General features: G+C 31.4%; 57 protein-coding genes. 34 read left to right on the plus strand and 23 right to left on the minus strand.

Annotated features, from left to right (window positions below):
* Window positions 1–262: 262 nt before the first annotated feature.
* Together ACIQ06_RS08495 and ACIQ06_RS08500 are read left to right on the plus strand one after the other, a co-directional pair.
* A complete protein-coding gene (locus ACIQ06_RS08495; RefSeq protein ID WP_396145423.1) occupies window positions 263–607 on the plus strand; it encodes a toxin-antitoxin system YwqK family antitoxin in 345 nt (114 codons plus the stop codon).
* Window positions 608–861: 254 nt separating this feature from the next.
* Window positions 862–3,405 (plus strand): zinc-dependent metalloprotease, encoded by a 2,544-nt coding sequence (locus ACIQ06_RS08500; RefSeq protein WP_396145425.1) that lies wholly within the window; start codon window positions 862–864, stop codon window positions 3,403–3,405.
* Window positions 3,406–3,517: 112 nt separating this feature from the next.
* Here ACIQ06_RS08500 and prfB read toward each other — a convergent pair.
* A protein-coding gene (gene prfB / locus ACIQ06_RS08505) for a peptide chain release factor 2 (protein WP_396145427.1) occupies window positions 3,518–4,613 on the minus strand; the annotation gives its coding sequence in 2 pieces (ribosomal slippage) (window positions 3,518–4,549 and window positions 4,551–4,613; 1,095 coding nt in all).
* Between the two features lie 47 nt (window positions 4,614–4,660).
* Here prfB and ACIQ06_RS08510 point away from each other — a divergent pair.
* The gene (locus tag ACIQ06_RS08510; RefSeq protein WP_396145428.1) at window positions 4,661–5,686 is read left to right on the plus strand and encodes a threonine aldolase family protein; all 1,026 of its coding nucleotides are present in this window, start codon (window positions 4,661–4,663) and stop codon (window positions 5,684–5,686) included.
* A 63-nt stretch (window positions 5,687–5,749) separates the two neighbouring features.
* Here ACIQ06_RS08510 and ACIQ06_RS08515 read toward each other — a convergent pair whose 3' ends face one another.
* Window positions 5,750–6,073: a YbaB/EbfC family nucleoid-associated protein gene (locus ACIQ06_RS08515; protein WP_298121167.1), complete on the minus strand. Its 324-nt coding sequence runs from the start codon at window positions 6,071–6,073 to the stop codon at window positions 5,750–5,752.
* Window positions 6,074–6,224: 151 nt separating this feature from the next.
* On the opposite strand from ACIQ06_RS08515, the gene ACIQ06_RS08520 reads away from it, so the two are divergent.
* Both ACIQ06_RS08520 and ACIQ06_RS08525 read left to right on the plus strand, forming a co-directional pair.
* A complete protein-coding gene (locus ACIQ06_RS08520; protein ID WP_396145430.1) occupies window positions 6,225–8,285 on the plus strand; it encodes a S9 family peptidase in 2,061 nt (686 codons plus the stop codon).
* A 70-nt stretch (window positions 8,286–8,355) separates the two neighbouring features.
* Window positions 8,356–9,396, plus strand: a complete 1,041-nt coding sequence (locus tag ACIQ06_RS08525; protein ID WP_396145431.1) for a PLP-dependent cysteine synthase family protein — start codon at window positions 8,356–8,358, stop codon at window positions 9,394–9,396.
* A 51-nt stretch (window positions 9,397–9,447) separates the two neighbouring features.
* On the opposite strand, the gene ACIQ06_RS08530 is transcribed toward ACIQ06_RS08525, so the two are convergent.
* The 5 genes from ACIQ06_RS08530 to ACIQ06_RS08550 form a co-directional block, all read right to left on the minus strand.
* On the minus strand, window positions 9,448–9,825 hold the full coding sequence (locus ACIQ06_RS08530; protein ID WP_396145433.1) for a DUF4258 domain-containing protein: 378 nt from the start codon (window positions 9,823–9,825) through the stop codon (window positions 9,448–9,450).
* Between the two features lie 56 nt (window positions 9,826–9,881).
* Window positions 9,882–11,075, minus strand: a complete 1,194-nt coding sequence (locus ACIQ06_RS08535; protein WP_345094667.1) for an alanine dehydrogenase — start codon at window positions 11,073–11,075, stop codon at window positions 9,882–9,884.
* Window positions 11,076–11,153: 78 nt separating this feature from the next.
* Window positions 11,154–11,561: a tRNA (adenosine(37)-N6)-threonylcarbamoyltransferase complex ATPase subunit type 1 TsaE gene (gene tsaE / locus ACIQ06_RS08540; protein ID WP_396145434.1), complete on the minus strand. Its 408-nt coding sequence runs from the start codon at window positions 11,559–11,561 to the stop codon at window positions 11,154–11,156.
* 72 nt (window positions 11,562–11,633) lie between these two features.
* Entirely contained in the window at window positions 11,634–12,296 is a 663-nt protein-coding gene (locus ACIQ06_RS08545) for a hypothetical protein (RefSeq protein ID WP_396145436.1), read from the minus strand.
* Between the two features lie 49 nt (window positions 12,297–12,345).
* On the minus strand, window positions 12,346–13,929 hold the full coding sequence (locus ACIQ06_RS08550) for a PglZ domain-containing protein (RefSeq protein ID WP_396145438.1): 1,584 nt from the start codon (window positions 13,927–13,929) through the stop codon (window positions 12,346–12,348).
* Window positions 13,930–14,162: 233 nt separating this feature from the next.
* Between ACIQ06_RS08550 and ACIQ06_RS08555 the strand changes: the two genes are divergently transcribed.
* The 3 genes from ACIQ06_RS08555 (at window position 14,163) to ACIQ06_RS08565 (ending at window position 18,691) form a co-directional block, all read left to right on the plus strand.
* Window positions 14,163–16,196, plus strand: a complete 2,034-nt coding sequence (locus ACIQ06_RS08555) for a M13 family metallopeptidase (RefSeq protein WP_396145440.1) — start codon at window positions 14,163–14,165, stop codon at window positions 16,194–16,196.
* Window positions 16,197–16,261: 65 nt separating this feature from the next.
* Window positions 16,262–16,888 carry a matrixin family metalloprotease gene (locus ACIQ06_RS08560; protein WP_396145442.1) on the plus strand — a complete coding sequence of 209 codons (627 nt, stop codon included), beginning with the start codon at window positions 16,262–16,264 and terminating at the stop codon, window positions 16,886–16,888.
* A gap of 72 nt (window positions 16,889–16,960) precedes the next feature.
* Complete coding sequence (locus ACIQ06_RS08565; RefSeq protein ID WP_396145444.1) at window positions 16,961–18,691, plus strand: DUF885 domain-containing protein; 1,731 nt, start codon at window positions 16,961–16,963, stop codon at window positions 18,689–18,691.
* Window positions 18,692–18,868: 177 nt separating this feature from the next.
* Here the strand turns inward: ACIQ06_RS08565 and ACIQ06_RS08570 are convergent, their stop codons facing one another.
* The 13 genes from ACIQ06_RS08570 to ACIQ06_RS08630 all read right to left on the minus strand — a co-directional run bounded on the left by ACIQ06_RS08570 (window position 18,869) and on the right by ACIQ06_RS08630 (window position 31,165).
* Complete coding sequence (locus ACIQ06_RS08570) at window positions 18,869–19,117, minus strand: 4a-hydroxytetrahydrobiopterin dehydratase (protein WP_396145446.1); 249 nt, start codon at window positions 19,115–19,117, stop codon at window positions 18,869–18,871.
* Window positions 19,104–19,853, minus strand: a complete 750-nt coding sequence (locus ACIQ06_RS08575) for an Asp/Glu racemase (protein ID WP_396145448.1) — start codon at window positions 19,851–19,853, stop codon at window positions 19,104–19,106. The genes ACIQ06_RS08570 and ACIQ06_RS08575 overlap by 14 nt, the downstream gene beginning before the upstream one ends.
* Before the next feature lie 66 nt (window positions 19,854–19,919).
* A complete protein-coding gene (locus ACIQ06_RS08580; RefSeq protein ID WP_396145450.1) occupies window positions 19,920–20,426 on the minus strand; it encodes a hypothetical protein in 507 nt (168 codons plus the stop codon).
* 4 nt (window positions 20,427–20,430) lie between these two features.
* Window positions 20,431–21,339, minus strand: coding sequence for a fumarylacetoacetate hydrolase family protein (locus ACIQ06_RS08585; RefSeq protein WP_396145452.1), 909 nt, complete (start codon window positions 21,337–21,339; stop codon window positions 20,431–20,433).
* Between the two features lie 55 nt (window positions 21,340–21,394).
* Window positions 21,395–22,504, minus strand: coding sequence for a cupin domain-containing protein (locus ACIQ06_RS08590; RefSeq protein WP_396145454.1), 1,110 nt, complete (start codon window positions 22,502–22,504; stop codon window positions 21,395–21,397).
* Between the two features lie 52 nt (window positions 22,505–22,556).
* The gene (locus tag ACIQ06_RS08595; RefSeq protein WP_396145456.1) at window positions 22,557–23,537 is read right to left on the minus strand and encodes a carbon-nitrogen hydrolase family protein; all 981 of its coding nucleotides are present in this window, start codon (window positions 23,535–23,537) and stop codon (window positions 22,557–22,559) included.
* Window positions 23,527–23,889 (minus strand): WG repeat-containing protein, encoded by a 363-nt coding sequence (locus ACIQ06_RS08600; RefSeq protein WP_396145457.1) that lies wholly within the window; start codon window positions 23,887–23,889, stop codon window positions 23,527–23,529. The genes ACIQ06_RS08595 and ACIQ06_RS08600 overlap by 11 nt, the downstream gene beginning before the upstream one ends.
* A 3-nt stretch (window positions 23,890–23,892) precedes the next feature.
* Window positions 23,893–24,318: an acyl-CoA thioesterase gene (locus tag ACIQ06_RS08605; protein ID WP_396145459.1), complete on the minus strand. Its 426-nt coding sequence runs from the start codon at window positions 24,316–24,318 to the stop codon at window positions 23,893–23,895.
* Window positions 24,319–24,363: 45 nt separating this feature from the next.
* Complete coding sequence (locus ACIQ06_RS08610; RefSeq protein ID WP_396145460.1) at window positions 24,364–25,944, minus strand: FMN-binding glutamate synthase family protein; 1,581 nt, start codon at window positions 25,942–25,944, stop codon at window positions 24,364–24,366.
* 69 nt (window positions 25,945–26,013) lie between these two features.
* Entirely contained in the window at window positions 26,014–26,529 is a 516-nt protein-coding gene (locus tag ACIQ06_RS08615) for a hypothetical protein (RefSeq protein WP_396145462.1), read from the minus strand.
* 7 nt (window positions 26,530–26,536) lie between these two features.
* Window positions 26,537–28,126, minus strand: coding sequence for an AMP-binding protein (locus ACIQ06_RS08620; RefSeq protein WP_396145463.1), 1,590 nt, complete (start codon window positions 28,124–28,126; stop codon window positions 26,537–26,539).
* Between the two features lie 76 nt (window positions 28,127–28,202).
* A complete protein-coding gene (locus tag ACIQ06_RS08625) occupies window positions 28,203–30,503 on the minus strand; it encodes a bifunctional salicylyl-CoA 5-hydroxylase/oxidoreductase (RefSeq protein ID WP_396145465.1) in 2,301 nt (766 codons plus the stop codon).
* A 62-nt stretch (window positions 30,504–30,565) separates the two neighbouring features.
* Window positions 30,566–31,165 (minus strand): flavin reductase family protein, encoded by a 600-nt coding sequence (locus ACIQ06_RS08630; protein WP_396145466.1) that lies wholly within the window; start codon window positions 31,163–31,165, stop codon window positions 30,566–30,568.
* A 257-nt stretch (window positions 31,166–31,422) separates the two neighbouring features.
* Here ACIQ06_RS08630 and ACIQ06_RS08635 point away from each other — a divergent pair, with 257 nt between their 5' ends.
* The 26 genes from ACIQ06_RS08635 to ACIQ06_RS08760 all read left to right on the plus strand — a co-directional run bounded on the left by ACIQ06_RS08635 (window position 31,423) and on the right by ACIQ06_RS08760 (window position 56,279).
* The gene (locus ACIQ06_RS08635; protein WP_298303922.1) at window positions 31,423–31,842 is read left to right on the plus strand and encodes a helix-turn-helix domain-containing protein; all 420 of its coding nucleotides are present in this window, start codon (window positions 31,423–31,425) and stop codon (window positions 31,840–31,842) included.
* Window positions 31,843–31,941: 99 nt separating this feature from the next.
* Window positions 31,942–33,180 (plus strand): DcaP family trimeric outer membrane transporter, encoded by a 1,239-nt coding sequence (locus ACIQ06_RS08640; RefSeq protein ID WP_396145468.1) that lies wholly within the window; start codon window positions 31,942–31,944, stop codon window positions 33,178–33,180.
* A 29-nt stretch (window positions 33,181–33,209) separates the two neighbouring features.
* Window positions 33,210–34,748: an MFS transporter gene (locus ACIQ06_RS08645; RefSeq protein WP_396145469.1), complete on the plus strand. Its 1,539-nt coding sequence runs from the start codon at window positions 33,210–33,212 to the stop codon at window positions 34,746–34,748.
* A gap of 11 nt (window positions 34,749–34,759) precedes the next feature.
* Window positions 34,760–34,975 (plus strand): DUF6814 family protein, encoded by a 216-nt coding sequence (locus ACIQ06_RS08650; RefSeq protein WP_396145471.1) that lies wholly within the window; start codon window positions 34,760–34,762, stop codon window positions 34,973–34,975.
* Window positions 34,976–35,142: 167 nt separating this feature from the next.
* Complete coding sequence (locus ACIQ06_RS08655) at window positions 35,143–35,337, plus strand: hypothetical protein (RefSeq protein WP_298303928.1); 195 nt, start codon at window positions 35,143–35,145, stop codon at window positions 35,335–35,337.
* The gene (locus ACIQ06_RS08660) at window positions 35,330–38,023 is read left to right on the plus strand and encodes an ATP-binding protein (protein ID WP_396145473.1); all 2,694 of its coding nucleotides are present in this window, start codon (window positions 35,330–35,332) and stop codon (window positions 38,021–38,023) included. Before ACIQ06_RS08655 ends, ACIQ06_RS08660 begins: the two co-directional genes overlap by 8 nt.
* Before the next feature lie 2 nt (window positions 38,024–38,025).
* Window positions 38,026–38,391, plus strand: a complete 366-nt coding sequence (locus tag ACIQ06_RS08665; protein WP_344816336.1) for a response regulator — start codon at window positions 38,026–38,028, stop codon at window positions 38,389–38,391.
* A gap of 100 nt (window positions 38,392–38,491) precedes the next feature.
* Window positions 38,492–39,361, plus strand: a complete 870-nt coding sequence (locus ACIQ06_RS08670) for a winged helix-turn-helix domain-containing protein (RefSeq protein WP_396145477.1) — start codon at window positions 38,492–38,494, stop codon at window positions 39,359–39,361.
* A gap of 131 nt (window positions 39,362–39,492) precedes the next feature.
* Window positions 39,493–41,388: a propionyl-CoA synthetase gene (locus ACIQ06_RS08675; protein WP_396145479.1), complete on the plus strand. Its 1,896-nt coding sequence runs from the start codon at window positions 39,493–39,495 to the stop codon at window positions 41,386–41,388.
* 141 nt (window positions 41,389–41,529) lie between these two features.
* Complete coding sequence (locus ACIQ06_RS08680; protein ID WP_396145481.1) at window positions 41,530–42,216, plus strand: hypothetical protein; 687 nt, start codon at window positions 41,530–41,532, stop codon at window positions 42,214–42,216.
* Between the two features lie 85 nt (window positions 42,217–42,301).
* Window positions 42,302–43,120, plus strand: coding sequence for a DUF1963 domain-containing protein (locus ACIQ06_RS08685; protein WP_396145483.1), 819 nt, complete (start codon window positions 42,302–42,304; stop codon window positions 43,118–43,120).
* A 66-nt stretch (window positions 43,121–43,186) separates the two neighbouring features.
* Complete coding sequence (locus ACIQ06_RS08690) at window positions 43,187–44,095, plus strand: SMI1/KNR4 family protein (protein WP_396145485.1); 909 nt, start codon at window positions 43,187–43,189, stop codon at window positions 44,093–44,095.
* A 68-nt stretch (window positions 44,096–44,163) separates the two neighbouring features.
* A complete protein-coding gene (locus ACIQ06_RS08695) occupies window positions 44,164–44,634 on the plus strand; it encodes a hypothetical protein (protein WP_396145487.1) in 471 nt (156 codons plus the stop codon).
* Window positions 44,635–44,723: 89 nt separating this feature from the next.
* Window positions 44,724–45,311 carry a TetR/AcrR family transcriptional regulator gene (locus tag ACIQ06_RS08700; protein ID WP_396145489.1) on the plus strand — a complete coding sequence of 196 codons (588 nt, stop codon included), beginning with the start codon at window positions 44,724–44,726 and terminating at the stop codon, window positions 45,309–45,311.
* Window position 45,312: 1 nt separating this feature from the next.
* Window positions 45,313–45,684: a cupin domain-containing protein gene (locus ACIQ06_RS08705; RefSeq protein WP_396145491.1), complete on the plus strand. Its 372-nt coding sequence runs from the start codon at window positions 45,313–45,315 to the stop codon at window positions 45,682–45,684.
* A 7-nt stretch (window positions 45,685–45,691) separates the two neighbouring features.
* On the plus strand, window positions 45,692–46,786 hold the full coding sequence (locus ACIQ06_RS08710; protein WP_396145492.1) for an efflux RND transporter periplasmic adaptor subunit: 1,095 nt from the start codon (window positions 45,692–45,694) through the stop codon (window positions 46,784–46,786).
* Window positions 46,787–46,788: 2 nt separating this feature from the next.
* Window positions 46,789–48,012: an ABC transporter permease gene (locus ACIQ06_RS08715; protein WP_396145494.1), complete on the plus strand. Its 1,224-nt coding sequence runs from the start codon at window positions 46,789–46,791 to the stop codon at window positions 48,010–48,012.
* Window positions 48,013–48,014: 2 nt separating this feature from the next.
* Complete coding sequence (locus tag ACIQ06_RS08720) at window positions 48,015–48,686, plus strand: ABC transporter ATP-binding protein (RefSeq protein ID WP_396145496.1); 672 nt, start codon at window positions 48,015–48,017, stop codon at window positions 48,684–48,686.
* Between the two features lie 107 nt (window positions 48,687–48,793).
* Window positions 48,794–50,701, plus strand: coding sequence for an acetate--CoA ligase (gene acs, locus ACIQ06_RS08725; RefSeq protein ID WP_396145498.1), 1,908 nt, complete (start codon window positions 48,794–48,796; stop codon window positions 50,699–50,701).
* A gap of 142 nt (window positions 50,702–50,843) precedes the next feature.
* Window positions 50,844–51,962, plus strand: coding sequence for an NAD(P)/FAD-dependent oxidoreductase (locus tag ACIQ06_RS08730; protein ID WP_396145499.1), 1,119 nt, complete (start codon window positions 50,844–50,846; stop codon window positions 51,960–51,962).
* A 13-nt stretch (window positions 51,963–51,975) separates the two neighbouring features.
* Window positions 51,976–52,686, plus strand: a complete 711-nt coding sequence (locus tag ACIQ06_RS08735; protein ID WP_396145501.1) for a methyltransferase domain-containing protein — start codon at window positions 51,976–51,978, stop codon at window positions 52,684–52,686.
* Between the two features lie 56 nt (window positions 52,687–52,742).
* On the plus strand, window positions 52,743–53,795 hold the full coding sequence (locus ACIQ06_RS08740; RefSeq protein ID WP_396145502.1) for a type III polyketide synthase: 1,053 nt from the start codon (window positions 52,743–52,745) through the stop codon (window positions 53,793–53,795).
* Between the two features lie 3 nt (window positions 53,796–53,798).
* Window positions 53,799–54,230 (plus strand): 3-hydroxyacyl-ACP dehydratase FabZ family protein, encoded by a 432-nt coding sequence (locus ACIQ06_RS08745; protein WP_396145504.1) that lies wholly within the window; start codon window positions 53,799–53,801, stop codon window positions 54,228–54,230.
* Window positions 54,231–54,264: 34 nt separating this feature from the next.
* Complete coding sequence (locus tag ACIQ06_RS08750; protein ID WP_396145506.1) at window positions 54,265–55,533, plus strand: beta-ketoacyl-[acyl-carrier-protein] synthase family protein; 1,269 nt, start codon at window positions 54,265–54,267, stop codon at window positions 55,531–55,533.
* Between the two features lie 3 nt (window positions 55,534–55,536).
* Complete coding sequence (locus ACIQ06_RS08755; protein ID WP_298303955.1) at window positions 55,537–55,794, plus strand: acyl carrier protein; 258 nt, start codon at window positions 55,537–55,539, stop codon at window positions 55,792–55,794.
* Window positions 55,791–56,279: a 4'-phosphopantetheinyl transferase superfamily protein gene (locus ACIQ06_RS08760; RefSeq protein WP_396145508.1), complete on the plus strand. Its 489-nt coding sequence runs from the start codon at window positions 55,791–55,793 to the stop codon at window positions 56,277–56,279. The genes ACIQ06_RS08755 and ACIQ06_RS08760 overlap by 4 nt, the downstream gene beginning before the upstream one ends.
* A gap of 20 nt (window positions 56,280–56,299) precedes the next feature.
* Here ACIQ06_RS08760 and ACIQ06_RS08765 read toward each other — a convergent pair whose 3' ends face one another.
* From ACIQ06_RS08765 to ACIQ06_RS08775, 3 genes are read right to left on the minus strand one after another with little or no spacing between them, the layout of a single operon-like run.
* Entirely contained in the window at window positions 56,300–56,665 is a 366-nt protein-coding gene (locus tag ACIQ06_RS08765; RefSeq protein WP_396145510.1) for a hypothetical protein, read from the minus strand.
* A gap of 8 nt (window positions 56,666–56,673) precedes the next feature.
* On the minus strand, window positions 56,674–56,865 hold the full coding sequence (locus ACIQ06_RS08770; protein ID WP_396145512.1) for a hypothetical protein: 192 nt from the start codon (window positions 56,863–56,865) through the stop codon (window positions 56,674–56,676).
* Window positions 56,866–56,875: 10 nt separating this feature from the next.
* Window positions 56,876–57,616: a DUF2625 domain-containing protein gene (locus tag ACIQ06_RS08775; RefSeq protein WP_396145514.1), complete on the minus strand. Its 741-nt coding sequence runs from the start codon at window positions 57,614–57,616 to the stop codon at window positions 56,876–56,878.
* Between the last annotated feature and the right edge of the window lie 55 nt (window positions 57,617–57,671).

Genomic DNA, 57,671 nt, shown 5'->3' on the forward strand with positions numbered 1-57,671 from the left:
TGCTTTAATAACATCTATAAAACTCTATAATTACAGCTAAATATACAAAAAAAAGAGCAGAAAAACTAAGTTTTCTACTCCTTAAATTATTATACTTATTACTTAAAGGACTTTTTCAGTGCCCTCTGAAATTCATCGGCTTTTTTTTGTAAGAAAAGTTAAAATTTATTTAATGTTACTAAATTGTTAAGTAAAAGTTTTTTTATTGTAAAATTAAATGTATATTTGTTATCGAAATATTAATTAAAAACCCAAACTACTTATGAAAAAGATAATTTTAATTGCGTTAATGATGGTTTCAGGTGTAATTTTTGCAAAAGGAGAACCACAATTAGAAGTTGTTGGACAATTAGTAAAAGCAACTTATTACTATGATAATGGAAATATACAACAAGTAGGTTTCTTTAAAGATGGTAAATTAGATGGACAATGGACATCCTATTCTGAAAGTGGAACTATTCAAACTATTGCTGAATATACAAATGGAGTAAAATCTGGAGTGTGGAAATATTTTGATAATTCAATTGCTACTAAAGAAGTTTCTTATTCAAATAATGCAATTGTTTCAGTTACTAATTTCAAATCAAATTTTGTTGCAGGAAACTAATACAAAATTTAAAAATAAAATAATAAGCCATCTTTTTAAGGTGGCTTTTTTAGTTTCAATAGGTATATAAAATACAAAAGCCGATCTGGAGCGATCGGCTATTGTGGTGAGGTGTAACTTCCTTTCGGAATCCTCGGTGCAAAGATAAGCTTATAATTTAAATAAATTCATAATTTTTTATTAAACTTTAATTAACTTGGAAAGTTTCAACTTTTTTCAATTTATATTTGTTTGAATTAACTAAACTAAATTTTATGATTAAAAAATCAATCCAAATTGTTTTTTGTCTACTTCTTTTGACAAATACTTCGAGTTTTTCACAAAAGAAAGACAAAAAGAAAAACGAAACTCCTACACCAACTGTTGCTACTGATGCTAAAAAGCCCGAAGCCAAAAAAGAACCAAAGCCATACAAAAAAGTTATTGACTCAACAGCTGTTACTCAAAAAGGTTTAATTGATGTACACAAAGTAGGTGATAAATTTTTATTTGAAATTTCTGAATCACTACTAGGTAAAGAAATTATGACCATAACTAGATATTCTAAAACTCCTGCTGGTGGTGGAATATTTGGAGGTGAAGAGATTAATCGTCAGGTGGTTCGCTTTGAAAAAGGAATGAACAATACTATTATCTTACGTTCAATAACTTATGTAATTACGACACCCGATGAAGATAAACCTATCACAAAATCAGTAAAAAATTCGAGTGCTGATCCAATTATTGGAATTTATGATGTTTTAGCATACAAAAAGTCTGAATCTGGTAAAGAAAACCTATCTAGTGTAATCGATATGACTACTGCTTTCGATTCGGATACTCAAATTTTTTCATTAAATCCCATTAATAAACAATTATTAAGTATACAAGCATTTCAAAAAGATAAGTCGTTTATACAGTTTGTAAAAAGTTTTCCGATAAATACGGAGATCAGAACAACAAAAACATTTACCACAGTTGCTCCTCAAATTTCAAGAACTCCAACACCAAAAATAGGTACAGATTTTCCTGCCGCTTTAGATGCTGGTGTGGTTACAATGGAAATAAATACTTCGTTTATTTTACTTCCAGAAAATCCGATGCGCAAGCGTACTTTTGATAAAAGAGTGGGCTATTTCGCTAATGGATATGATGTTTTTGAAGAGGATTCGCAAAAAGCTGACACTGACATTTTTGCTGTAAGATGGCGTTTAGAACCAAAAAATGAAGAAGATGCTCAAAAGCAAAAGCGTGGTGAATTAATTGAACCAAAAAAACCAATAGTTTATTATCTAGATCCAGCCACTCCAGATAAATGGAAACCTTTTATAAAACAAGGTATCGATGATTGGCAAGCTGCATTTGAATTTGCAGGCTGGAAAAATGCCATTCGTGGTGAATATTGGCCAGAAAATGATCCAACAATGAGTTTAGAAGATGCACGTTTTTCTGTACTACGATATTTTGCTGCTGAAATTCAAAATGCCTACGGACCAAATGTTCACGATCCAAGAACAGGTGAAATTATGGAAAGCCATATTGGATGGTACCACAACATAATGAGTTTATTACGTGATTGGTATTTGATACAAACAGCTGCTGTCGATCCAAAAGCAAGAAACAAAAAGTTTGATGATAAATTAATGGGTGAGTTAATTCGATTTGTTGCTGCTCATGAAGTTGGTCATACACTAGGATTACGTCACAATATGGGAGCAAGTAATGCCACTCCAGTTGAAATGTTGAGAAATCCTGAGTTTCAGAAGAAAAACGGACATACATCATCCATTATGGATTATGCTCGTTTCAATTACGTAGCACAGCCAGAAGATGGTGTTACCGATTTATTTCCAAGAATTGGTGATTATGACAAATGGGCTATAAAATGGGGTTATTCTTATTTTAGCGATGCAAAATCTGATGATGATGAAAAAGCATTGTTAAATGAAATGACGAAAGAAGCATACAAGAATCGTAGATTGTGGTTTGGAACTGAATCTAGTCCATTCGATCCGAGATATCAAACTGAGGATTTAGGAGATAATGCAATGAAAGCATCTGAATATGGGATTAAAAATTTAAAAAGAATCTTGCCTAATTTGCTTGAATGGAGCAAAGAAAAAGGTGAGGATTATTCTGAACTTGAAGGTTTGTACAACTCTTTGGTTGGTCAATTTCGTCGCTACATGGGTCATGTTACCAAAAATGTCGGTGGAATTTACGAGACTCCAAAAACTTATGATATGGTTGGTAATGAATATGAAGTTGTTCCATCAGCAATACAAAATGAAGCAGTTGCTTTTTTAAATGAACAAGTTTTTAAGACACCTTCTTGGTTATTGGATCAAAATATTTTAGCAAAAATTAATCCTGATAATGGTGTAGATCTTATGAAAGGAATACAGGATGGAACATTATCTAATTTATTATCTGCTGATCGAATGGTACGTTTACTTGAAACTTCTTCCTTAAGTAAAGCAAATTATTCTGTAGATGAGTTATTGACTGATTTAAAACGAGGTATTTTTTCTGAACTAAAATCAAATTCTGAAATTGATATTTACAGAAGAAATTTACAAAAAGGTTTTGTATCTAAATTAATTGATGCCATTAGTTTAGATAGAAATGTTGTCGCAAATTTTAACGGAAAAAGAATAGTTATTGCAGATACTGATGTGCCTTCAATTGCTAGAGGACATTTAATAGAACTAAGAACTCAACTAAAAGTAGCAAGTGCAACTGCAACCGATAGAATAAGTAAATTTCATATTGCTGATCTGGTAGCTAGAATTGATAAAGCACTGAATCCGAATAGGTAGTCTTTTTTATGCTCATAAACAAAAATAGCCGATCACTATAGATCGGCTATTTTAGTTTTAATTTAGAAAGAAACTGATGCAATTGCAAAGGTTGTATTTTCAACACTGAACACTATTCCTCTTTCTGTCCCATCATCATTAAATAAGCTTTCAAAAATCCGTCAATTTCGCCGTTCATTACACCATCAACATCGCTAGTTTCTTTTCCAGTGCGAACGTCTTTGACCAATTTATAAGGTTGCATTACGTAATTTCTAATTTGCGAACCCCATTCGATTTTCATTTTTCCAGCTTCAATGTCTGCTCTTTGAGCTAATTGTTTTTTTAACTCAATTTCATACAATTGTGACTTCAACATTTGCATCGCGCGATTTCTATTGTCATGTTGCGAACGCGTTTCTGAACACTGAATTTGAATTCCGGTTGGCTTGTGAACTAATTGAACTTTAGTTTCCACTTTATTGACATTTTGTCCACCAGCGCCACTTGAACGTGCTGTTGTAATCTCAATATCAGCTGGATTGATTTCAATTTCTATAGTATCATCAACCAAAGGATAAACATAAACTGATGCAAAAGAAGTATGACGTTTGGCATTACTATCAAAAGGCGAAATTCGTACCAATCGATGCACACCATTTTCACCTTTTAAATATCCAAAAGCAAAATCACCTTCAATTTCTAGCGTCACGGTTTTAATTCCGGCAACATCACCTTCTTGAAAGTTTAATTCTTTTACTTTATACTTCTGTTTTTCAGCCCACATTAAATACATTCGCATTAACATTGAAGCCCAATCACAACTTTCAGTTCCACCAGCACCGGCAGTGATTTGCAATACAGCACTCAAATTATCACCTTCATCAGAAAGCATGTTTCTGAATTCGATATCTTCCAATAAATTATTGGTTAAATCATATTGTGTATCTAGTTCTTCTTCAGTGGCATCACCTTCTTTATAAAAGTCATAAGTCATTTGAAGTTCTTCGGCAAGCGAATTTGCTTTTTCAAAATCTTCCACCCATTTTTTCTTAGAACGTAGGTTTCTTACAATCAGTTCTGCTTCTTTGGCATTGTTCCAAAAGTCTGGCGCAAAGGTCTTTTCCTCTTCGTTGGTTATCTCGATAAGCTTGGCATCAATGTCAAAGATACCTCCTCAACGCACCAAGACGTTCTACAATACCTTTAATTTGTTCGGTATTTGTCATAAATAATGTAATTTTGTAATCGCAAATGTAATGCATCAGAAATTGATATGGAAATAAATTTAGTTAGTGACACTGTAACCAAACCTAGCAACGAAATGTTGCAGTTTATGTTTAACGCCAAAGTAGGTGATGATGTTTACAAGCAAGATCCAACAGTAAATGAATTAGAATCTGCTGTTGCTCAGTTGTTTGGAATGGAAGCAGCTTTGTTTTTTCCAAGTGGAACTATGGCTAATCAAACAGCAATCAAGCTTCATACGCAACCTGGTGAACAAGTAATTTGCGATAAATATTCTCATATTTATCATTATGAAGGCGGTGGTGCTTCATTTAATAGTGGTGTTTCTTGTTGTTTGGTTGATGGAAAACGAGGAATGATTACCGCTGATTTAGTAAAAATCGCTATAAATGATCCTGAATTTTATCACGCACCTTTGACTACTTTAGTAAGTATTGAAAACACAACAAACAAAGGTGGAGGCGCTTGTTATGATTTGGCTGAATTAAGAAAAATAAAACAAGTTTGCACAGAGAATAATTTAAAATATCATTTGGATGGTGCTCGATTGTGGAATGCCATGGTAGCCAAAAAACAACATCCAAAACAATTTGGCGAATTATTCGATACAATTTCGGTTTGTTTGTCTAAAGGACTTGGAGCTCCAATTGGTTCCTTACTATTAGGAACCAAAGCCGATATGAAACGTGCGCTTCGAATTAGAAAAATATTTGGTGGCGGTATGCGTCAATCAGGATATTTAGCTGCAGCCGGAATGTATGCTTTGCAACACAACATGCTTCGATTGGAAGATGATCATAGACGTGCTAAAGAATTAGGTGAATTATTAAGTTCACTTCCATGGGTTGAAAAAGTAGAGCCTATTGAAACTAATATCTTAATTTTTTCAGTAAGACCATCATTGGAAGATAAATGGGTTATTGAAAAATTAAAACAAAAAAACATCCACATTAGTTCTATGGGACAAGGAAAACTTCGTATCGTAACCCATTTAGATTACAAAGAAGTTATGCATAGTTATGTGATGGAAGCACTCTCAAAAATTCAATTTTAAAAATTCCAAATTCCAATCTTTAATTATCAAAAATTGGAATTTGGAATTTAATTTTTGGAATTTTTACTTAAACATATCCATTCCAGGAATATTTGGCATTCCATCTTTGGCAACAGCTCCTAATTCAGCTTCGTTAACGTTAGTTGCCTTTTCTATAGCTTTATTTAAAGTAAGAATCAAGTAATCTTCAAGTTGTTCTTTGTCTTGCAACAAACTTTCATCAATTTCAATCGATTTTATTTTTCTGTTCGCATTTAAAGTTACTTTTAACAAGCCGTCATTGCTTTGTTCGTCTACTAAAACAGTGTCTAATCTTTTTTTAGTTTCTTCAATTTTTTGTTGGGTTTCTTTTAGTTTACCCATCATTCCCATTATATCTCCAAACATAATTTTAAGTATTTAGTTTCGCAAAATTAGGAATTTCATCGGAGCAAGTCAATATCATTTTATGTTAATATCAATGTCAATAACAATCTTAGCAGTTAGCATTTATTAAAGAATAGTTTGCAATACATTTGCTTTGAATTTTAATACAATTATGAGTACAAAAATACAACCACCAATTGCTAAAATTATTCCTCATGAACTTGAAAAACATGGTCATGTTAGAATTGATAATTATTATTGGTTAAATGATAGAGAAAACCCAGAAGTTATTGATTATTTGAATAAAGAAAACGACTATTACAATCAATCAACGGCACATACCAAAGATTTTCAAAAAGATTTATTTGAAGAAATGAAAGCAAGAATTAAGGAAGATGATTCGTCGGTTCCTTATTTTTACAATGGCTATTATTACATAACTAGATTTGAAAAAGGTAAGGATTACCCAATTCATTCTCGAAAAAAAGGTTCGTTAGATGCCAAGGAAGAAATAATGTTTGATTGCAACGAAATGGCAAAAGGGCATTCTTATTTTAACTTAAACGGAATTAGTATAAGTGAAGATAATCAATGGGTTTCTTTTGGACTTGATACCGTTTCAAGACGTCAATATACCATTCAAATTAAGAATTTAGAAACTAACGAAATTCTTCCTCTCAAAATTGAAAATACTACAGGAGGCGCAACTTGGGCAAGTGATAATAAAACTTTGTTTTACTCAAGAAAAGATGAAATTACACTTCGTCCTGATAGAATTTACAAACATAAATTAGGTTCAAATCCATCAGAAGATGTTGTAGTTTATTTCGAAGAAGATGACACTTTTAATGTTTCTATTTACAAATCAAAGTCTAAAAAATATTTGATTATTTCTTCTGAAAGTACTTTAACTTCTGAATTTCAAATTCTTTTATCATCAACACCTGATAAACAATTTAAAGTTTTTCAAAAACGTACTCGTGAGTTAGAATATTCTATTTCACATTATGAAGATAGTTTTTATATAGTTACCAATAAAGATGATGCAACCAATTTTAAAGTGATGAAAACTCCTGAAGATAAAACTTCAAAGGAAAATTGGGTAGATTTAATTCCGCACAGAGAAGAGGTTTTATTGGAAGGCATTGATATTTTTAAAGACTATTTGGTTGTTTCTGAACGTTTTGATGGGTTGAATAAAATTCGAATTATGCCTTGGAGTGGAGAAGGAGAATATTATTTGCCTTTTGAACTCGAAACATATACAGCTTACACCACAACTAATATAGATTTTGATACTGAAATCCTACGTTACGGTTATCAATCTATGGCAATTCCGTCATCGGTGATTGATTTTAACATGCGTACTAAAGAGAAAACTATCTTGAAAGAGCAAGAAGTTCTTGGAGGAAAATTTGATAAAAACAATTACATAGAAGAACGTATTTGGGCAACAGCTCAAGACGGAACCAAAATTCCAATGTCTATGGTTTATAGAAAAGGAATGGTGTTGAATGGTAAAAATCCGTTTCTTTTGTATGCTTATGGTTCTTATGGAATGACAATGGAGCCTTATTTTTCTACAACGCGATTAAGTTTATTGGATAGAGGATTTATCTATGCAATTGCTCATATTCGTGGTGGTGAAGACATGGGAAGAATGTGGTATGAAGATGGAAAATTATTAAAAAAGAAAAATACTTTTACCGATTTTATTGATTGTTCCAAACATGTAATTGCTGAAAAATATACTTCTGAAGAACATTTATATGCTGAAGGTGGTTCAGCTGGAGGATTATTAATGGGTGCGATTATCAACATGAATCCCGAATTATACAATGGAGTTATTGCTCAAGTGCCATTTGTTGATGTTGTAACAACGATGCTTGATGATACTATTCCATTAACAACAGGAGAATATGATGAATGGGGTAATCCAAATGTTAAAAAATATTTTGATTATATGTTATCTTATTCGCCTTATGATAATGTGAAAGAGCAAGATTATCCAAATTTATATATTTCTACCGGTTTGCATGATTCTCAGGTACAATATTGGGAACCAGCTAAATGGGTGGCTAAATTGAGAGTTTTAAAAACCAATTCTAAACAATTATTTATGGATACAAATATGGATGCAGGACATGGAGGAGCATCGGGAAGATTTGAATCTCTTAAAGAAGTTGCCAAAGAATTCAGTTTTTTGTTAGATTTAGAAAAAATTAAAAATTAATTTATTAAATTTGCAAGGTTTTGTGGCAAGCTAATTTTAAAAATTTTGCCTCGACACTAATTTTTTATTTATGAAAGAAGAAATAAAAGCCTATAACAATGTTTTGGAATTAATAGGAAATACACCTCTTATTAAGCTGAACAAAGTAACCGAAAATTTAGAAGGAAACTTCTATGCTAAGGTTGAAGCCTTCAATCCAGGACATTCTTCAAAAGACAGAATTGCATTATATATTATCGAAGAAGCCGAGAGAAAAGGAATTTTAACTCCTGGCGATACAATTATTGAAACTACCTCAGGTAATACTGGTTTTAGTATTGCGATGGTAAGTATTATTAAAGGATACAACTGTATTTTAGCAGTAAGTTCAAAATCATCAAAAGACAAAATCGATATGCTTCGTAGTTTAGGAGCAAAAGTTTATGTTTGTCCTGCACATGTTTCTGCTGATGATGAGCGTTCTTATTACAACGTTGCAAAACGTTTGCACGAAGAAACTAAAGGTTCTGTTTATATCAATCAATATTTTAATCAATTGAATATTGATGCACATTATATGACTACAGGTCCAGAAATTTGGGAACAAACTTCAGGAAAAATAACACATCTTGTTGCTTGTAGTGGAACAGGAGGAACTATTTCAGGAATTGCAAAATTTTTAAAAGAAAAAAATCCAAACGTTAGAATTTTAGGAGTTGATGCTTTTGGTTCGGTTTTGAAAAAATACCATGAAACTAAAGAATTTGATAATGATGAGATTTATCCATACAGAATTGAAGGTTTAGGAAAAAATTTAATTCCAACCGCTACCGATTTTGAATCTATTGATAAATTCATGAAAGTTACTGACGAAGAAAGTGCTCATACGACAAGAGAAATTGCTAAAACAGAAGGTTTATTTGTAGGATATACTTCTGGAGCTGCTTTACAAGCGGTAAAACAATTTGCTGAAGAAGGTGAATTTACTTCTGAAAGTAATGTAGTTGTAATTTTTCCAGATCACGGTTCAAGATATATGAGTAAAGTATTTAGTGATGATTGGATGAATGAGCAAGGTTTTTTTGACAGTGTTAATGTTGAAGAAGCTCAAAAAATTGAATTTATTAAATAATAGATTTACTTCATACATAAAAAAAACTCCGATAATTTATCGGAGTTTTTTTTATTTCTTTCTAATAATATCTTCTAAAACGGCTTTACTAGGATAATTAATTACTCTCAAAGTAATTGTATCATTCTTTGTTGTTTTTCCTTCAATTATATATAACTTCCCTTTTTGATAAACAATATTGCTTTTATCAAAATCTACATCACCATAGGTAAGTGTATTTTTTATATCAATGGTATCAATCCAATCTTCTGAAAGTTTTCTTGAAGCTTCTATACTATAATTGAAAGGTTTATTTCTTAAATCATTTAAAACGCGTGCATTTGGAAAATAATTACAACGCGTATCTTTACCAGATAAAACAAGGGCCACAACAAATGCACCCATAACCAAACCTACAAGATAATAAGCTAATCTTTGATAAAATTTCATTATTAATTTTTTTGCAAATGTAAACTAAACAAAATTATTTTGGAAGGAATACTAATTTAAAAAACTATTAAATTTATATCACTGTCAGGAAGATTAAACCAGTCTCCAATAGCTTTGTTTGTTAAAATACCGTGGTATAAATAAATACCGTTTTTCAGTCCTTTATTGCATCTTATAGCGCTTTCTATTCCACCATCTTCAGCTATTTGAAGGAGATAAGGAGTAATAATGTTACTAATAGAAAGTGACGCTGTTTTAGAATATCTTGACGGAATATTAGGAACACAATAGTGAATAACATTACTCTTAATAAAGGTTGGCTTTTCATGAGTAGTGATTTCTGAAGTTTCAAAACAACCTCCAGTATCAATACTTACATCAACAATTACAGCGCCTTTTTTCATGTGCTCAACCATTGTTTCTGTAACCACTACAGGACAACGATCTTTACCTCTCATGGCTCCAATAGCAACATCACAACGACGTAATGCTTTCAATAATGATTTTGGCTGAATCGTAGAGGTAAAAACTCGGTGATTCAAATTATTTTGAAGTCGTCTTAGTTTAGTGATTGAATTATCAAATACTTTTACACTTGCTCCAAGTCCAATAGCTGTTTTTGCAGCAAATTCACCAACTGTTCCAGCACCAAGTATGACAACATCAGTAGGAGGAACGCCGGTTATATTTCCAAATAATAATCCTTTTCCAAATTGATTGTTTATCATTAATTCAGCTGCGATAAGAACCGAAGCAGTTCCTGCAATTTCACTCAATGATTTAACAGCAGGATAAGAACCGTCTTCATCTTTTATGTATTCAAATGCTAATGCAGTAATTTTCTTTTTGGTAAGTGCTTCAAAATATTCTTTCTTTCTGGTTTTTAATTGAATTGCTGAAATGATTAAAGAATTTGGATTCATCAATTCAATTTCCGCCATAGTAGGTGGCTCAACCTTTAAAAGCATCGGACAAGAAAGCACCTTTTTAGTGTCATTTGTAATTTCAGCACCAGCATCACTATATTCTTTATCGGTGTAGCTTGAGCTTTCACCTGCACCAGCTTCCATCATTACGCGATGTCCGTGTGAAGTTAATGAATTTACTGCATCAGGGGTTAAACAAATGCGTCGCTCTTGATAACTTGTCTCTTTTGGAATACCAATAAACAATTCGCTTTTGTGACGAGCAATTTCTAATTTTTCTTCTTGAGGAAGAAGTTGTTGTTTTGTAAAAGGTGTAAGTGACATAGTTACAAATGAATTATGGCACAAGTTACAAAAAATTAAATAGTAATTACAATAGCAATTTCAATTTAGCTGTCTATTCTATGTTAAAGTTAAATGTCTTCTTCCGTCTGGAAGCATCACGATTTTTATTTTAGAATGTTCCTCAGGAATTAAATTTGGAATATTTTCTGCCCATTCGATGAAACACCAATTTCCAGAATAAAGATATTCATCAATACCCATATCTAATGCTTCAGTTTCATTTTTCAGTCGATAAACATCAAAATGATAAATATATTGATTATTAGATATTTGATACTCATTAACTAAAGAAAAGGTTGGACTACTTGTAGCGTCATTCACACCTAAATTTTTAGCTAAAGATTTTATTAAAGTTGTCTTTCCAACGCCCATTAATCCATTAAAAAGAATAACTTTTTCGGGATTTTCTGAAATGATTTTTTGTGCAACAGCATCGATTTCATCTAAAGTGAAAATTATTTCCATTGTTGTTTTAGATTTTAGTTATCAGTTTTTTTATGTGAATCTTACGTCACTCAGTTTGTAATAATTTTTATTTTAAAGTATCAACTTTAAATTTATTTTTTTTACGATGCTTTTATTTTTATTGGACATATAGTAAAGAACTAAATTATCTTTTGCAAAAATTAAGGAGTCCATTTGTCCATTATTCAATAAAATAGCGTCAGAAATGTTAACGCTTAATTCTTTACTGTTCGTGAAGTTATGAATAATCAATTTTTCAAACTCTTCATTTTTGATGTGCGCAATAAAGTTGGAATTGTTTTTTACTTTTTGGACGTAAGAATATTGCTCAATTGGTCTATTTTTATCTGTAAATACAAAAACTCTTGAATAACATGGTCCACCACATGGAAATCCAACTTCAGTATATAAATTATTACATTCATGAATTTGCGACATTTTAGGTCGTGTATCAATAATTTTAGTAAACTTACTATTTCCTTTTTTCGATATTATTGTCAATTTATAAGCATCTGAATTTCGATTGGGAATTTCTTCAAGTACTGAAATAAACTTATTATTTTCACAATTATAAATACTTTCTAAATACTCATTATCACTCTCAATTTTATTCGTTTTCGTAGATTCTTTTAAACTTTTTTCTTTCCTTAATGTTGGTACATTACTTTTCTCTTTATTTGTATCTTTTTGACAACCTAGAAATATAAATAAGAAAAATATAAAATATTTTTTCATTCTAAGTTTTTTTTAAAATTATTGCTAACACTGAATACTGCCAACTATTTTATCTCGGATTGAAAACTAAAAAGGGAACAATAACTTCTTCTAGAGAAATTCCACCATGTTGATAGGTATTTCTGTAATAACTTACATAATGGTTATAATTGTTTACATAAGCCAAAAAGTTATCATTCTTTGCAAAAATATAAGAACTACTCATATTTATTGCTGGTAAGCCAATTTTTTTTGGGTCCTTTATAGCGTAAACATCCTTATCTTCATAAGTTAAACTTCGTCCTGTTTTGTATCTTAAGTTTAAACTTGTATTCTTATCACCAATCACTTTAGATGGATTTTTTACATTTATAGTTCCGTGATCTGTTGTGATTATTAATTTAAATCCAAGTTTTTGACCTTGTTGAATTATATCTAACAATGGCGAGTTTTTAAACCAACTCAATGTCAATGAACGGTAGGCTTTATCATCTGATGCTAATTCCTTTACAACATCCATTTCTGTTTTAGCATGAGAGAGCATATCAACAAAATTGTATACAACAGTAACTAAATTATTGTCTTTTAGGGCTCTAAAATTATCTGCTAATTTTTTACCTCCAGCCAAATTTGTGATTTTGAAATAATCTTGTTTTATATTTAATCCCAAACGTTTTAAATGTGCTGTTAAAAATTCTGCTTCATATAAGTTTTTACCACCTTCTTCAACATCATTCTTCCAATATTGAGGAAACTGCTTTTCCATTTCTAATGGAGTCAATCCAGAAAATATAGCATTTCTAGCATATTGTGTTGCCGTTGGAAGTATAGCAAAATATGGCGTTTCTTTCTCTAATTTGTAATAATTATTAATGGTACTTTCCATAGCTTTCCATTGATCATAACGTAAATTGTCTATTACAATGAAAAGTACTGGTTTAGCTTTGCTCAGTTCGGCTCCGCCTCGGGTGTCTTTTTTTACTAATTCGGGCACAACTAATTCTCTAAATAGAGTATGAGATTGAATAGGTTTATCAGCTTTAGGACTGAACCAATCTTCATAGTTTCTTTCAATAAACTTTCCAAATTGTGAATTGGCTTCTACTTTTTGTGATTCTAAAATTGTAATCAAATTAGAATCTTCAATATTTTCTAATTCTAATTCCCAAAAGATTAACTTTTTGTATAGCTCAATCCAATCTTCATAGGAATTTACCATAGAAAGTTCTAAAGCGATTTTTCTAAATTCCTTTTGATAATCTAAAGTTGTTTTTTCTGAAATCAATCTAGAATGATCTAAATTCTTTTTCAAACTCAATAAAATCTGATTCGGATTTACTGGTTTGATAAGATAATCGGCAATTTTAGAACCAATTGCTTCTTCCATGATATACTCTTCTTCGCTTTTTGTAATCATTATTACTGGCGTAGAAGATTTCTTCTCTTTAATTTCAGATAGCGTTTCTAATCCGCTCATTCCCGGCATATTTTCATCTAAAAAAACTACATCAAAATTGTTTTCAGCAAAAATATCTACTGCGTCACGACCATTATTACAAGTAGTTACTTCATAATTTTTCTTCTCTAAAAAAAGGATGTGTGGTTTTAACAAATCAATCTCGTCATCCACCCAAAGTATTTTGATTTTATCCATAATGGTATTTAATTTGGTGCAATTTACTATTTATAGAACGAACGATGTATTAAAATTATTGTAAAAAAAATAGTAATAAATAGCAATAAGTATATTGAAAGATAAAAATGATTAAATTTGAATTTTAAAATATTTTATATGAAATCGCTACTAAAAAAGAGTTTGTTGCAAACAAATACCAATAAGTAAAGGCGATAACATATATGACCGCTAACAAATCAAAATTTACATATATGAAATTATTACAACGTTTATCACTTATAACTTTGGCGACAGTAACAATTGTAAGTTGTAACAAGAAAGAAACCGCTTTTGTTGATCCTTTATTAACTAATAGAGATACAACCATCAATCCATCAGATGATTTTTTTAATTATGCTAATGGAGGTTGGTTTAAAAAACATCCTATTCCATCCTCTGAGAGAAGTAATGGTATTTTTAGAATGATTCAGGACACCATCAACAATCAAATAAAATCTATTTGTGAAACTTCTTCTGAAGCTGGTGCTGAAAAAGGTAGTAACAAACAAAAAATAGGCGATTTTTATGCTTCTGGAATGGATTCTACAACAATAAATAAATTAGGAATAAATCCTTTAAAAGACGAATTTTCTAAAATTGATGCCATTAAAGATGTTCCAAGTTTGTTGAAAGAAATTGGTCATTTGCATACTATTGGTTCTGGAGCTGGTTTCGGTTTTTATGTAGGACAAGATGATAAAAATAGTGCTAAAAATGCTATTTTCCTTCAACAAGGCGGTTTAGGTTTAGGACAAAGAGATTATTATTTTAACACCGATGAAGAAACAGTAACTATTCGAAAGGAATACGTAATGCATATTGAAAAAATGATGCAATTAATTGGTGTAAAAAACGATGTCGCAATTAAAAACGCGGCATCAGTTATGAAACTTGAAACGGAATTAGCTAAGGCATCACGAAAGTTAGAAGTACTACGTGATCCAATTAAGAATTATAATAAAATGAGCGTGGCGCAATTAAATGCAATAACGACTAATATAGATTGGAATGCTTCATTGAAAGACTTCGGAATTGCAAAAGCCGATACAATAATTGTTGGTCAACCTGAATTTTATAAAGCTTTTAATGGGATGCTAAAATCATATCCTATTGCCGATTGGAAAACCTATCTAAAATGGGATTTGGTTAATACCTATGCGTCTTATTTAAACAAAGAAATTGAAGATCAAAATTTCAAATTTTATTCTACCGTTTTGAGTGGAATTAAAGCACAAAAACCACGATGGAAGCGCATTGTTGAACAAACTGATGGTGCTTTAGGTGAGCTAATCGGTCAAGTTTATGTTGATGAATATTTACCGAAAGGAACAAAAGAAAAACTTCTTGAAATTGGTAATAACATTCGCGATGTCTATGCTGTTAGAATCAAAAATCTTGATTGGATGAGCGAACCAACTAAGAAAAAAGCTTTAGATAAATTGAGCAAAATTGTTATGAAAGTTGGTTATCCTGATAAATGGAAAGATTTGAGTTCGGTAACAATTGAACGAAATGAGTATCTAAAAAACATTATGGCTGTCAACAAATGGTCTTATAATTATATGATAAATAAATATGGTAAACCAGTTGATCGAACTGAATGGGGAATGTATCCACAAACCTATAATGCTTATTACAATCCAAGTAATAATGAAATTTGTGTTCCAGCATGTAATATCATTGTTCCAGGATTTGAAGGAAGAATGCCTGATGACGCTATTTTATATGGAATTATTGGTGGTTCTACCTTTGGTCACGAAATTACACATGGTTTTGATGACCAAGGAAGTCAGTACGATGACAAAGGAAATTTAAACAATTGGTGGACCGCTGAAGATTTGAAGAAGTTCAAACAAAAAACAGCGTTAATTGTTGCTCAGTATAGCAAATTCAAAGTAGGCGATAAGAATGTAAACGGAGACGCTACACAAGGAGAAAACATAGCTGATTTAGGTGGAGTAGTGATGGGATATGAAGCTTTCAAAAAAACAAAGCAATTTAAAACTAACGAAAAAATTAGTGGTTTAACACCAGACCAACGTTATTTCTTAGCCTATGGTTATGCTTGGATGGTTAATGGAACCAAAGAATATTTATCGCAACAAGTAATGACTGATGTACATTCGCCAGCAAAATATCGAATTAATGGTCCGTTGGCCAATGTTCCTGAGTTTCATAAGGCATTTAATATAAAACCAGGCAGCACAATGTATCAACCTGATTCCTTAAGGGTTATTATTTGGTAAAAATTAAAAGAAATTAGTAAAAGAAAAGGCACAATTATTGTGTCTTTTTTTGTTTAAAATTCAAAATGAAATTTGTTATCTTCTTATTGTTAGTAACGCTTTTTTCTTGTTCAAAATCAGATAAAATTACAGCCAATAAAGTTGTTGGTATTCAAATTTATGATGGATTTCCGAAAGAAAAAGCTAAAGTTATAGCTCAAGAAATATTCAAATTTTATAAAATTAAAACAATTGTTTTATCAGAAATTCAGTTGCCCAAACGAGCATATGTCACAATTAAATCACCAAGATATAGAGCTGATAGCCTAATCGCAATTCAAAACAGAACTATAATTGATAGTTTAGATTTCGTTTTAGGAGTAACGGACAAAGACATTTCAATTACCAAACATAATAAGCAAGGAAAAATTAAAGAACCCAAATGGAAATACAACGATTTTGGAGTTATGGGATTAGCGTATTGTCCTGGAAAAAGCGCCATTATTTCGTCATTTCGACTAAAAAATAAAGACAAAAAACTTGAATTGACAAGACTTAAAAAAGTTGCTATTCACGAGTTTGGTCACAACTTGGGCTTATCTCATTGTTTAAACAAACGTTGTGTTATGACCAGTGCTTCAGAAAAAATTAGTACCATTGATAACGAAAAAATGCAATTGTGTGAGAAATGCAAAACACAATTGAAAATTTAAAGTAGGCTCATAATTTAAAATGTGTTTTAAATAATACTTGAAAATTGTATATTAGCATATTAAATTATTTTTATGAAAAAAAGTATTGTTGCTTTAAGTCTTGTTTTACTGATGGCATCTTGTAAAAAAGAAGAACACGTTAAAACAGATTCAGAATTTGAAAATTATAAAAAAACCTTTGTAGACCATCTTTGGAAAATGAATCCAGGTTGGGCTTCTAGTGTAGGTTTTCATAAATATGATTGTGTTTTGGTTATTCCAAATGCTGATTATTCTAAGAAATTGGTAGATTTTGCTAAAGCCAATTTAGATTCGTTAAATAATTACTCTGTAGACAAATTGTCCGATAATAATAAAACGGATTTCTATATGATTAAAAATTATGCTGAAAGTTCTATTTTTTCAATAAACGAACTAAAATCTGATACATGGAATCCTTCTGATTATAATGTATGTGGTGCTTTCGCAGAAATATTAAATGGAAATTACGACACTTTAGAAACTCGATTGAAAAATTTCGGAACTAAAATGAACAATATTCCGGCTTATTATGAAGCTGCAAAAAAGAATATTAAAAATCCAACAATTGAGCATACACAATTGGCTATTGATCAAAATTTAGGTGGTATTTCAGTATTTGAATCCGATTTAAAAGCATCATTAGATAAAAGCCAATTAACTGAAACAGAAAAATCGGCTATTTTAATTAAAGCTAAAAAATCAGTTGAAGCTATTAAAAGTTACGTTGCTTGGTTGCAAAAACTAGAGCACAAAACACCAAGATCATTTCGATTAGGAAAAGAATTGTATGCTAAAAAATTTGATTTTGATATTCAATCAAGTTATTCAGCCGACGAAATTTATCAAAAAGCAATCAATCACAAGAAAGATTTACACGAAAAAATGTATGTTTTAGCCGATAAATTATGGTCAAAATATTTAGGTTCAGCTCCCAAACCATCTGATAAACTGCAAGTTATTCGTCAAGTTATTGATAAAATATCATTGCAACATACAACGCCAGAAAAATTTCAATCGGAAATCGAAAAGCAAATTCCAGAGCTTACGGCTTATGTAAAAGCTAAAAACTTACTGTATATTGATCCATCAAAACCTTTAGTGGTAAGAAAAGAACCTGATTATATGGCTGGTGTTGCTGGCGCATCTATTTCTTCGCCTGGACCATATGACAAAAATGCTAATACGTATTACAACGTAGGAAGTATGTCAGGTTGGGACACAGAACGTTCTGAAAGTTATTTGCGAGAATACAACGATTATATATTACAAATTTTAAACATTCACGAAGCCGTTCCTGGTCATTACACCCAATTGGTTTACAGCAATCAATCGCCAAGTATTATCAAATCTATTTTAGGAAATGGCGCAATGGTTGAAGGTTGGGCCGTTTATACCGAACGAATGATGTTGGAAAGTGGCTACAAAAACTCCGACGAAATGTGGTTGATGTATTACAAATGGAACTTACGAACTACTTGTAATACGATTTTAGATTATAGCGTTCACACCAAAAACATGTCGAAAGAAGAAGCAATAAGTTTGTTAACCAATGAAGCCTTTCAGCAACAAGCTGAAGCCGATGGCAAATGGAAGAGAGCTACTTTATCGCAGGTGCAATTGTGTTCTTATTTTACAGGTTACACCGAGATTTATGACTTTAGAGAAACCTTAAAAAAGGATGAAGGCGACCAATTTGATTTAAAGAAATTTCATGAAAAATTCTTAAGTTATGGCAGTGCACCAGTAAAATATATCAAAGAATTGATGCTGGATAAAAAGTAATAAAAAAGTATATAAAAAAGGAGTTCAAACAATTTTGAACTCCTTTTTTAATTATAAAATTTTCTTCACTAACCAATAAACTACAATAAAAACGATTACGGTTCCAAAGCAACCAAATTTTGTTTTCTTGGCTGCAAAAAAAGCAGCGATGAATGCAATCAAGTTTTTCATATTTCTTTATTTAGTGGTTATGCTATCAATCTTTTGAGCCAATTGATAATCTAAATCTGTGATTTCATTTTTATCATGCGTAAATAATGAAATTTCTAATTGAAAAGCTTTGTGAATTTTACAATCAGGATGATGGTTCATTTCATCAGCAAGATGTGCAACTTTCAAAAGAAATTCAACCAACTCTGTTTGCGATTTGAACTTTAAATTAGTTACTAATTTTCCGTTTACGATTTCCCAATTAATATTTCCCATTTAATAGTTCGCCACCAATGGCAGATTTAGCTTCGATTCCTAATTTTTTCATCATTTCATATGTTGTGCAAACTGCAGCCGATGTTACTGGAATTCCACATTCAGCCTGAATTAAATCAATAGCTTCTAACGATGGCATTTGTACACAAGCAGATGCTACTAAAACATCAACATCGGTTAAATCTAATTGCTTATAAATTTCCAATAAATTCATCGGATTTTGAGCTGCAACTTCCAAATTATCCGGAATTTCTAAAGCAATACTTTGTTTTACTTTGATACCTTGATTTTCGATATAATCGACAACCATATCAGTTAATGGTCGCATATAAGGTGTAATAATTGAAATTTGTTTGGCTCCTAAAACCTTCAAACCATTTATCAAAGCTCCGGCAGAAGTTACAATTGGAGTAGGAAAGTCGTTGGCAATTGTTTCTTGATGCAAATTCACTTCCGAAACGCAATGATAGCCTCGTCCCATGCTCATTATCGCTACCAAACAAGCATAACCCATAACATCTACATGAGCATCAGAAAGTTCTTGTGCACATTTCAAACTCATGGCATCCATAGCTTCGAGTTCTTCTTTAGTTACTTTTTTCATTCGCATTCTGCTGCTGTGAAACGTAAAACGCTCTGGCAAAATGGTTTCGCGTGAACGGAAGATTGCAGGTATTTCGGTTTCCATCGTTATATTTGATGATGGAACTATTTGTCCTATTCTGTATTTTTTCATTTGTTTTATTTTTGAACACAGATTTAAGAAATTTTTAAAATTATTAGAATTTCTTAAATCTATTTTTTAGCATATATTATTGGTTAAATTAAGAAATGGAGTAGTAATAACTCTTTTTTCAATTGGAAATAACCCTAAATCTTTTAATATAAAATCTGTATACTTTATTTTCTTTTTATCTTTTGATACAATAACGGTGAAATTATAAAAATTTGATGGTATTGCAGATTTTCCAAATTTTTCGGGATACTTACTACCTTTGAAATGTATTATTTTATAAATTTCATCAAAATAAATTTCAGTTTTGATGTTCTTTTTAGTTTGAATTATTTTCTTTTCTGAATAATCAATTTCTAATATGGTGTCTTTATCATGATAATAATAATCAAGATGTAAAATTATTTGTAATAGAAATGGAATTGAAAGAAATATTAATGCAAATATTAAAATTCCTGTGTCTTGAAAAAGATAAATAGTTAAAATTGTGTAACATAAAAAAGTTAAATAAATCCATTTTGAATTTTTTATTGGTTCATAAAATGAATTCTTATTTATTTTATATGAAACTTTCATTAAATTAAATCTCTCTAACCGTATTAACAATCGTTCCAATTCCTTCCACAGTAGCTTCAATAACATCGCCATTGTACAACCATTCTTGAGGATTTCTTCCTGCTCCAACACCTGCTGGAGTTCCTGTTGCAATGATATCACCTGGTTCTAAAGTGAAAACGATACTCAAATCTTCAATTAAATCATTGATATTGAACAACAAGAATTTTGTGTTTGAATTTTGTTTTTCAATTCCATTAACTTTTAAAGATAAATTCAAATTGTGCGGATTTTCTATTTCATCTTTGGTTACCAAAATTGGTCCCATTGGTGCGAAAGTATCTTGTCCTTTTGATACAATCCATTGTCCTTCACGACGGCAATCACGAGCAGAAATATCATTAATTACTGTATATCCAAAAACATAATCCATGGCATCAGCTTTTGGAACATATTTTCCTTTTTTACCAATAACAACTGCCAATTCGACTTCCCAATCTAATTGTTCGGTTAGTTTGGTGTTTTTAATAATTTCAGTATTTGTTGCTGTAACTGTCGTTGGCGGTTTTGAAAATATGATTGGTTTTTGAGGTAATTTTCCTGTGGTGTCTAATGTTCTAGCACTTTCAGCAACGTGTTCTGTATAGTTCAAACCAATTCCGATAATGTTTTTGCGAGGTTTTGGAATAGGAGCAAGGAACGTTACTTCGTCCATTTCATAGGCAATTTCATCGAATAGTTCAGTATCAGTTTCAGCAATCATATCGTTAAGTTCTTCGACTAATTCAAACCCCATGTCGATTAGTTCTAACATTGAAGTTGGTAGAGGAAAATTTGATATTTCTCCAAAATCTTCCATATCAATCACTTGGTTGTTGTGAAGGAATCCTAATCTTGGTTCGGTGTCGTTTGTTTTGTAGGTAAGTAGTTTCATGTTTAAGCCGCTAAGACGCAAAGGCGCCAAGTTAAAAGTCTATTTTCTATTCTCTTTAATCTATTTTCTGATGACCATTATTTTCTTCCAATTCTCTTGATTGATATAATCCCAATCCTTCAATTACTGGTAAATCGTTGAAATTGAATAAGCAAGCGTCTTCGGTTTCGGATAAATTGTGATGTTCATGCCATGCCCAACTTGGAACACAGAAAATATCTCGTTCTTTCCAATCAAATCGTTTTCCATTAATTATGGAATATCCTTTTCCTTTAGCACATTGGTATACAAATGAACCTGTGTGTTTGTGAGCTTTTCCTTTGAAACCTGCTGGTAATAATTGTATCGCCGCACCCATAGTTTGCATAACATGTCCACCAGTTAACGGATTGGAATATTGCATAAATATACCATCAAACGGATTGACCTCATTGACTTTTTGAGCTTCCAATAAAGCTGGATAAACATTTTTCCATGAATATTTGAATAACGGTGAATAAGGTTTATCCCAAGTTTTATCTGCTGGAATTAATCCCGCACAACCATAAGTTATTGGTGAATAATTTAATGGTGCTACTAAAGGTTGTTTTCCATCATAAACAGCATAATCGTTGGCTTCCAAAGCATTTACCAATGGAATATCCAAACCATCTTGCCAAATGCAAGTTTTTCCGCCTTCTTCAACGCCGTGTTCGTGCCATGTGGAATTTGGAGTTATAACAAAATCATTGACTTCAAGCATGATTTTATTCCCATCAACAACTGTATATCCTTTTTCGCCTTCCATAATAAAGCGTAGGGCAGAAGCACGATGACGATGTGCCGATGTGCTTTCACCTGGACGAGTAACCTGAATTCCGGTGTAAAGCCAACCAACGGCAGCAGAAACGTCTTTTCGTTTATCATTAACTAAATAAACTACGCGTCTTCCGGCTTGTTCTGGTGTAACTAACTCAGAGGATTTTAAAACTAATTCGCGTAAATCATCATATTTCCAAAGCATTGGAACCGATGAACTTCTTGGTTCCCAAGGTTCGATATCATTGGCAACAGTCCATAATGCACCAGCACCAAGTGTTTCTAATTCTTTGTAATAGGCTATCAATTCAGGAGAATCTTGTACTCTTGCGCGACCAATAACGTCGTCTGAAAATTTATCTTCCATAATTATAATTTTAAAAAAATGTTGACTGAGGCTCTCGAAGTCATCATTTTTACTATCTTTTATTAAACTCCTCGTGATTATCAATAAACGTAATTTTTCGAGTTGGTGCAATATTTACTCTCAAATCGAAAATATCAAATCTATTGTAATGTCCGAGAATGTCGTGCATTTGTTTTGGTTGGATGCATTTTTCCAAATCGATATCGGCATAAATTATTCCTTCATCGTCAATTAGAGGTTCACCAATTACAGCGCCATTTGGACCAATAAATCCTGAAAATGCTGAATTTTTTCTAGTTAAAAGTTCATCAACATTTGGAACATCTTCTCGTAAAGCGTCTTTTATTTCTTGAGAAATTGTAGAACACGAAACTATCGTGAACAGTTTTCCTTCAAATGAATGTGCTGCTGCACGAATTTTAATTGCTTCAGCCATATTATAATCTGGTGGCGCAACTGGCAAGGAAATGTAATTTGCAATGTGAATCAATTCACCTTGAGAAAGCAGTGTGAAACGTGCTAAAGTATTTGTGTTTTCGCCACAAGCTAAAGTTCCAATAGGACCAATTTCTGTATTATAAACTTTTAAAGAAGAACCATCGCCACTTGTCCACGTTAATTTTTCTGCCCAAGTTGGAACTAACTTTCGGTGTTTGCCAATTAAATTTCCGTTGTTATCTATGATTAAATTGGTGTTGTAAATTTCACCATAAGAATCGCCACGTTCGTTGATACCAATTACAATATGTATGTTATTATCTTTTGCAGCTTGAAATAATGGTTTCATCGATTCGTCTGAAACTGTAACAGAATTTTTATACAATTGTTCGTACCATTTGCTTCCTTGAACAGGCGTCATAATCCAATTCCAATATGGATAACAAGCGATGAATACCTCAGGAAATGCTATTAATTGCGCTCCATTTTGACTTGCTTCTTTGATGAAAGAAATGGCTTTATCAATCGTTTTTTCTACATTCAGAAAAACTGGTGATGTTTGAACGGTTGCTGCTTTGAATTTTTTAAAGTTCATTTAAAAAAATATTTAATTGTTGAATAGCTTCTTCTTTTTTCCAATAAATAGCTTTAATAACTTCTTTTCCATTTTCATTTATGAACCCGAAAGCACCAGCTACATTTTTCACTAAAGCATATTCACTATTATTCTCTTTTTTTTCAAAAGAATAAATTTTTGAATAAATAGCAGGTACTATTTCTTTGTTTTCTTTATTTATAAATCCGAAAGTATTTGCAACTGTTTTAACTAAGGCCCAATCTTTTTGATACACATCGAATTCATAAACTTTTTTGTAATGTGAATTTACCACTTGTGAATAACTATTAAACGCTAAAAAAAATAATAGTATAAAAATTGATTTTTTCATAATTTATTCAATGTTAAAGTTAGATATCTTTTCTTTCATTTCCTCATTAAAAGGTTCGGCTTTGATGCTTTGTCTGTCTTCTTGGATTTTTACGTTTACTAAGGTTACTTCTCCTTCTAAAACGGTTTGTTCGTTTTGATTAACAAATTGAAATCCGCAAATTATTGAAGAAGTTTTAAGTTCTTTTACCCAAAGTTTTTTGGTTAGAGTTTCTCCAATTCGAGCAGCGTTTTTGAATTGTACTTTCAAATCTACAGTTGGTATTCCGTTGGTTTCGTGCATTTTGGAGAATGGTCTTTCTAATGCTTCTTCAAACCAATCCTCTACCAAATCGTTGAGCATTTCAAGAAAACGCGGATAGAATACTATTCCAGCGTAGTCAATGTGTTTGAAACGGATTTTTTCTTGTTTTATGAAAGGTTGGCTCATATAGATTAACGATTGAAGATTAACGATTTTTTATTTTTGAACAAATTAAAATTTCTCACTACTTGCTTTTCTCCAAAAATACAAAAAATCTTTTGGAACGGTACTTTCAAATAACAAACAACCTGTTTCTAATTCGGGAAATATTTCGGCAAAAGTTTCTACTTTGTTTCGGTCGATTCTTGTGGTGATTACGTCACGTGTTACTTCATCAGGATGCGACAATCCAGCTGAGGCCATTAAATCCATTGCTGATTTTACTGTTTCGTGTTGGAATCGTGCTACACGAACGCTTTTTTCTTCAGGAACTAAGCCTTTCATTAAATCGGGATTTTGTGTCGCAACTCCGGTTGGACAAGTGTTGTTGTGACATTCGAGTGCTTGAATACAACCCAAAGCAAACATCATTCCGCGAGCAGAATTACATAAATCGGCACCTAATGAAAGCGTGCGAACAATATCAAAACCAGTTATAACTTTTCCAGAAGCAATGATTTTAATTTGATCTTTGATTCCGAAACCATTTAATGAATCGTAAACAAAGGCAATTGCATCTCGCAAAGGCATTCCGACGTGATCGGAATATTCTTGTGGCGCAGCACCAGTTCCACCTTCGCCACCATCAACTGTGATAAAATCTAAATACGTTTTGGTTTCGACCATTGCTTTACAAATGGATAAAAACTCCGATTTATTTCCGATGCAAATTTTAATTCCAATTGGTTTTCCTTCTGAACCTTTTCGTAATAATTTTACAAAATCCATTAATTCTAAAGGTGTTGTAAAAGCAGAGTGGGTTGGTGGTGATAAAATATCTTGACCTTTTGAAACTAATCTGATAGCTGCAATTTCATCGGTAACTTTTTCTTTTGGCAAAATACCTCCATGACCTGGTTTTGCACCTTGAGAAAACTTAATTTCAATCATTTTGACATTGTCTAAAGTAGCTCTTTTTACATATTCGTCGTAATTGAATTTTCCTTCATCGGTGCGGCAACTGAAATAACCTGTGCCGATATTCCAAACGACATCACCACCTTGAAGATGATAAGGAGAAAGTCCACCTTCACCGGTGTTGTGATAAAATCCGCCTTGTTTTGCTCCGTTATTTAATGCTAAAATGGCATTTTTGCTCAACGAACCAAAACTCATGGCGCTAATATTGAACATACTTGCATCATAAGGTTTGGTACATTGAGACGAACCAATATGAACTTTAGGATTCTCATTTACTTTAGAAAATGGAATGGCACGAATACTATGATTAATCCATTCGTAACCGTCTTTATAAACATCTAATTGCGTTCCGAAAGGCATAGAATCAGACTCTTTTTTGCTTCGTTGGTAGACAATACTTCTTTGTAAACGATTGAATGGTTTTCCTTCTAAATCGGTTTCAACAAAATATTGACGAATTTCTGGACCAAGCCCTTCTAATAAATAACGCATTCTTCCGAGTAAAGGAAAATTTTTACGAATGGTTTTCTTGGATTGGTACATATCGTATAATCCCATTAAAATCAATGGAATAAATATCAATAGTAAAAAACTAAATTTCCAATTGACGTAAATTAGAATTCCAGTTAAGGAAAGGATGGTGATGCTTATTATTAGGAATGCTTTTCTCATTTTTTTGCTTTAGACACGAATTGCACAAATTTGCACGAATTCTATTTTTGTTATTATCTCAGGTAAGTATTATAATTCTTCATTAAAGTAAGTTATTCCAAATTCTTTTAGGGTTTCCTTTAAACCAAGTGCACATCCTGAAAAGGCTTTAAAGTTTTCAGAACTTTTACTGCCATTACAATCAAAACACATTTCGATGTAACCATATATTTTATCATTTTTATCATAAAATAATAGTGCGTGTCTTGGATTATAGCATTTTGCACCCCAATTTTCTATTTCACATTTTGATAATCTTTCTTTTAGCACTATTGTTTGGTCTTCATTTAAGGTCATTCTATTTTTGAGATACTTTTTATTAATTTCAAGTTTGCCATTTTTTATATAATTTAATTTTAAATAATTAGGATTATCTTCTTCATCCCACTGATTTCTATCAATGTATGCCAAAATCTCGATTCGTTTTGTTTTTTCAAATGATGAATTTATTTCTTTTCTAAAAGTAGTGTTGCATGAATTTGTTAAAAACAAAACAAATAGAAATAAACAATTTATAAATAAAGTCTTAGTACTTAATACTTTCATCTTGATACTATTTCAACTTAAATCGTTGGATTTTTCCTGTTTCTGTTTTTGGTAAATTTTCTATAAAATTAATTACTCTTGGATATTTATATGGAGCAGCTACTTCTTTGAACCAATGCTGGATACGGTTTTTCATTGCATCTGTTGCTTTAGATTGATCATTTAGAACAATATGTGCACAAACCAACATTCCGCGTTCTTCATCTGGCATTCCAACCACTGCACATTCTAGAATATCTTCGTGTGTTAAAAGTACAGATTCTACTTCAATTGCTGCAATGTTGTACCCTGAAGAAATAATCATATCATCGCCACGAGCTACAAACCAAAAATATCCGTCCTCATCTTGACGGAAAATATCACCAGTGATGTTCCAACCGCTTTCAACATATTCTTTTTGTTTGTCTTCTCTATTCAAATATTTACAACCTGTAATTCCTCTAACGGCTAATCTTCCTCCTTCGTTTCTTGGCAATTCATTACCTTTTGTATCAATAATTTTGGCTTCATAACCTGTGATGGCTAATCCTGTTGCTCCTGGTTTCATGTTTTCTTCATTAGATGAAATAAAAATATGCAGCATTTCTGTTGCTCCAATTCCGTCAATAATTTTTAATCCTGTTGCATCATACCAATCTTGCCAAACTTTTAACGGTAGGGTTTCGCCAGCAGAAACACATTTGCGTAAGCTAGAAATATCAAACTCTTTTACTTTAGTTGTAATAATTCTCCAAGCGGTTGGTGCTGTAAAACAGATTGTAATTTTATAATCTTGAATGGCTTTTAAAAGTAAATCAGGACTTGGTTTTTCAATTAAAAAAGTAGAGGCACCAAAATACATTGGAAACAAAACCAATCCGCCCAAACCAAATGTGAACCCAAGTGGTGGACTTCCTGTAAAAATATCATTTTGAGTTGGTTGCAGTGAATATTGTGGAAAACATTCGCAAATATTTAAAATATCTTTATGATAATGAGCAGTCATTTTTGGCAATCCTGTAGTTCCAGAAGTAAAACCAATAAGAGCTACCGAATCGGATTTTGAATGATAATTATTGAATGTTTTTGGTTTAGAAGCCATCAATTCTTCTAATTGAGAATTACCGTAGAAACAAATTTTCTTTAAAAGATTGGACTTTATTAAATGGATTTCTTCTTCTAATTCTTTATCACAAAATGCATGAGAAATTTCGGCACAATCAATTATAGTTGTTAATTCTTTGGAACGTAGAAGTGGCATAGTGGCAACAACAATTCCGCCAGCTTTTAAAACAGCAAACCAACAAGCCACCATCATTGGATTATTAGCCGACCGAATTAAAACTCTGTTTCCAGATTTCAAACCTAAATCATCAATTAAAACGTGCGCTATTTGATTGGCTTTCTCATATAAATCTTGATATGTCCAAGTTTCTTCAAAAGTTCTAATGCATATGTTGTTTCCACGACCTCCTTTGATATGATTGTCTAATAGTTTTTCAACACAATTCAGCATTTCAGGATGTCGAAATTGCGGTAAATCAGTAAAAACATAATTCGGTTGCAAGTCTAAACTTGGTAAATTTAAATGTGCAAAATTATCTTCGTAGTGTTTCATTTGAAAATTCCAATTTTGAAAATTCCAAATTCCAAATTTTAACTTTAATTGGAATTTGGGATTTGATTTTTGTAATTTATAATTTATTACTCTTAGGTTTCAAAGCTTTTTTCATTCCTTCCGCTTGTTTTCTTTCTGAAGCCTTTAATGGATATAAATGTGATATTCCCATTTTGTATTGATTTGGAATGTCATTTGGCTGAAATTGTTCATATGCTTGAGCGTTTCTAACAAAATTTGCATCCAATAGCAAAGGTCTTCCTAAAGCTACTAAATCGGCTCTTCTGTTCAAAATAATTGTATTTATTTGATCGATATCTTGAATATAACCAGCCGTAATCGTTGGAATATCAACTGTATTTCTTACCGCATCTGAAAAAGGTGTTTGCCACATTCTGCCTGTTACAGGTTTCTGATTAGCGACTGTATTTCCTGTCGAAACGTTGATAATATCTGCTCCAGCTTTTTTGAAAGCAGTTGCAATTGTAATTATGTCCTCTTCTGAAATTCCGTTTTCTGCCCAATCGGTTGCTGAAATTCGAACTGACATTGGTTTTTCTTTTGGAAAAACATTGCGCATTTCTGTAAAAACTCTTAGCGGAAATTTCAATCGGTTTTCGATGCTTCCGCCGAATTCATCAGTTCTATTGTTAGTTAATGGTGATAGGAAAGAAGCTAATAAAAATCCGTGATGCGCTTGTAATTCGATCATATCAAATCCAGCGTTGTCTGAATTTATAGTAGCTTGAACGAATTGTGAAGTAACCAAATCCATATCTGCGAAAGTCATTTCTTTTGGTGTTGCAGAATTTTCATTAAATGGAATTGCTGAAGCTGAAAGTAATTCCCAACTTTCTCCATAAAAACTATCTTCCCAAGGAATTTTCGAAAAACCTTTTCGACCAGAATGTCCTAATTGAATTCCGATTTTTGTTTGTGTATTTTTATGAATAAAATCATTTATTCGTTTCCATTCAACTATTTGATTTTCATTATATATACCTGCACAACCTAAAGTAATTCGTCCAGTTTCTGAAACTGCTGTCATTTCCGTTAAAATCAATCCTAATCCACCAATGGCTCTTGAGGTATAATGCTGAAAATGCCAATCATTAACTAATCCGTTTTCTGCCGAATATTGTCCCATTGATGACATTGCAATTCGGTTTTGTAATTCTAAATCTCTTAATTTAAATTTTGAAAATGCAGCAGGAATAGGTTGTAGGTTTTGGGTTGTGGGTTGTAGGTTTTGGTTGAACTCTTCTAAAACTTTATCGGTAAATGATTTATCACGTAAACGCAAGTTTTCATAAGTTACTTTTTTAGCACGTGTCATACATCCGAAAGCAAATTGATAAAAAGGATGCTGATTATGTCGGTTCATGTTTTCGAACCAGTCTAACGATACTAATGCAGCATACTGAATCATTTCTACAGTATTCCTTCTGGATTTATCATAATGTTGAAAGACAGCTTGTACATCGTTTGGATTAGCTATTAATGCATCAAACAAACCTATAGCAGAATCCATAGCAAGTTTTGTTCCTGAACCTATTGAATAATGTGCTGTAGCTTTTGCATCACCAAGTAAAACGATATTCTTATGATACCAATTTTCATTAGTTACATGCGGAAATTGACGCCAATGTGATTTGTTAGAAATTAGTGGATGACCATCGAGTTCTTCTTTGAAAATTTCAGCAATTTTGGTAATAGTATCTTCCTCGTTAGTAACTTCAAATTGGAATTTTTGCCAAGTCTCGTCAGAACATTCAAATATCCATGTACTCATTCCGGCTTCATATTGATAGGAATGTGCTACGATTAAACCGTGTTCGGTATTTCTAAAAAAATAAGTAAATGCGTCTAACGGTTTTGTAGAACCCAACCATACAAATCGATTTTTCTTTAATTCGATTTTGGTTCCAAATTCTGATGCAAATTTTGTTCGTATTTGACTTCCAATTCCATCAGAAGCGATTATAATATCAGCATCTTCAAATTGACTCAAATCATCTACATTGTGTTCGAAATGCAAATTCACACCTTCTTCTATGCATCTTTGTTGTAATAATTGTAGTAACGTTTTTCTAGAACATCCGCAAAATCCATTTCCTGCTATGTTTACAGTTTGTCCGTCACGAGCAATAATAATATCGTCCCAATAGGCAAATTTGCTACGAATTAATTCATACGATTGCATGTCACGCTTTAGAAATTCTCCCAAAGTTTCATCAGAAAACACTACACCAAAGCCAAAACTATCATCCGATTTATTACGTTCGTAAATATCGATTTGGCAATGTGGCATTGCTTTTTTGGTTAATATTGAAAAGTATAGTCCGCCTGGACCACCACCAATTACTGCTATTTTCATATTTAAATGGAACGCGGATAAAACGGATGCTATGCAACACTGATTTCCGCGGATTTTTTTATTTAACTTCTTTTAATGGAGAATATTTCTCCTATTTTACTATAATTTGAACCTGCCAATCTTGAAACAGGTTTGTAATTTTCCATATTGATTTTGTAATTATCTAAAAGCACATCATCATCAAAGTGCATCATTACAATTTCACCAACAATCATAGTTGCTCCATTATTTTCTGGATGAGGCATTGTGAAATTATGAATCATTTTACATTCAAATGAAATTTTAGATTCTTTAACTCTTTTAGGCTTTATTAGTTTGCACTCAATAGGAGTAAGACCAGCATGAATGAATTCATCTTCATTAGCTGGTAATTCTGCTGATGTCATATTCATAGCTTCCACAACATCTTCTGTAACCATGTTTAGAACGAATTCATTATTTTGAAGAATATTGTTTAAAGTGTCTTTATTGTTTCCTTTGTTTTTAGCTGTGGAAAACATAATATGTTTTTCACCTACAATATTAAAATAGGAGAAAGGAGCAAGGTTGTTAATTCCATTTTGGTCTATTGTTGAAATCCAACCAATAGGCCTTGGAATTATAGAACCTGTAATAAGTTTGTATAAGGATGATGAATCTAAATCTTTGGGATCAAATTGCATTTTGTTGTATTGTTTTTACAAATTAAATGAAATTAATAGGAATATTCTAAAATCGATTGGTAAAAATTATCAACTTTATTAATTTCACATTGAAAGCGTCGATTAAAACATTGAAAAAGTAATTTTTGGCTAAAAATTAGTATAAATGAAATAATTTCCCAGTAAAATTGCATACTATATAATTTTATACTAAAAAAAATAGCAAAAATGCTTTTGTATATTTGCTAAATTAGTATATTTATGCAAAATTTATATATATGGAGATTTTAGCGTGTCCAAAATGTCAAAGTGACAACATTGTAAAAAGTGGTGTAATCAAAGACAGACAAAGGTTTTTATGTAAAAAATGCAATTATTACTTTACCGTAAATAAACTCGGAAAAAAGATCGATAGTTACTATGTTACTAAGGCTTTGCAACTTTATTTGGAAGGATTAAGTTTTAGAGAAATAGAGCGTATTATCGGTGTTTCTCATGTAACTGTTAGTAATTGGGTTAAGGAATATAAAGTAACTAAGCCTAATCATACCGATTATCATCCTACTTATAAGATATATAACCACTTAGAATTGGTAGAATTTTTAAAAAATAAAGACCAATTAAAAGGAGCAGGTATGATTATTACCGAACTTGGTGATAAATTTATGCTAATAAAATGGGAACGTTTCAAGGATTAACTATAGTATTAACATAAATATATATCATAATTTTTTTCATTAACAAAATTTTAGAATTTGGTCAAGCAAAAATAAATTACTAACCAAATTTTAAACCTTATGAAAAAAAAATTATTAATTGTTGCAATACTATTTACTTCCTTAGTATTTTCTCAAGAGCAAAAGGCTCCAGAAATTCCATTTAAAGTAGATGTATATGGTTTTGCCCGTGTTGATTATAGTTGGGATACAAGACAATCCGCACAAGTAAGAGAATATCATTTAAATCTTTGGCCATTGGATGAAAAACTAGATGCTAATGGCGACGATATTAATCAAACAGGAGCGTCAAACTTTTTGTCAGTAGTTTCAAGATTAGGTGTTAAGGCTACTGGTCCGAATGTTTGGGGTGCAAAAGTTTCTGGAGTTTTGGAAGGTGACTTTTTTGGAAATACGCAACAAACTATTGGTTTACTTAGATTACGCCATGCCTATGCTAAATTAGATTGGGAAAAAACAGCTATAACTTTTGGACAAACTTGGTATCCAACTTTTATACCTGAAGTTTTTCCTGGTGTTGCAAACTTCTCTACTGGAATTCCTTTCAATCCGTTTGGATGGGCAACTCAGTTTAGAATTGATCAAAAATTGAACGATAAATTTAGATTTTCATTTATAGCTTACAAAGACAGAGAATTTGGAGCATTTCCAGCAGATGGAAATCAAAACTCTCCTGTTTATAATAGTGTAATTCCTGCAATGCACGGTAAAATTGAATTCAGAAACAAATCAGTTTTAGCTGGTTTAGGAGCTGAATTTTATCCAAATAAACCATTAATTGAGTCTAATGGTTTAAAATCTAACGAAACTTTAAATTCCACATCACTTGTTGGATATTTCAAATATAACAACGAGAAATTTCATATAAAAGCTTATGGAATTACAGGTGAAAATCTTCACCATCTTGTAATGCTTGGTGGATATGCAAGTTATGCAAATGGCACTCAACCTGTTACATACGAAGGAATTAAAACTAATTCAGTTTGGATTGATATTGCTAGTAACAGCAAAAAAACTGCACCAGGATTTTTCTTTGGTTATACCAATCAAGAAGGAACCTCATCAACAGTTGCACCAGCTAATATTTATGCAAGAGGAATTAATGCAACACGTGGAGTAAAAGATATGTGGAGAGCTTCTGCAAGAGTTGATTTTAAACAAAATAAATTCAGATTAACTCCAGAATTAGAGTATACTGCTGCTACTCACGGAAAAACACAAAATGACTTATCAATTTCTGGTGCTGAAAATAAAGTTGGAAATTTTAGAGCAACAGTTTCTGCTGTGTATTCTTTTTAAATTAAATAAAAACTAAAAACTATATAAATATGAGCGATAAAAAAACAACAGGTATTTGGAAAGTAATTTCCGCTTCCTCAATGGGAACAATGATTGAATGGTATGATTTTTACATCTTCGGTAGTTTAGCCGTAGTATTATCTACCAAATTCTTTCCAACAGATAATCCAACAGCTGCTTTCTTGTCAACGTTAGCAACATTTGCTGCTGGTTTCGTAGTACGTCCGTTTGGAGCACTTTTCTTCGGTAGATTAGGTGATTTAATTGGAAGAAAATATACGTTCATGGTAACGTTAATGTTAATGGGTGGTGCAACATTTGTAATTGGATGTATTCCAAGTTATGAAACTATTGGTTTTGCTGCTCCGATTTTAGTATTAATTCTTCGTTTGTTGCAAGGTTTAGCTCTTGGAGGTGAATATGGTGGAGCAGCAACTTATGTAGCAGAACACGCACCACCAGGAGAAAAAGGATATTGGACTTCATGGATTCAAACAACAGCAACTGTAGGTTTATTCATTTCGTTAATGGTAATTTTAATTACAAAAGCATCATTATCTAAAGAAGCATTTGACGAATGGGGTTGGAGAGTTCCGTTTTGGGTATCAATCTTGATGGTTTATGTTTCGTATTTAATTCGTAAAAACATGCACGAATCTCCAGCTTTCGCTAAAACTAAAGCTGAAGGAAAAACATCAACAAATCCATTAAAAGAAAGTTTCGGAAATAAATTCAATTTAAAATTCGTTCTTCTTGCATTATTTGGAGCTACAATGGGACAAGGTGTTGTTTGGTATACTGGACAATTCTATGCAATGAATTTCTTGAAAACTGTACAAAGTATTGATTCTTCACAGGTAGATATGCTTCTGGGTGTAGCATTAATTATGGGAACTCCTTTCTTCGTGTTTTTTGGATGGTTAAGTGATAAATGGGGTAGAAAATCAATTATGATGGCAGGAATGTTGTTAGCGATTTTATTATATCGCCCAATTTATAGAGCAATGTATAATTCAACAGATTTGACTAAGAAAAGCGAAATTGTTGCTCAAACTAAAGTTGTGCCTTCTATAAAAGAAGTTGATGATACTAAAATGGATTCCATCTATACTACTACAAAAGCTTACACTGATGGAACTACAGTTGAAGAAATTAAAACTATCCATTTTGAAGCAGGAAAAGTAATGGTTGACGACAAAGGAAAAGACAAAATTGAAACTAAAGTTACCAAAATGATTAATAGTAGTGATCGTTGGTTCTTAATCTTTATGGTCTTCATTCAAGTAATTTTTGTAACAATGGTTTATGGTCCAATTGCTGCATTCCTTGTAGAAATGTTCCCAGTTAAAATCAGATATACGTCGATGTCATTGCCTTATCACGTTGGAAATGGTATCTTTGGAGGATTACTTCCTGCAATTTCAACTTACTTTGTAACGAATGCAAAAGAAGCCGGAGATGTAGAATTTTACCTTGAAGGATTATGGTATCCAATTGGTATTGCCGCAGTTTGTTTCGTTATCGGAATGATTTACATTGACAGAAAAATTAATACTCTTCACGACTAAAATATAAAACTATGAACGCATTAAAAAAATATTTAGGATTAGTTTGGATTGCTCTTGCTGCAGCAGTTGCTTACTTTTCAATTGGAATCTTTGGTTACAAATTGACCACTGGAAAACAAGACGATTTAGTTTTTGGAATTATTGTTTTCTTCATATTATTACCTATGATTGTTACCGGTTTAACCATTTTTGGCTGGTATGCAATCACCGATGAATACGAAGATTAAATAATTTTATTGGTTAGTCTCAGAAGCTCTTATTTACTTAAGGGCTTTTGAGCATTTTAAGAAGTTTATGAGTTTAAAAGTTTAATAAGTTTAAAAGTTTGTGTATTTTCGTAAGATATTGTTTTACATATAAAACTTTGTGACTTGGTGCCTTTGTGGCAAATAGTATGAAAAAAAGACATCAACAAAAATTAGTTATCGTTTCTATAGTTTTGTTAATAGGTTTTAATCTTCCTATTGCATTGCTGTTTGATTCTGCGCAAAATTTTCTTGGGTTTCCTGTAGTTTATATTTACTTTTTCTCTATTTGGTTGTTTTCAATATTGGTTTCACTTCTAATTGTAAAACGATACAATGAATAGTATAGCGCTTTTAATAATTCTTTCAGGATATTTAGCGGTTCTTTTTTACATCGCTCACTGGGCAGAGAAAAAAGGTAACAGTAAATGGACGAATAATCCTTATGTTTACACTTTATCATTAGCCGTTTATTGTACCGCTTGGACTTATTACGGAAGTATTGGCGTTGCAGCTGATAGCGGTTTGAGTTATCTTCCAATTTATCTCGGACCAATAATCATCGCACCTTCATGGATATTAATTCTTCGAAAGATTATCCGAATATCTAGAGTAAATAAAATTTCAAGCATTGCCGATTTCATTTCACTTCGATATGGAAACAGTCGTTTTCTTGGAGCTATCGTAACCGTTATTTGCCTCACAGGAATTATTCCGTATATTTCTTTACAATTAAAAGCTATTTCTGAAACTTTTCACGTGGTAACCAAAACTGCCACAAGTTCTCTAATTCTGAATGATACAACAACTTATGTTGCCGTTGCTTTAGCACTTTTTGCATCTTATTACGGAACTCGATATGTCGATGCTTCCGAAAAAAGAAAAGGAATTGTTACTGCTGTTGCAATGGAGAGTGTTTTAAAATTAGTTTTCTTTGTCATCATTGGTGTTTATGTTACCTTTTTTGTCTTTGATGGTTTTGATGATATTTACCAAAAAGCAAGTTTATTAGATCATTTTAAAGAAAAAAATACCATTGGAGGTTTGCCTCAAGCAATCAACTGGTTTTTACTTTGCGTGCTTTCTATGTTTGCTATTTTTCTTTTACCAAGGCAATTTCAGGTATCAGTAATTGAAAACAATCGCGAAAATCATATCAATACTGCCGTTTGGTTATTTCCATTGTATCTTTTATTGTTTAATATTTTTGTATATCCAATAGCTTGGGGTGGAAATATTTTGTTTGATGGAAAAAATGTAAATTCAGATACTTATTCGTTGTTAATTCCACAATTATTCGATGAAAAAACATTAACTGTAATGGTATTTCTCGGAGGATTTTCAGCAGCTATTTCTATGATTGTTGTTTCTTCTATCGGACTTTCAACCATGATTACCAATAACATTTTAATTCCTTACAACTTGTTAGGAAAACTAAAAAGTGAAGATTCCGTAAGTAGTAAAAGCATTTTAAATAGTAGAAAAATAGGAATCTTTTCATTAATCATCTTGTCTTATTTTATCTATAGATTTTTCGGATTAGATTATAATTTAGTTTCTATCGGATTGGTTGCGTTTGTTATTATTTCGCAATTAGCACCAGCTTTTTTCGGAGCTTTATTTTGGAGAAGAGGTTCGCGATTAGGAGCTGTATATAGTATTTTGGTAGGTTTTGCTATTTGCATTTATACCTTACTAATTCCTTACGCCATTGGAATTTCGAATAGTTCAAGTAATTTTATTTCTGAAGGTTTTATGGGATTTCATTTGCTAAAACCATTTCAACTTTTTGGATTGGATTACTTGCAACCAGTTCCACATGCGTTATTTTGGAGTTTGTTGTTTAATTCGGTTACATATTTCGCAGTTTCTGTGAGTTTTAAAGGGAATTATCGTGAACGTAACTATGCCGAAATGTTTGTTGATATAAACAAATACATCACGAATCACGAAGATGCATTTATTTGGAAAGGAACAGCTTACAGAAATGATATTGAAAAAGTATTGATTCGTTTTCTTGGTGAAGAACGAACTAAACGTGCCATGAATATTTTCAATGTAAAATATAATGTTGATAAAAATATTGAACTTGCTGATGCCAGATTAATCAAATTTGCTGAAAATCTTCTTACAGGTCATATCGGAACGGCTTCGGCTAGAATATTGATTTCGAGTGTTGTAAAAGAAGAAAAAATTACCTTACCTGAAGTTTTAAAAATATTAGAAGAATCCAAAGAAAACATTATCATTAATAAAAAGCTGACTGAAACTTCTAACGAATTAAAAGAAATCACTGCCAAATTGCAGAATGCCAATGCATCTTTAATGATTAAAGACAAGCAAAAGGATGAGTTTTTAGATACTGTGACTCACGAACTTCGTACGCCAATTACAGCAATTCGTGCAGCCAGTGAAATTTTGCACGATGATGACGAAATTCCAGAAGAATTAAAAAAGCAATTTCTTCAAAACATCATTTCTGAATCGGATAGATTGAATCGTTTGATTGATAAAATTTTGGATTTAGAAAAGTTTGAAACCGGAAAGCAAACCATCAATCCAAGTAAAAATAATTTAGTTGCAACAGTCGAAAAATCTATTGAACCGTTACAACAACTCATTAGAAATAAAAGCATTACGATTCATATTGAAAGTAAAGATAAAATCAATGCTTACTACGACGAAGATAGAATAGTGCAAGTTGTAACTAATTTATTATCAAATGCTATCAAATTTTGTCCAGATAGCGAAGGATTAATTACTATTCAAATTATTGAAAAAGATAATTTTATTCATACTTTCGTACATGATAACGGAAAAGGGATTAACCCAAATGATTTTGAAGCCATATTTGAAAAATTCTATCAATCGACCAATCAGAATATTAAAAAACCTGTTGGTAGCGGTTTAGGATTAGCTATTTGCAAACAAATAATTGACCATCACAAAGGTAAAATTTGGGCACAACCAAGTATAAAAGGTGCTTGTATCGTGTTTACTTTGCCGAAAAATAAGAATATAGAATTATAAAAATGAAAAAGATTTTAATAGTCGATGACGAGCCTAACATAGTAATGTCACTTGAATATACTTTCAAAAAAAATAATTTTGAAGTATTTATAGCACGTGATGGACAAGAAGCTTTGGATATTGTGAAAACCAATTATCCAGACATGATCATTCTTGACGTAATGATGCCTATGGTTGATGGTTATGCTACCATTGAGCAAATTAGAAAAGACGACAACTTAAAACACACCAAAGTAATTTTTCTTTCAGCCAAAAATAAAGAAAGCGACATCGAAAAAGGAATGGCTCTTGGTGCAGATGCTTATCTAACAAAACCATTTTCTATTAAAAAAGTTGTAGATCAAGTGATGGAGTTACTTTCTAAATAATAGCGTTTTTTATTCTACTTTAAATAAATTGTTTGTAAAAAAAATGTAAATCTTTATTAAATACATTTTAATTGAACCAAAAACTAAATACTTTTGAATAATGAAACAAAAGTATATTTACACATTATTTTTATTAGTCTTAGCCATTTTTATTATTCCGTTTACTTGTTCTCATCTAACAGAATCAGCAATAGATGATCCAAAAAATGAAATACTATTAAGAAAAATAGGTCATGAGGTATTGATAAGTTCCAATGATAGAACTTCTAAAGTAGTACCTATAAAAATAATTTCAAAGAATGAATTTCAAATTAGCTTTGAAAATAAGTTTGCTTTTACTCCAGATTCTCTTATAAACATCGTTAAAAATAACATTTCCAAAAGTACTTTTCCAAAAGAATATTCTGTCTCAGTTCGGAAATGTTCCAACGAAGCTATAGTTTATGGTTTTCATATTGATGCTGATTCAAGTAAAAATGTTATTGCATGTGTTGGAAGAAAAATGCCACTAGATTGTTATGTTATAACTTTAAAATTTGCTTCAAAAACCAATATTTTATTTACTAAATATTCCTTATTCGCTATTTTTTTTTTAGCAGTTTTACTTTTCTTTTTGATGCGATTTAGAAATGCAAAAAGAGAAAAAGAAGTAAGTATTGCAGCCGATGAAACCAATATAACAATCGGAAAATATAGTTTCTACTTCCAAAAAAATCAACTTGAATTTGAAAACGAGCAAATTTCATTGACTCCCAAAGAATCTAAATTATTGCATATTCTTTCATCATCACCTAATGAAATCATCGATAGAAACACTTTACAAAAGGAAATTTGGGAAAACGAAGGTGTAATAGTTACTAGAAGTTTAGATATGTTTATCTCAAAGCTTAGAAAAAAATTAGATAAAGATTCCTCAATTACTATAGTAAACATTCATGGTGTTGGTTATAAATTAGAAATTAAGAATTAATTTTTAGTTTGAATAGAGGATTACGCAAACGATTTCGTATATACCTATTTAGCAAGAATATTTTAACTCGTATTGATTAATTATTTACATTTACTTATGTAATTAAAACAACCGCAAACCAATCAATACTAATGAATTACCAAGAATTTTACAACCAAAGTATTCAATCTCCTGAAGCTTTTTGGAAAGAGCAAGCAGACCAAATAGAGTGGTATACAAAACCATCTACCATTTTATCAAAAGATGAAAATGATTATCCATTATGGTTTAAAGATGGAGAATTAAATATGTGTTATTTAGCTTTAGATAAGCACATTCAAGATGGTTTAGGAGATCAAACGGCTATCATATACGATTCGCCTGTAACTCAAAATGTAAAGCGATATACTTATAACGAAGTAAAATCGGAAGTAGCTAAACTAGCTGGAGGAATGATTTCTTTAGGATTGAAAAAAGGTGACACGGCTGTAATTTATATGCCAATGATTCCTCAAGCAGCTTTTGCCATGTTGGCTTGCGCTAGAATAGGAGTAACGCATTCGGTAGTTTTTGGAGGTTTTGCACCACACGAATTAGCCATAAGAATCGACGATTGCAAACCAAGATTAATAATCACAGCCTCTTCCGGAATTGAGATTGACCGTTTGATTGCATACAAACCTTTAGTGGACGAAGCCATAGAATTAGCAGAACACAAACCAAAAAAAGTCATCGTTTTCAATAGAAAATTAGGAGCTAGAATTCCTTTCAAAAAATACGATGTTGATTATGATGCACTAGTTTATGGCTCAGACGAAGCTCCTTGTGTTCCTGTAAATGCAACACATCCATTGTACGTTTTATACACTTCTGGAACTACAGGAAAACCAAAAGGAATTGTCAGAGATACAGGAGGTTATGCTACGGCACTTAAATTTTCAATGCAATACATTTATGGAGCCAAACAAGACGAAGTTTTTTGGGCTGCATCCGATGTGGGTTGGGTTGTTGGACACAGTTATATCGTTTACGGACCATTAATTAATAGAAATACAACAGTAATATTTGAAGGAAAACCAATCAGAACTCCAGATGCAAGTACGTTTTGGAGAGTGATTGCCGAGCATAAAGTAAGTATCATGTTTACTGCTCCAACAGCCATTCGTGCTATCAAGAAAGAAGATCCAAATGGTGAATTTATCAAACAATATGATTTGTCTTGTTTGAGAACCCAATTCTTAGCAGGTGAACGTTGTGATGTAGCCACTTTAGAATGGTATCGCGAGCACATTCCAGTTCCTGCAATTGACCATTGGTGGCAAACAGAATCAGGTTGGCCAATGATTGCTAATATGATGGGCGTAGAGTATTTACCAATAAAACCAGGTTCTGCAGGAAAAGCAGTTACAGGTTACGACATTAGAATTTTTGGAGAAAACGGACAAGAATTAGGCCCAAATGAGGAAGGTTATGTGGTAATTAAATTGCCATTGCCACCAGGAACCATGTTGGATTTGTGGAAAGATAACGAGCGTTTCAAAGCAGGTTATTTGAATAAATTTCCAGGATATTATTTTTCAGGCGATGGCGGATTTAAAGATGATGAAAACTATATTTATATAACTGGTAGAGTAGATGACGTTATCAATGTGGCAGGTCACAGACTTTCTACTGCCGAAATGGAAGAAATAGTTTCCTCACATCATTCGGTTGCAGAATGCGCTGTTATTGGAATTAATGACGAATTGAAAGGTCAAGTTCCATTGGCATTAGTAGTTAATAAATCTGGTGAAGATATCGAGCATTTTCAATTGCAACACGAAGTGGTTCATTTGGTTAGAGATCAAATAGGTGCTGTTGCTTCATTACGAGATGTTGTAATTGTTCAAAGATTGCCAAAAACTCGCTCGGGCAAAATCTTAAGAAAATTATTAAGAAGTATCGCTGACGGTGAAAACTTCCAAATTCCATCAACTATTGACGATGAAGCTATCATTGACGAAGTAAGAGAAGAATTTGAGAAAGCTAAAATTGGTTCGTTTAGATAAATATCTAACAACATTAAATTTAAAGCAACTGTATAGATTACTATTTATATAGTTGCTTTTTTTATATTGCATAAAAATTGATGACTAATCAATTAGATTTATATTTTTAATGAATAAAATTAAATTTAGAAAATATAAAACATGACCGAAAAAGAACTTTTGAATCTAGTTGTAGAAAGAGATTACAAAGAAGTTGAAATTGCATTAACAAATGGTTTTGATGCAAATAAACCTTTAAACAATGATACAACAGGAATAGAATGGGCATCTTATACAAAAGATATTCAAATGATGGAAATCTTTTGGAAACATGGAGCCAAATCAGAAAACGAATACGTTCAAGATTTTATAAAAGAATTTGAAAGCGGTAAAACCCATTTAGATTTTCAAGAAATAGAAGAAAATAAAGAAGATTTTCCAAATCTAACTGAAAGTTTTTCAGTTGATAAATTTGAATTTTTAGAAGGAAGTATTCAAGAATTTGAAGATAATTTTTTCACAATATTTCTTCCAATTTCTAAATTCGTTCTTGATGATGAAATTATTGAAACTTCAATAAGATTAGACGGAATTCAATTGCCAGATTCATTGAGTTCATGTATTGGAAAATCTATCAAATTTCCAATAAATCCTGTTGAAGGATATATTGATGGTTCTATTTATTTGAAAAACTGTCACAATCCTGTTGATGTTACTGAAATAAATTTTCTCAAACTAGAAAACCAAAAACTTATATTAGAAATGAAAATGAATTTTGATTTTGAATACGAAAGCATCGGGTTTAACAATGAGGAATTAACAAAAGAATTTGTTTTAGAAATCTATTAACTAATTTTTTTTGAAATAGGATTTGTGTGTGATTCTAAATATTATTTGAACAAGTGTTATGAGCTAATTAAAACCATATTAATAAATGAAAACTAAAGAAGAATACTTAAAGCAATTAAATGATATAAAATGGGAAAATGGTAAAGAAATTGAAACTTTTTTGATTCCAGCAATTAACATTGAAGTTGAAGAAGAACAATCCAAAATTAATCTTGGAGATTCAAAATTTGGTGGTATGCCTGATTTGCCCGAAAATATTGAATGGCCAAAAAGCGAAAATGAACCAATGACATTTTTAGCTCAGATAAACTTAGAGCAAATAAGCAAGTTTGACATAAATAAAAGTTTACCCAGTTCAGGAATTTTATATTTTTTTATTGCAAATCCATCTGAATATAGTCTAGTCCATAAAGTTATTTATACAATTGATAGTGAAATAAAAGAAAGACCTTTTCCTAAAGAATTAATTGAAGATTGTCGTTTCAACGACTTAAAAATGTCATTTGAAACTATTTACACTTTTCCATCTAGTGAAACTTTGGAAGTGGAGTCATTAACTGAAAATGATCTTAGTTCCTATTATGATATAGATGAAGATTTCTTCACCTATGAAAACAACCAAATTTTAGGTCACACTTATCCAATGCAAAGTGATGTAAAAATAGAATGGGCTTGTCAATATATAGGTATAGAACATACATCAGAATCATTAATTATAAATAATGAAAAAATTGAAAGTATCAGAAATGAATTCATAAATCTATTTCAATTCTCTACAGAAAATTCAATTCCAGAATTTTCAGAAAATTTTTATATATGTTCTATGGGATACTTCGGTATAACAAAAAATGATTTAGAAAAAAGAAATTTTGATACTACTATTTTAGTATTTCAAAACTCATAAAACAGTAGTAGCATACTGAAATAGTATTTTTGGAATATGATAACTACCAATTTGTAATTAAATAGTATGAATAAAGACACAATAAAAGAGAAGTTAAAACGAGTAGAAAAGGAATTGAATTATAAATTTCCAATAACTATTTATGATTTTATTTTAAATCTAAATCATAATGAAGTAGAATTAGCAGAAGATATTTGGTGCTTTAACACAGTATTGGATGAAGAAGATGAAAATTTTATACTTGAAAGTTCTCTCTTTTTTGAAAAACAATGGAAAATAAAAGGTGTAGTAATAGCTCAAAATTTTGGTGGTGATGAATTAGTTTTATTAGATCATAATGAAAATAATCTTGAAGAAATTTTTGTGACAATTCATGAAACTGCTGAAATAAAATTATTTAGTAAAAATATCAATGAACTTATAAAAAATGGACCACTTGATTACTATTTCGACCAAAATTTTGTACTAAAACTTGATGACGATGAAAATCCTATTTGGAATAATAATTTTTTAATAATTTCTGAAAATGACACATCCATAAGTGATAGAGAGTTGAAATCAAAAATCGATGACCTTATTGATGATTTAAAATTCGAAAAAAAACTTGAAATAATACAAGGGTTAGAAAAACTAACTTTGTCTGATGAAGAGGATATTAAAATTTGGGCTTTGAATAAATTAAGTGAATTGTACCTTAGAGGTTTTGGAGAGTTACAAGTTGATTTTAATAAAGCATTTGTTTACAATAATGAAGCTATAAATTTAAATTCTTACAAAGCATATGCAAGTTTAGCTTTTTGCTTAATGTCAGGATATGGAATAGAAAAAAATTTAAAAAAATCATTAGAATTTGCCGTGAAAGCAAATGAATTATCAAAAAAAAATAAATACACAAAAATTGTTACGGAAAATAGTAACGAAGGATTATATGAAAATTTGATAAAGAAAATTGAAAATGAAATTAATAAAAGTTAAAAGAATTAATTTTGACATCAATGAACCAACAAAAGAATTTTATTTAGAAATCTATTAAACTATAAATTATGCTCAATTTTTTTAAAAAGAAAAACAACGAAAGTTGGGAATCCATAAAAGCATCAGGCAAAGCGTTTCCAAAAACTAAAATTTCTATCGTTTCTTTTACAGGTGAAGATGACGAACATTATACAGCTTGGATAAACATTGGATATAAAAACTATCCTTACAAAGAATATTGTCCAATTTTAGGACTTTTGAATGTAGATTATGAAGATATGAATGGTCATGATATTGGTGAAATTCAAGAATATTTTGATAAAGAATTAAACAAAGCTTGTGTTTGTCATTTGATTTCAAGAGTTCCTGTTGAAGGAGGTATCGAAATTTTATTTTACATAGAAGATTTAGATAAAATCAATGACAAACTTGAAGAAATATATGCTAGTGAAGATTTATTAGTTGATTTTGGTTGCAGTTTACGAACAGACGCAGATTGGGAAACTATAGAAGATATGATGGAACAATATTCAAGTTGATCGATTTTATAAATTTTAAAGCCAACAATTAATTTTGTTGGTTTTTTTTATATACATTTGCAGAGTGAATATTCACTAACTTTTTATTTATGATTGATAAAACATCCAAACGACAACAAGAAATTATAGAATCCGCAGGAAAACTCTTGATGGAAAAAGGTATAAAAGGTTTGACCACAAAGAATTTAGCTCATGAAATGAACTTTTCTGAAAGTGCGTTGTACCGACATTTTAAAAACAAAGAGGATATTGTTTTATTGTTAATTAGCTTTCTGTCGGATAATATTAATTCACGATTTAATACAATTCTGAATTCAGAAATCAATGCTGAAGAAAAATATTTAGCACTTTTTAAAAGTCAATTTCAGTTTTTTAAAACAAATCCTCATTTTATTGTCATCGTTTTATCTGATGGTTTGATGGATAATTCAGAAGATATAAAAAACAGCATAAAAAAATTGATTGAAACAAATTTTGGAGCATTAAAGCGAATAATGATTGAAGGTCAAGAATCCAATTTATTCAATCAAGAAATGGAAGCAGATAGCTTGGTGCACTTTGCAATGGGAAGTTTTCGATTACAAATGCTTCAATGGAAAATATCCAATTTTAGCTTTGATATAGAAACTCAAGGATTGAAAACTATGACAAATTTACTAACTCTTTTAAAGAAGTAATATGAAAATATCAAAAAATGTTATCGCAATTTTATTGATTGCAACAAGTACAATCGCTTTTTCACAAACACAAAATAAAAGTAAAATGAACTTAAAAGAATTACACACAGAAGCAAAAGGAGTACAAACAAACATGTTATTTCCTGCAACAGATGGAAAAGTTATTTCCTTACAAATTTTGAAAGATAGCACACTAGAAGAGCATATTACAAAAGTTCCTGCTTTGCTTGTATGTGTTTCAGGAAATGCTGTTTATGAAGATGAAAAAGGAACTAAAGCAGTTTTATTTTCAGGTGATTTTGTAAAAATTGAACCAAATGTAAAACATTGGGTTAACGGAATTGAAAATACAAATTTATTGTTGATTAAATAAATTTCAAATGAAATATTCGATAAAAACACTAGCTATACTAATCGTTTTAACGCTTTTTTCATGCGGAAAAAGTGAAGAAGTTCAACCAATAAATCAAGATATAAAAGAATTGGTTTTTGCGTCTGGGCAATTGGAATGGGACGATTCGTATAATCTTACAGCTCAAACGGATGGTGTTTTACAAAATGCCAATTTTGAAGTAGGAAACACAGTTGCAAAAGGAAAAAGTATCGCTACTTTAGATAATGAAATCAATAAAATTAACGCTGAAACTTCGGAAGAACAAATTGTGATTTCTAATGAAAATGTATCTTCAAATGCTCCAGCTTTGTTGCAATTGGAACAAAATATTCAGTTTGCAGAAAGCAAATATCTACAAGATAAAAAACAAGCCGAACGTTATGAACGCCTGAATCAGCAAAACATTGGTTCGAAAGTAGAATATGAAAATGCTCAATTGGCTGCTAAAAATTCGTTATCCAATTTGAATTCGTTGAAAAAACAATACAGAGTTATTTTGCAACAAGCCAAGCAACAACAAATTGCTACCAAAGGTCAATTGAAAAGTAATCAAGTTATCCAAAATTACAATTCGATTGTTGTAACAGAAAGCGGAACGATTATCAAAAAACTAAAATCCAATGGCGATTATGTAAAAAAAGGTGAAGTTATTGCTACAATCGCTAATGCTCAAAAAGTAGAAGCGGTTTTGAATGTGGACGAAAATAGCATTGGAAAAGTAAAATTAGGACAATTGGTTTTCGTTCAATTAAATACCAATAAAAACAAAACTTACAACGGAAAAGTAACCGAAATTCTGTCTGCTTTTGATGAACAATCTCAATCGTTTATATGCAAAGTTACATTTGATAAATCATTTGACAATTCGCTTTTTGGAACACAATTGGAAGCTAATATTTTGGTTGGAGAAAAGAAAAATGCGCTTTTAGTTCCAAGAAATTATGTTGGTTTTGGAAACAAAGTAAATGTAAAAGGCAAAGATGAATATGTAATTATAAAACCCGGAATCATTTCTACAGAATACGTTGAAGTAATAGAAGGAGTTGATAAAAACGATGTTCTTTTACCTTTAAAATTATAAAAATGAACATCAATTCTGTCATTGCTAAAACTTATATTTTCTCAAATAAAAAACTTACTGCAGTTGCTGTTTTAGGTGTTTTATTGGGAATGTCGGTTTATATATTTATGAATAGTTTATTGGTTGGTTTCGATAAAAGTTCCAATACTTCAATTTTTAGAAACACATCTCATATTAGAGTATATCAAGATGATGAAATCAGCAAAGTATTAGTCAAAAATTCTGAAGATAATTATTTAATTGTTAATCCAAAAGTAGTTCCAAATAACAATACCATCATCAATCCGAAAATGATTTTGGAAACTATTCTAAAACAAAAAGAGGTTATTGTTGCAACTCCACAAGTTAATACAAGTGTTTTTTATAATAATGGAAAGTCACAAATAGCAGGAATTTCTGTCGGAATAAAACCAGACGAAGCCAATTTGATGTACAATATTAAATCGTTTATGGTCGATGGGAATTTCGATTTATTAAAATCAAACCCAAACGGAATTGTCATTGGAAGTGGAATTTCTGAAAAAATGAATTTAGCATTAGGCGATAATTTAAACTTAACTTCATCCAAAGGAATCAATAGAACTTTTAAGGTTGTTGGTATTTTTAAAACCAATAATTCCGTTACAGATAAAACAAAATCATATATCAATCTTTCATCATCTCAGCAATTACTAATAGAAGGAAATTCATATATAACAGATATCAACGTAAATGTTACGGATCCAGAAATTGCCGAAAAAGTGGCTGCCAAACTTACCCAAATAACAGGTTACAAAGCCGAAGGTTGGAAAGAAGCAAATGCTACTATCATGGCAACAAACAAAATGCGAAAAATGATTATCACATTTGTTTCATTCACTATTTTATTAGTTGCTGGGTTTGGAATTTATAATATTTTGAATATGACGGTTTCTCAAAAAATAAATGATATTGCTATTCTAAAAGCCATGGGTTTTAAAGGAAAAGATGTCATCAGAATTTTTGTAACACAAGCAGTTACTATAGGAATTATGGGCGTTATTGGTGGTGTAATTTTAGCAACAATTTTAATTACAATTCTAAAAAAAGTTTATTTAGGTGGTGATATCGGTTATTTTCCAATCGATTATGAACCAAAAAAATTCGTTCAAGGTGTTGTAATCGGATTAGTAATTACATTTTTCGCAGGTTATATTCCAGCTAAGAAAGCCGCAAATGTTGATCCAGTTGAAATTTTAAGGAAATAAAAATGAACATTCTAGAAACCAAAAATATCGATAAATTCTTCCACGAGCCAACCGAATTTCAAGTTTTGAAAGAAATTTCATTTGATGTAAAAAAAGGTGAATTTCTTTCCATGGTTGGAAAATCGGGTAGTGGTAAGTCAACACTTTTATACATACTTTCCACGATGGATACCGATTATAAAGGTGAATTATATATTGATAATAAATTGATGACTGGTTTATCAACAGACCAGTTAGCCGAAATAAGAAACGAAAAAATTGGGTTTGTGTTCCAATTTCACTATTTACTCCCAGAGTTTTCTTGTCTGAGAAATGTGATGATTCCTGCTTTGAAACTTGGCAAATTATCTGAAAAAGAAATTGAAGCACGCGCTTATCAAAAATTAGAAATATTAGGTTTACAAGACCAAGCTTTAAAACCAGCAAGTAAACTTTCTGGTGGACAACAACAACGTGTAGCCATTGCAAGAGCTTTAATAAATGAACCATTACTAATTATGGGTGACGAACCAACAGGAAATTTGGATAGTAAAAACACAGCCATTGTATTTGATATTTTTCAAGAACTAACCAAAAATTTCGGACAAACTATTATTGCTGTAACGCATGATGATGATTTTGCACACAAAAGCGATAGAATAATCGAGATGAAAGACGGCAGAATTATCAGTTAAGCTATCTGTTTTTTATATTATGTATAGTAATTTAGCAAGAAAATTCTTTTCTACATTTATTTTATCGTTACATTTACATTAACAAACGAATAAAAAATAGAATAATAATGAGTTACTATACAATAGACAATTTAGAGCATTACTTTAAAATGTATAAGAAATCGGTACGTGAACCAAGAAAATTTTGGGACAGAGTAGCCGATGAAAACTTTACTTGGTACCAAAAATGGGAAAAAGTAATGGAATTTGATTTTCAAGAAGCAAAATTCAAATGGTTTTTGGATGCCAAAGTAAACATTACTAAAAATTGTATCGATAGGCATTTGGCAAAAAGAGGCGATAAAACGGCTATCATTTTTGAACCAAACGATCCTAACGAAGAAGCACAACATATTTCTTATAACGAACTATACGCAAGAGTTTCCAAAATGGCGAATGTTCTTCGTGAACAAGGCATAAAAAAAGGCGACCGCGTTTGTATTTATCTTCCAATGATTCCTGAATTGGCCGTTTCAATTTTGGCTTGTGCTCGAATTGGCGCTATCCATTCAGTGGTTTTTGCTGGATTTTCATCTTCTGCTGTTTCGGCACGTATTAATGATTCTGAATGTAAAATGGTTATTACATCTGACGGAAGTTACCGCGGAAATAAAGCTATCGACCTAAAAGGAATTGTAGATGAAGCTTTAGAAAAATCACCTTGCGTTGAAAAAGTTTTGGTGGTAAAAAGAACCAATTCGGAAGTAAAAATGAAAGAAGGTCGTGATATTTGGTTACAACCATTAATGGACGCAGCGATTCCTAATTGTGTTGCCGAAATTATGGATGCAGAAGATCCATTATTCATTCTTTATACTTCTGGTTCAACTGGAAAACCAAAAGGAATGGTTCATACAACAGCAGGTTATATGGTTCAAACAGCCTATTCATTTAAAAACGTATTCAATTACCAAGAAAATGACATTTATTGGTGTACTGCCGATATTGGTTGGATTACTGGACATTCTTATATTCTTTACGGACCACTTTTAAATGGTGCCACAACCGTAATTTTTGAAGGTGTCCCATCATATCCAGACTTTAGCCGTTTTTGGGAAGTAATTGAAAAACATAAAGTAAATCAATTCTATACTGCGCCAACGGCTATTCGTGCTTTGGCAAAAGAAAGTTTAGATTATGTACAAAGATTTCCATTAAGTTCCTTAAAAGTTATTGGTTCGGTAGGTGAACCTATCAATGAAGAAGCTTGGCACTGGTACAATGACCACGTAGGAGGAAAGCGTTGTCCGCTAGTAGACACATGGTGGCAAACAGAAACTGGTAGTATAATGATTTCGCCAATTCCTTTCGTAACACCAACAAAACCAACGTATGCATCGCTACCATTACCAGGAATTCAACCAGTTTTAATGGACGAATTGCGCAACGAAATTGAAGGCAATCAAGTAACAGGAAGTTTGTGTATCAAATTCCCATGGCCATCGATGGCTAGAACGATTTGGGGTGACCATCAACGTTATAAAGAAACGTATTTTACAGCTTTCCCAGGAAAATATTTTACTGGTGATGGTGCTTTACGTGATGAAGTAGGTTACTATAGAATTACCGGTAGAGTAGATGATGTAATCATTGTTTCTGGACATAATTTAGGAACAGCTCCTATCGAAGATGCTATCAACGAACACCCAGCTGTGGCAGAAAGTGCTATCGTTGGATTCCCACATGATATCAAAGGAAATGCACTTTACGGATTTGTAATCTTGAAAGAAACTGGTGAAAGTCGTGATAGAGCTAACCTTGCTAAAGAGATTAACCAATTGATTTCTGACCAAATTGGACCAATTGCTAAGTTAGATAAAATTCAGTTTGTGAGCGGTTTACCAAAAACACGTTCTGGAAAAATCATGCGTAGAATTTTAAGAAAAATTGCAGAAGGTGACTTCTCAAATTTCGGAGATATCTCAACGTTGTTAAACCCTGAGATTGTTGAAGAAATCAAAAACGGAAAATTATAGTTTATTTTAGTTTATTTAGTTTAAAAACTGCTTCGGAAACGGAGCAGTTTTTTTTTGTGAATTGTAAAGACAAAAGTTATGTAATATTTTAACATAATTATATAATATTTTAATCAATCCAATTAACTAAATTTACTTTTGTATGAGAAATTTAGAAATAATAATAATTGGTGGAGGCTTGGCTGGTTTAACCGCCGGAATTCATCTTTCTAAAAAAGGAATTTCTGTAACAATTATCGAAAAAAACGAATTCCCAAAACATAAAGTTTGTGGCGAATATATTTCTAATGAAGTACTTTACTATTTTGACTATTTAGATATTCAATTGTCTGATTTAAAGCCTACAACTATTACAAAACTTCAGTTTTCAACAACTGATGGAACTTCAATAAATACAAAACTTCCTCTTGGCGGATTTGGGATTAGTCGATATGAATTAGACTTTTACCTCTATAAAAAAGCAATTGCAAATGGTTGCAAAATTCTAATAGAAGACGTAGAAAATGTTACTTTTAATAAAGAAAAATTTACCATTACAACATCAAACGGAACGATTTTAAATTCAGATTTTGTAATTGGTGCTTTCGGAAAAAGATCCAATATTGATGTAACGTTAAACAGAAGTTTTATCAAACAAAAATCGCCTTGGTTGGCTGTAAAAGGCCATTATTCGGGTGAATTTCCTAATGATTCGGTAGGATTACATAATTTTAGAGGTGGTTATTGTGGGGTTTCAAAAGTTGAAAATGACATAATAAATATTTGCTATTTGGTAGAGTACAAAGAATTTAAAGAATATAAAAACATTAATGATTTTCAGAATCTCGTAGTAAAGCAAAATCCCCATTTGAACAAAATTTTTGAAAATTCTAAATTGCTTTTTGAAAAACCATTAACTATAAGTCAAGTTTCTTTTGAAGAAAAGCTTGCTGTAGAAAATCATATTTTAATGATTGGAGATACTGCTGGATTAATTCATCCACTTTGCGGAAACGGAATGGCAATGGCTATTCACAGTGCTAAATTGGTTTCAGAATTACTTGTAGGTTTTTCAAATAATGAATTAAAAACAAGAGCAGAATTAGAAAAAAAGTATACTAAATTGTGGAATTTTAATTTTAAAAAAAGACTGAAAACAGGACGATTATTATCAAATACATTATTAAAACCAAAACTCTCAGAAGCATTAATGCGTATACTTATATTATTTCCATTTTTGTTAAAAACAATAATAAAGCAAACACACGGAAAACCTTTTTAAATAGAATATCTATATGCTTATAAATACCAAATATAGAACTGATGAAACCGAAATCATGGATGATTTTGCACTTGAAGGTGAAATTCTTCGAGATGCTTTAGATAAAATCGCAAAAATAAATCAGCTTTTAGGAGGAAACAAACTAACTTTACAAGGCGTTGAAAGTTTGATGAATAAGGTTTCACCTAATAAAGAGGTTACAATCGTTGATATTGGTTGCGGAAACGGTGATATGTTAAGAGCATTAGCCGATTATGCTTCAAATAATAATTTGAATTTTAAATTAATAGGAATTGATGCCAACCAATTTACAATTAATCATGCTAAAGAATTATCGAAACAATATCAAAATATAACGTATCAATGTGAAGATATTTTTGATGATAAATTCAAAGATTTAAAGTATGACATTGTATTGTGTACCTTGACTTTACATCATTTTAAAGACGCTGAAATCATCAAATTAGTATCCGTTTTTAATGAAAATGCAAGTATAGGAATTGTAATTAATGATTTGCAACGAAGTGCTGTTGCTTATAGACTCTTTCAAGTTTTATGTTTTGTTTTTAGATTAAATAAAATGTCGAAAGAAGATGGTTTAGTCTCTATTTTAAGAGGATTTAAAAAAGGAGAATTAGTAAATTTTTCAAAGAGATTAGGTTTTAAGAAATATATTATTGAATGGAAATGGGCCTTTAGATATCAGTGGATTATCCGAAAATAGAGTAAAGAATAAAGAAAATAGATTTTCAAAATTTACAAATTAGCAGTTCCTTACCAATGAGTGTAAAAATAAAAACAGTTGCCAAGCAATTACCAAAATATTCCCGATCAACAGCCGAAATTCTACCATTTTTGGATGCTTGGTTAATCGATCAAGAACCACGTTTTATAAGAAAAGTGAAAAAGATTTTTGAAGGAGCTATGGTTGATAAACGCTATTCAATTATGGATCCAGTAGAAGTTTTTACTAAAACTTCATTTGAAGAACGAAACGATATTTATGTTAGAGAAGTAATTGATTTGGGCGAAAAAGTGTTGCAAAAAGCATTAGATAAAGCCAACTGGCAACCAACTGATTTAGATTACATCATAACAGTAAGTTGTACTGGAATTATGATTCCGTCGCTTGATGCTTATCTTATTAATACTTTAAAATTACGTCAAGATATTGTTCGCTTACCGGTTACCGAAATGGGTTGTGCTGCAGGAATATCGGGTATTATTTATGCTAAAAGCTTTTTAAAAGCCAATCCCGGAAAACGTGCTGCGGTTATTGCAGTCGAAAGTCCAACGGCAACTTTTCAACTGGATGATTTTTCAATGGCAAATATTGTCAGTGCTGCAATTTTTGGCGATGGAGCGGCTTGTGTTTTACTTTCGTCACATGAAGAGGATGAAGGTCCAGAAATTATTGCTGAAGACATGTATCATTTTTACGATAACATTCACATGATGGGATTTAAATTGACCAATTCGGGTTTGCAAATGGTTCTAGACATTGAAGTTCCAGAAACTATTGCTTCGCATTTTCCGGACATCATTCATCCATTTTTAGAAAAAAATGACTTAAAAATTGAAGATATTGACCACTTAATTTTTCATCCTGGTGGAAAAAAAATTGTGAATACAGTTGAAGATTTATTTTCCGATTTAGGAAAAAACATTAATGATACTAAAGAAGTTTTACGTTTGTATGGAAATATGTCGAGTGCTACCGTTTTATATGTTTTAGAACGAATTATGGATGCCAAACCCAACAAAGGCGAAAATGGATTGATGTTAAGTTTTGGACCAGGATTTTCAGCGCAAAGAGTTTTATTGAAATTTTAGAAAATGAATACAGCAGAAATCATATCCAAATTACCATATTCAAAACCATTTTTGTTTGTAGACGAACTGGTTTCAATTAACGAAAATGGAGTAGTAGGAAACTATACTTTCGATGCAAATTTAGATTTTTATAAAGGGCATTTTAAAGACAATCCTGTAACGCCTGGTGTAATTTTAACCGAAGTTATGGCGCAAATTGGAGTAGTTTGTTTGGGAATATTTTTATTAAACAATAAAATTAATAAAAACACTTTAATTGCCTTAACATCAAATGAAATAGAATTTTTAAAACCAGTTTATCCTAACGAAAAAGTAACCGTTATTTCAGAAAAAATATACTTTAGATTTGGAAAATTAAAATGCAAAGTTAAAATGCTAAATGCTAAAAATGAAGAAGTTTGTTCAGGAACAATTGCAGGTATTATCAAAATCTGAAGATAAAAATCGTTAATCTTTATTCTAAAATCAAATGGGAAGAGTCGTAATAACAGGTTTAGGAATAGTTGCTCCAAATGGAGTAGGTCTTGACGCGTTTACTCATGCCATCAAAAATGGGATTTCTGGAATAAAACACGATGCTGAACTCGAACGATTACAATTTTCCTGTCAAATATCGGGCAAACCTGAAATTTCAACAGAATTGATGTTGAACTATTTCACCGAATTAGAATTACGAAATTTCAATTCAACTGGAATATTATATGGTGTAATTGCTGCTCTTGATGCTTGGAAAGATGCTGGATTATCAATTGAAAATAACGAAAATCCTGATTGGGATTCGGGAACCATTTTCGGAACCGGAACTTCTGGAATAGATAAATTTAGAGAAAGTATTTATAAGATTGACGATTTTCAAACCCGAAAATTAGGAAGTACTGCCGTTGCTCAAACCATGAATTCTGGAGTAAGTGCTTATATCGGAGGAAAATTAGGTTTGGGAAATCAAGTAACTACCAATTCATCAGCTTGCACCACAGGAACGGAAAGTATTTTGATGGCTTATGAACGCATAAAATCAGGTCATGCTAAACGAATTATTGCAGGAAGCACGAGCGATTCTGGACCCTACATTTGGGGTGGATTTGACGCCATGCGCGTTTGTACTTTCAAACACAATGATGCACCAGAAAATGGTTCAAGACCAATGAGCGCAACAGCTTCTGGATTTGTACCAGGAAGTGGAGCAGGCGCTTTAATTATTGAAGATTTAGAAACTGCTTTAAATCGCGGTGCCAAAATTTATGCAGAAATTTTAGGTGGAAATATAAATTCTGGCGGACAACGTGGCGAAGGAACCATGACAGCTCCAAATTCAGTTGCTGTTCAGAAATGTATTGTTGATGCGATGGATAACGCTGGCATTTCTGCAAATGAGATTGATGCCATTAACGGACATTTAACCGCTACTTCAAAAGACAGTTTGGAAATTAAAAATTGGTGTGAAGCATTGAATAGAAAAGGAACTGATTTTCCCTTTATTAATTCTTTAAAATCAATGGTTGGACATTGTTTGTCAGCAGCCGGAAGTGTTGAAAGTGTTGCTTCAGTATTGCAAATTCATCACGGATTTATTTTTCCAAATAGGAATTGTGAAGACTTGAATCCTGAAATTACTGGATTGATAAACGAATCCAAAATCCCTCAAAATAGAATAGAAAAAGAAATTACTATTGTTGCCAAAGCTAGTTTTGGTTTTGGCGATGTCAATGGATGTGTCATTTTTAAGAAATATAAATAAACTATGAACAAAGAAGAAACTTTAGAAAAATTAAAATCGATTGTAAAACCGTTTGTTAAAAACGAGGAAGCGTTTCAAAATATCACTGAGGAGACCGATTTTATTAATGATTTGCAAATAAACTCTGCCAATTTGGTTGACATAGTTTTAGACACAGAAGAAGCATTTGATATTAACATTGATAATGAATCAATGGAAAAAATGCTAACCATAAAAGCGGCTTTAGCTATTATCGAAACTAAATTAGCAGAAAAAAAATGATTGGTAATGACGTAGTTGATTTAATTTTAGCCAAAAAGGAAAGTAACTGGAAACGAAAAGGTTATCTAGATAAATTATTTTCAAATATTGAGCAGGATTTTATTAAAAACGCCAACAATCAAGACCAAATGGTTTGGATGCTTTGGAGTATAAAAGAAAGTACTTATAAAGCTTACCAACGAATTTGCTACAATCGAGGCTTTTATCCTTTAAAAATAAAAATTGAATCACTAAACTTAATTGAAGCTACTTATTTTTCAAAAGTAAAGTTATTTGAAACCGATTTTTATGGAAAAACTACAATCGAAAATGAAATCGTAAAAACAGTTGTTGTTAAAAACGAAAATGACTTTGCTAATTTAGTGTATTGCAATTCAATCGAATATCAAAAAAATTCTGATGGATTGCCTTTTGAAGTAAAAACTAAAAAACCAATATCCATAAGTCATCATGGTAGGTGTAGGGAAGTATTGTTTTTAAAATAAATTAGTTTTCTGACAACAAATTAATATTCATCTAAATCTTCATCATCAATCCATTCTTTCATATCGGTCAAAACATGATTTTTTATAAATTGAAAAAAATCTGAATATTCATTTTCAATTATATTCCAGTCGGAAGTGTTTTTTTGAAATGATGGATGAAATACTATTACATTTTCACAAGGCTTTCCATTTATTACTTCAAAACCAGCGTATGTATCCATATCTTGTCTTTTTCCGAATGTAATAACTTCTCTGTTTGAATTATTTTCAATTTTAAATCTTTTGTTACCAATCGAATCTAAATTCAATTCTTCGTCAAAATGCCAAGGAATAAAATTTATTAGTTTAAGCTTTATAAACCATTTGTACGAATTTGAAATATCCATTGTATTTCTTACTTCTTTAATTTACCAATATAATGCTTTGCCAAAATATAAACCGAAGCAGCAAACGTTACAAAGTAAATAGCAGAAAGCGCCTTTTTCTCCACTGTAAAGTTTTGAAAATCAATTTGCTTGAATAGTGCTGAACCAACGATAATGGCTACAATGGTTAAGGTAAATACTGGTGGGTTGTTTTTTTCCATGGGTTGATTATTATTTTTCTATTCCTAATTGTTTTCTAAAGTCTAAATTCAAGTTATACTGCTCTTCAATTGCAATCTCTTTTTTTGAAGCTTTCTCGATATCTTTACCTTCTTTTGCCCACAAATAAGGAAAGAAATTAAATACTTCATCACAATTTAGTTTTGCAACATCTTCTTTCCAAGTGTTCCATCGGTAACCTTTGTAAAATTCTTCAAGATTGTTGTTGAAGCAAAAATTTAAAAATTCAGAATAGGTTAAATCAAGAGGCTCAAATTCTAAACTATCTGGTGCAAAATAATAAATTTTGCCCAAGTCTTTTCCAAGTGCGCCACCATTTAGTATAAAGAATCCGCCAATTGCATCATCTGCTACTAGAAGAAATGGAGCTTGTTGACCAAACTCTGTAAAACTTTTGCCAAGATTCCATTCAGGTAAACTTCGGTTTAATTTTGCATTTCCTGAGCCTAAAATTCTTATCCAACCATTGTCAATTAATATTCCGCCGGTTTCGTACATGATTGAACCCATTGGCGAACGTGTTGAAACTTGAGTTTTATATAAAGCATCCTTTGCTTTTTCTTTATCAACGGACAAGATTTCAACTTTATTTTTTGCTGATTTTATCCATTCTTTTACGAATGGCCAACCCGAATCGGTTTCGTTTATTAGTTCTTCAATTGGTCGCATTTTTGTCTGTGAAAATGTTGTTTGTGAAAATAGTAGTAAAATTATAAATGCGAATTTCTTCATTTGTTGTTTTGGTTTAGAATAGGCATTTTTATATTAGCAAATCCAATATATTTTC

The sequence above is a fragment of the Flavobacterium sp. genome, assembly GCF_044341265.1.
Taxonomy (GTDB): Bacteria; Bacteroidota; Bacteroidia; order Flavobacteriales; family Flavobacteriaceae; genus Flavobacterium.

Bases quoted from the DNA above. Each gene is read 5' to 3' on its own strand.
- ACIQ06_RS08495 (WP_396145423.1), top strand. From the start codon at position 263: ATGAAAAAGATAATTTTAATTGCGTTAATGATGGTTTCAGGTGTAATT.
- ACIQ06_RS08500 (WP_396145425.1), top strand. From the start codon at position 862: ATGATTAAAAAATCAATCCAAATTGTTTTTTGTCTACTTCTTTTGACA.
- ACIQ06_RS08510 (WP_396145428.1), top strand. From the start codon at position 4,661: ATGGAAATAAATTTAGTTAGTGACACTGTAACCAAACCTAGCAACGAA.
- ACIQ06_RS08515 (WP_298121167.1), bottom strand. From the start codon at position 6,073: ATGTTTGGAGATATAATGGGAATGATGGGTAAACTAAAAGAAACCCAA.
- ACIQ06_RS08520 (WP_396145430.1), top strand. From the start codon at position 6,225: ATGAGTACAAAAATACAACCACCAATTGCTAAAATTATTCCTCATGAA.
- ACIQ06_RS08525 (WP_396145431.1), top strand. From the start codon at position 8,356: ATGAAAGAAGAAATAAAAGCCTATAACAATGTTTTGGAATTAATAGGA.
- ACIQ06_RS08530 (WP_396145433.1), bottom strand. From the start codon at position 9,825: ATGAAATTTTATCAAAGATTAGCTTATTATCTTGTAGGTTTGGTTATG.
- ACIQ06_RS08535 (WP_345094667.1), bottom strand. From the start codon at position 11,075: ATGTCACTTACACCTTTTACAAAACAACAACTTCTTCCTCAAGAAGAA.
- tsaE (WP_396145434.1), bottom strand. From the start codon at position 11,561: ATGGAAATAATTTTCACTTTAGATGAAATCGATGCTGTTGCACAAAAA.
- ACIQ06_RS08545 (WP_396145436.1), bottom strand. From the start codon at position 12,296: ATGAAAAAATATTTTATATTTTTCTTATTTATATTTCTAGGTTGTCAA.
- ACIQ06_RS08550 (WP_396145438.1), bottom strand. From the start codon at position 13,929: ATGGATAAAATCAAAATACTTTGGGTGGATGACGAGATTGATTTGTTA.
- ACIQ06_RS08555 (WP_396145440.1), top strand. From the start codon at position 14,163: ATGAAATTATTACAACGTTTATCACTTATAACTTTGGCGACAGTAACA.
- ACIQ06_RS08560 (WP_396145442.1), top strand. From the start codon at position 16,262: ATGAAATTTGTTATCTTCTTATTGTTAGTAACGCTTTTTTCTTGTTCA.
- ACIQ06_RS08565 (WP_396145444.1), top strand. From the start codon at position 16,961: ATGAAAAAAAGTATTGTTGCTTTAAGTCTTGTTTTACTGATGGCATCT.
- ACIQ06_RS08570 (WP_396145446.1), bottom strand. From the start codon at position 19,117: ATGGGAAATATTAATTGGGAAATCGTAAACGGAAAATTAGTAACTAAT.
- ACIQ06_RS08575 (WP_396145448.1), bottom strand. From the start codon at position 19,853: ATGAAAAAATACAGAATAGGACAAATAGTTCCATCATCAAATATAACG.
- ACIQ06_RS08580 (WP_396145450.1), bottom strand. From the start codon at position 20,426: ATGAAAGTTTCATATAAAATAAATAAGAATTCATTTTATGAACCAATA.
- ACIQ06_RS08585 (WP_396145452.1), bottom strand. From the start codon at position 21,339: ATGAAACTACTTACCTACAAAACAAACGACACCGAACCAAGATTAGGA.
- ACIQ06_RS08590 (WP_396145454.1), bottom strand. From the start codon at position 22,504: ATGGAAGATAAATTTTCAGACGACGTTATTGGTCGCGCAAGAGTACAA.
- ACIQ06_RS08595 (WP_396145456.1), bottom strand. From the start codon at position 23,537: ATGAACTTTAAAAAATTCAAAGCAGCAACCGTTCAAACATCACCAGTT.
- ACIQ06_RS08600 (WP_396145457.1), bottom strand. From the start codon at position 23,889: ATGAAAAAATCAATTTTTATACTATTATTTTTTTTAGCGTTTAATAGT.
- ACIQ06_RS08605 (WP_396145459.1), bottom strand. From the start codon at position 24,318: ATGAGCCAACCTTTCATAAAACAAGAAAAAATCCGTTTCAAACACATT.
- ACIQ06_RS08610 (WP_396145460.1), bottom strand. From the start codon at position 25,944: ATGAGAAAAGCATTCCTAATAATAAGCATCACCATCCTTTCCTTAACT.
- ACIQ06_RS08615 (WP_396145462.1), bottom strand. From the start codon at position 26,529: ATGAAAGTATTAAGTACTAAGACTTTATTTATAAATTGTTTATTTCTA.
- ACIQ06_RS08620 (WP_396145463.1), bottom strand. From the start codon at position 28,126: ATGAAACACTACGAAGATAATTTTGCACATTTAAATTTACCAAGTTTA.
- ACIQ06_RS08625 (WP_396145465.1), bottom strand. From the start codon at position 30,503: ATGAAAATAGCAGTAATTGGTGGTGGTCCAGGCGGACTATACTTTTCA.
- ACIQ06_RS08630 (WP_396145466.1), bottom strand. From the start codon at position 31,165: ATGCAATTTGATCCCAAAGATTTAGATTCATCATCCTTATACAAACTT.
- ACIQ06_RS08635 (WP_298303922.1), top strand. From the start codon at position 31,423: ATGGAGATTTTAGCGTGTCCAAAATGTCAAAGTGACAACATTGTAAAA.
- ACIQ06_RS08640 (WP_396145468.1), top strand. From the start codon at position 31,942: ATGAAAAAAAAATTATTAATTGTTGCAATACTATTTACTTCCTTAGTA.
- ACIQ06_RS08645 (WP_396145469.1), top strand. From the start codon at position 33,210: ATGAGCGATAAAAAAACAACAGGTATTTGGAAAGTAATTTCCGCTTCC.
- ACIQ06_RS08650 (WP_396145471.1), top strand. From the start codon at position 34,760: ATGAACGCATTAAAAAAATATTTAGGATTAGTTTGGATTGCTCTTGCT.
- ACIQ06_RS08655 (WP_298303928.1), top strand. From the start codon at position 35,143: ATGAAAAAAAGACATCAACAAAAATTAGTTATCGTTTCTATAGTTTTG.
- ACIQ06_RS08660 (WP_396145473.1), top strand. From the start codon at position 35,330: ATGAATAGTATAGCGCTTTTAATAATTCTTTCAGGATATTTAGCGGTT.
- ACIQ06_RS08665 (WP_344816336.1), top strand. From the start codon at position 38,026: ATGAAAAAGATTTTAATAGTCGATGACGAGCCTAACATAGTAATGTCA.
- ACIQ06_RS08670 (WP_396145477.1), top strand. From the start codon at position 38,492: ATGAAACAAAAGTATATTTACACATTATTTTTATTAGTCTTAGCCATT.
- ACIQ06_RS08675 (WP_396145479.1), top strand. From the start codon at position 39,493: ATGAATTACCAAGAATTTTACAACCAAAGTATTCAATCTCCTGAAGCT.
- ACIQ06_RS08680 (WP_396145481.1), top strand. From the start codon at position 41,530: ATGACCGAAAAAGAACTTTTGAATCTAGTTGTAGAAAGAGATTACAAA.
- ACIQ06_RS08685 (WP_396145483.1), top strand. From the start codon at position 42,302: ATGAAAACTAAAGAAGAATACTTAAAGCAATTAAATGATATAAAATGG.
- ACIQ06_RS08690 (WP_396145485.1), top strand. From the start codon at position 43,187: ATGAATAAAGACACAATAAAAGAGAAGTTAAAACGAGTAGAAAAGGAA.
- ACIQ06_RS08695 (WP_396145487.1), top strand. From the start codon at position 44,164: ATGCTCAATTTTTTTAAAAAGAAAAACAACGAAAGTTGGGAATCCATA.
- ACIQ06_RS08700 (WP_396145489.1), top strand. From the start codon at position 44,724: ATGATTGATAAAACATCCAAACGACAACAAGAAATTATAGAATCCGCA.
- ACIQ06_RS08705 (WP_396145491.1), top strand. From the start codon at position 45,313: ATGAAAATATCAAAAAATGTTATCGCAATTTTATTGATTGCAACAAGT.
- ACIQ06_RS08710 (WP_396145492.1), top strand. From the start codon at position 45,692: ATGAAATATTCGATAAAAACACTAGCTATACTAATCGTTTTAACGCTT.
- ACIQ06_RS08715 (WP_396145494.1), top strand. From the start codon at position 46,789: ATGAACATCAATTCTGTCATTGCTAAAACTTATATTTTCTCAAATAAA.
- ACIQ06_RS08720 (WP_396145496.1), top strand. From the start codon at position 48,015: ATGAACATTCTAGAAACCAAAAATATCGATAAATTCTTCCACGAGCCA.
- acs (WP_396145498.1), top strand. From the start codon at position 48,794: ATGAGTTACTATACAATAGACAATTTAGAGCATTACTTTAAAATGTAT.
- ACIQ06_RS08730 (WP_396145499.1), top strand. From the start codon at position 50,844: ATGAGAAATTTAGAAATAATAATAATTGGTGGAGGCTTGGCTGGTTTA.
- ACIQ06_RS08735 (WP_396145501.1), top strand. From the start codon at position 51,976: ATGCTTATAAATACCAAATATAGAACTGATGAAACCGAAATCATGGAT.
- ACIQ06_RS08740 (WP_396145502.1), top strand. From the start codon at position 52,743: ATGAGTGTAAAAATAAAAACAGTTGCCAAGCAATTACCAAAATATTCC.
- ACIQ06_RS08745 (WP_396145504.1), top strand. From the start codon at position 53,799: ATGAATACAGCAGAAATCATATCCAAATTACCATATTCAAAACCATTT.
- ACIQ06_RS08750 (WP_396145506.1), top strand. From the start codon at position 54,265: ATGGGAAGAGTCGTAATAACAGGTTTAGGAATAGTTGCTCCAAATGGA.
- ACIQ06_RS08755 (WP_298303955.1), top strand. From the start codon at position 55,537: ATGAACAAAGAAGAAACTTTAGAAAAATTAAAATCGATTGTAAAACCG.
- ACIQ06_RS08760 (WP_396145508.1), top strand. From the start codon at position 55,791: ATGATTGGTAATGACGTAGTTGATTTAATTTTAGCCAAAAAGGAAAGT.
- ACIQ06_RS08765 (WP_396145510.1), bottom strand. From the start codon at position 56,665: ATGGATATTTCAAATTCGTACAAATGGTTTATAAAGCTTAAACTAATA.
- ACIQ06_RS08770 (WP_396145512.1), bottom strand. From the start codon at position 56,865: ATGGAAAAAAACAACCCACCAGTATTTACCTTAACCATTGTAGCCATT.
- ACIQ06_RS08775 (WP_396145514.1), bottom strand. From the start codon at position 57,616: ATGAAGAAATTCGCATTTATAATTTTACTACTATTTTCACAAACAACA.